Origin of the sequence: Bradyrhizobium zhengyangense, assembly GCF_022012435.1 — a bacterium.
Classification (GTDB): domain Bacteria; phylum Pseudomonadota; class Alphaproteobacteria; order Rhizobiales; family Xanthobacteraceae; genus Bradyrhizobium; species Bradyrhizobium zhengyangense.
In genome coordinates this window covers 1-55720 of the sequence record NZ_JAKLUA010000012.1, presented here as the reverse complement: position 1 = coordinate 55720, position 55720 = coordinate 1, and the positions used below count along the sequence as shown (strand labels likewise).

Sequence of the window (55720 nt, the reverse complement as noted above, 5' to 3'; positions counted from 1 at the left end):
GGCCGGCGCGCGGTTGCCCTTGGCGACCATCACCATCGAGCCGCCGGCGGCCTGGAACTGGTCGACGAAGGAATCCATGCGGCCCGCCGTGGTCGGACCGAACGCGCCAGAGGCGTAGCCCTCGGGCGTCTTGGCCGGCCCGGCGTAGTAGACCGGATGGTTCTTGAAATAATCAGGCAGCGGCTCGCCCTTCTCCAGCCGCTCGCGCAGCTTGGCGTGCGCAGAGTCGCGCGCGACGATCATGGTGCCGGTCATCGAGACGCGGGTCTTGATCGGGTATTTCGCGAACGTCGCCAGGATGTCCTTCATCGGCTGGTTGAGGTCGATCTTGACGACCTCGCCGCCGAGCGACTGCTCGACCTGCAGCAGATATTGAGCGGGATTGTGCTCGAGCTCCTCGAGATAGACGCCATCCTTGGTGATCTTGCCGAGCACCTGGCGGTCGGCCGAGCAGGACACGCCAAGCCCGATCGGCAGCGAGGCGCCGTGACGCGGCATGCGGATCACGCGGACGTCGTGGCAGAAATATTTTCCGCCGAACTGCGCGCCCACCCCCAGGCTTTGCGTCATCTTGTGGATTTCCTTCTCCATCTCGACGTCGCGAAAGGCGTTGCCGTCGGGCGAGCCGTGGGTCGGCAGCGCATCTAGATAGCGGGCCGACGCCAGCTTCACCGTCTTCATGCAGAGCTCGGCCGAGGTGCCGCCGATGACGATGGCGAGGTGATAAGGCGGGCACGCCGCGGTGCCGAGCGTGAGGATCTTCTCCTTCAGGAAGGCGAGCAACCGGTCCTTGGTCAGCACCGAGGGCGTCGCCTGGAACAGGAAGCTCTTGTTGGCGGAGCCGCCGCCCTTGGCCATGAACATGAACTTGTAGGCGTCGTCACCCTCGGCGTAGATCTCGCACTGCGCCGGCATGTTGTTGGCGGTGTTCTTCTCCTCGTACATTGAGAGCGGCGCGACCTGCGAATAGCGCAGGTTGCGGCGGAGGTAAGCATCGCGCGCGCCTTCAGACAGCGCCGCCTCGTCGTCACCGTCGGAGATGACGTTGCAGCCCTTCTTGCCCATGATGATCGCGGTGCCGGTGTCCTGGCACATCGGCAGCACGCCACCGGCGGCGATGTTGGCGTTCTTCAAAAAGTCGAGGGCGACGAACTTGTCGTTCGGGCTGGCCTCGCCGTCTTCCAGGATGGCGCGGAGCTGCTTCAGATGGCCCGGGCGCAGATAGTGATTGATGTCGCCGAAAGCCGCTTCCGACAGCGCCCGCAGCGCCTCGCGCGACACCACCAGCATGTCTTTCCCCAAGACCTTCTCGACCCTGACGCCCTCGGACGAGATCTTCTTGTAGGGCGTCTCGTCCTTGCCGAGCGGGAACAGCGGGGTGTGCTTGTAGGGCGGGACGGGCTTGGACTGGTCGGGGAAGGCGGTGGGAGCGTTCATGGGGCGATCTCGGGTTTTGCAGCCCTCGCGGGCCTCTAAGCATAGAAGCGTTCTAAGCTTTTTTGCCACAAAGGGAAGGCGTCCTGGCGCGGCCGGGGCATCCCGATTCGGTGTCTTATTCGGCGCTCTGGCGGCCATTTTTGCCGCCTGCCTTCAATAGCTGTAGACGTGCCCGGTCGAGCCGGGTTGCACCCCTTGCGCTTCGCGCGCGGCGACGGTTGAATGCGCGCCGTCAAGGGGCTTTTCATCATGATTTCCAGACTGCACTTTCGCGGCGCGGTTATTGTCGCCGCCGCAATCACCGGCCTTGTGACCCTCACCGCGCCTGCGCGTGCCGACCAATGCGACGACATCGCCAAGCAGCTCGCCGGCGGCATCGACGGGCTGAAGGTCAACTTCAAGGCCGCCAACATCATCTACCTCACCCACCCGGCTGCGAAGGAGCTGTCGCTCGGCTGCCGAACCCAGGGGCAGGCCTATTCCAACGAGCTCTACGCCAAAGGCGACCGCAAGCCGACGCCGCAGTTCTATGATCTCGTGGCCTCCGCGGCCGCGATCATCTTCACGGTGACGAAGGACGACACCACGACCGGGGCGTCGCGCTGCCTGAAGCGCATGGGCCTCTTGCGCGGTGACAAGATCACGATGCGCTACAAGCGCCTCAACATGGAATGCACGCGCACCAAGACGGACGCGGCGATCGCGATCACGCGGCCGAAGGACGAGTAGGCGCGTCTTTTCGCGCAGATCCCTCGCATTTTAACGATCGGCTTGACGGACCTTTCGTCCCTCACAGGGCAGGCTCATCAGGTTCAATCTGTGAGGATTTGTGGATGAGCGTTTCCAGCGTTGCGCCGCCGCCTGTCACGATCGTGGTCCCAAGCTACGACACGACCAAGCAGCCGGACGACCAGACCAAGACCAAGGACAACGACCCGACCTACCAGCCGACGCCGCCGGCGCCGCTGCCGCCGGGTCAGGGCACCCGGATCGATCAGCTCGCCTGATCTGACTTTTCTGCGATGGATCGCCCGGTCTTGACGGCCGGGCCTTTCGCGCGTCCGCATTTGGCGGACGGCGCGGCCAGACTCGTGCGCGACGGCCGCGCGCATCATTGCGCGTCTCTCGTTGCATCGAACGTTCGCTCGCGTCGCCGAGGCCGCGCAGCCATTGGCGCGCACCGCGAGGTCCTTTTCGGCGCCAGGCTGACCTCTCTCAGGATCCTGCAAGCGATCTCGGCGGCCTGAAGTGTGATCCGGCTCATCAAAATTCCACATCCGGCGTGCTCATCTTCGAGGCCGAACAAGCCCATCCATATGTTTATGGGACGCGCCAATGGAACCGAGTGAAGAGCTGCTGTCGCTGGTCGGGGACATCTACGATGCAGCGCTCGACGATTCCCTGTGGACGTCGACCCTTGGCAGCATCGTGGACCTCGCGGGCGGCCAGAGCGGTGGTCTGGTCCGGATCGGAGCCGCCGGCGAGGCCGTGATCTCGCATGCCGTCGGCGTCGACCCCGCCTTTGTTCAATCCTATATCGAAACCTACGAGCCGTTCGATCCGTCGCGGGCCGTGCTCCACGCGCCAGTCGGCCAGATCCAGACGATCGGAGACTGGATCGACGTCGACGAATTCCGGACGACCATGTTCTACAACGAGTGGACGCGACCGCAAGGTCTCGAAGATGCCGCAAATATCCTGCTCGACAAGTCCGCTGCGGGATTGTCCCGCCTCTCGATCATGAAGGCCGGTGGCCTTGTCGATCGCAGGATGTACCAGGTAATTTCCTACATCACGCCGCACATGCAACGGGCCATGCATGTCCGGCAAAAGCTACAGCATCAGAACGCATTGGAGACGACGTCGGCCCACACGCTCGACGCCCTGCGCGCCGCGGTCCTGCTGCTCGATGCCGTCGGTCATATCACGCATTCCAATGCGAGCGCGCGGGACATTCTCGAGGAAGCCGACGTCCTTCGCGCCGTGCACGGCCGGCTCGTGACATCAGACCTGAATGCGGATCGCATGCTGCGACAGGCATTGGCGAGCACGGCTCACGGCGACAGGGCGACGATGGGCATCTCGCTGCATCTGACAGCGCGCGATGGCTCGTATTATGTCGGGCATCTCGTGCCACTGACCGCGGGGCGCCGGCAAATGTTCGGGGCGAGCCACGAGGCCTGCGCCGTCCTGTTCGTCAGCAAGGCAGCGCTCGACACGATCGTCGCGCCTGATCTGATCCGTAAGCTGTTCAAGCTGACGCCGGCCGAACTGCGCGTATTCCTTTCCATCGTCGAGGTCGGCGGGGTTCCTGACGTGGCCAAAAGCGTGGGCGTCGCCGAAACGACGATCAAGACTCACCTCGCCAGGATCTTCACCAAGACCGGAACCAAACGACAGGCAGATCTGGTGCGGCTGCTGGCGGCCTTCACGCCGCCCATCAAGATCTGAAGCCCGCCTGCCGCACCGGCCTTATGTTTGCCGGAAGCATGTGATCATTGCACCCGCGCGTGATGGAGGCAGATCGAACATGATCGTACGTCTGCTGTTGCAGAACACTGTTCTCACCGCCGCAATGGGCGCGCTGCTGTTCGCGGCCGCCGGCACGCTGCATTGGCCCGGCGCGTGGGTGTTTCTCGTCACCTCCGTCTTGCTTGGCCCGCTCTGCGGCTGGTGGCTTTACCGGATCGACCCGGCGCTTCTGGCGGAGCGTCTGCGGCCCGTTCTCCAGAGAGATCAACCGGCCGCCGACAAGGTCTTCATGGTCGCCTTCATCGCGGCGATGCTGGGTTGGCTCGTCGCGATGGGGCTCGACCGGCGCCATCTTGCCTCCAGTATGAACGTGGCGTGGCAGTTGCTGGGCTTCGTGCTGTTCATCGCCTCGACGCTGTTCACATTGTGGGTCTTTCGCGAGAATTCCTTCGCCGCGCCCGTGGTGAAGCTACAGGCCGAGCGCGCGCAACGCGTGATCTCGACCGGGCCCTACGCCCATGTCCGCCATCCCATGTACAGCGGCATGATCCTGTTCTTCGCCAGCGTGCCGCTGATCCTCGGCTCGTGGTGGGGCCTGGCCACCGCGCCGCTCTTTCTCGTACTGCTCGCGATCCGCATCGGCATCGAGGAGCGTACCCTCATGGCCGGTCTGTCAGGCTATGCCGATTATGCTGCACGCGTGCGTTACCGCCTGTTGCCTGGAGTGTGGTGAACGCGACTGCCGAAACAACTCCACGTCCTCCGTTCGACTGATGCCGCCGCAGCCGGGCCTCGCTACAGAAGGCCGCACCCGCACACTGATCCGATCCGGGTGCACGACGCGAGACGCGATGATGTTCTGCAAGCCCCCCTGTCCCGACGAGCATGACCTCGCATCCGCTCCCGATCAGACCGACGATCAATCTGGCCCTCGACGCGCACCGCCGGTCGGGAGCCATGACATCTTTGGGCGACCGATCGCGCCCGAAGCGGCCGGTCCTGAACAGAGGCTGCCGCCAGCCCCTGTCCGGACCGGCTGGACTGTTGTCCTGACGCGTTTTCTTGACGCGAACTTGCGCTCACTTCGCTCGAAAACGCTCTAACCGTCAAGCTCGCGATAGCGTCGAAAGATGCCCTGCTCATTGAAGGGAATGCGGCGCTCGCTGGCGAGATAGGCCTTGATGTTCGGCCGCGCGGCAACGCGGTCGTGCAGGCCGACGAGACCTGGGATTTTCTTCTCGAACGCCTTCATGCGCCTGGGAAAGGCGTAGCGCAATCCGGCGACGATCTGGAACAGCGAGAGATCGACGTAGGTCAAGCGTCGACCGGTGACATAGGCACCGCCGGTGTCGTCGAGGAGCTGTTCGAAATAGCCGAGATATTTCGGCACGCGCTCGTCCCAGAAGTCAGCGGTGCGCTTCTTTGCGGGCGCCTTCTGGTCTTCGTAATACTGCGATGGCCCGAGCGGATGGTGGGTGTCGTGGATTTCGACCACGAAATCGGTGATGGTGAGTTGAAGCTGGTGCACCCAGAGTTTGCCCGCTTCCGTCTTCGGCGCGAGGGCGTGTCGGCTGCCGAGATAGAGCAGGATGTTGGCGGTCTGGCCAATGACGAGCTTACCGGCCTTCAGGAACGGCGGCGCAAAGGGCGGCGTACCCTTGTGGACCTCCATCATCTTCATCATGGCGCCACTGCCGCGCGGACCGCGTGCGACGTCGATGTAATCCGCACCCGCCTCCTCCAGCGCCAGCCGCACATATTCACCGCGGCCCTGGATCTCGGGCCAGTAGTAGAGCTCGTAATTCATGGGAGGGGTCCGTGAGCGTGGGAGCGACAACCCAATGTAGCATGCGGTCGAAGGTTCCGTCAGGACGAGTCGGCGCTGCCTTGCTGACAGTCCATCACGCCGGTTGCCCAAAGAACGTGTCGATTAATTGCTTCCCGAGATCGTAACGCCGGGCGAGCATGCCAATATCGGCTGATCCTCAAGCGATCGGCCAGGGGAGGACGCGGGAGTCTGTGGCGGAACCGTTCAGGGCGGTATCCGCGATCACATCGGGGCTGCCGCCGGGCGCGGCGCGAGGGGAAATCGTCATGCACTGGAACACCGTCCGCCCACTTTCGGCCATTGCCGGCTATGCGGCGCTTTGCTGCCTCGTCATCAGCCCGGACTGCGTCTCGGCCGCAGAATTGCTCAAAGCCCGTCTTGCGCAAAACCTCGGACCGATCTCCGGCCTTGCGATCGTCGCCAAATCGAAGGGGATTTTCGAAAAGAACGGACTGGACATCACGGTCTCGAACTTCACGTCCGGCAAGCAATGCCTGGATACCGTGATCGGTGGCGGCGCCGACATCGCGACGACGGCCGAGGCACCGGTCACCGCCTCGGCGATGGCAAACCAGCCCATCGCCTTCGTCGCGGGCATGGAATATTCCGACCTCAAGACGGTCGTCGCGGCCAAGGCCGGCGTCAAGACCAAGGCGGATCTTCGCGGCAAGCGAATCGGATTCACGGCTGGCACCGGCAGCGAGGTTTACACTGCGACTTTGCTGAAGTCAGCGGGATTGACTGCCAAGGATGTCACCCTCGTCAACCTGCGGCCGCAGGAGATGCTGCCGGCACTTGCAGCAGGAAGCATCGACGCGATCGACACGTGGGAGCCCCACATCGCCAACGCGAAGAAGGCCCTGGGCGAAGCCGTCGCTGAGCTCGATACTTCAGGCACCTACTCCGAGACGTTCAACATCGTCGTCATGAGGCCCTATCTGGACGCCAACCCCGCGCTGGTCGAGAAGTTCATCGCCGCACTGATCGATGCCGAGGTCTGGATGAAGGCACATCAGGATGACGCGATCACGGTCGTGGCGGACGCGGTCGGCATGAAGCGGGACGAACTCGCCCCGATCTGGACCGACTATGTCTACCGCGTGCGCCTCGACGACCGGCTGGTAGAGATTCTCAAGACCCACTCCGCATGGCGCCTCGAGAGCGGCAACCACCCTCCGGGAGCGGCGATGCCAGACTTCAGCAAGGTCGTCGTCAGCGAGCCGCTGAAGAAGATCGCCCCGGAGCGTGTCACCCTTTCGTGGAAATAGGCACCCGCACAGCCATGCAGGACGGCACTTCAGCACCACAAAAGATTGCTCTCCGCACTGATGGTCGCAATCGGCGGACGGATTCAGCACGTCTTCGCCGCCTCAATATTCTGGTCGGTGCGCTTTCGCTGCCGCTGTTCGTCGGCCTCTGGGAACTGGCGTCCCGCTCCGGCGCCGTCAACATGGTGCTGTTTCCGCCGCCGACGGTGGTTGCCGCGGCCGTCCTCGAATGGATACGAAGCGGACAATTCCTCGGTGATCTCTCGGCGAGCCTCCTTCGCGTCACCACCGGGTTCATCGTGGGCGGCGCACTCGGCATTCTGCTCGGCATCCTCACCGGCCAATTCCCTGTCGTTTCGAGCCTGCTGTCCCCGCTCTTCCATATCCTGCGGCCAATTCCGCCGATTGCTTTCGTGCCGATCGTCATTCTCTGGTTCGGCCTGTCGGAGGCGGGAAAACTGTTCCTCGTCGTATGGGGCGTGTTCTTCACGGTCTGGCTTTCGACCCACATCGGCGTGCAGAAGGTCGACCGCGGCCTGATCCGGGCGGCGTTGATGCTCGGCACGCCGCGGCGGCAGATGCTGCAGGAGATCGTGCTGTTGGGCGCGCTGCCCTACATCGTGGTCGGATTGCGCACCGCCGTCAGCATCTCCTTTTACACGCTTGTCGCGGCCGAACTTGCAGGCACTTTCGCCGGCATTGTCTACAGGATCGAGATTGCGCAGCAGAACATGCAAACGGGCCAGGTCATGGGCGGGCTCGCCGCGCTCGGGTTGATATCGTTCATCGCTGACCGGCTGTTTGCGGCCCTTGCCGAACGTACTGTCTGGTGGCGTTGATGTCGGGATCTCGATCGATCGTGAAATTGGCCCTGGCAAGCCCGCCGGTCTCTGTGGAATCGGCGCGGACGCAACCCGCCATTCAAGTCTCAAACCTGAGCATCGTGTTTGACACCAAGCGCGGGCAGACCATCGCGGTGGATCGCGTGTCCTTTGACGTCGCGCCTGGCGAGTTCGTCTGCATCGTCGGGCCCTCCGGCTGCGGCAAGTCGACGGTGCTCAACACGATCGCCGGACTGGAAGTGCCGTTTGAAGGCGACATCCTGGTGGAGGGCTCGCCTGTTTACGCCCCGCGGCCCGATGTCGGCATGGTGTTCCAGCAGCCGCATCTTTTCCCCTGGAAGTCAGTTCGCAGGAACATCGCTCATGGCCCCAGGATGCATGGGAAGTCCAAGGCGGACGCGAATGCCATCGCCGACGATTTGATCGCGATGATCGGTCTCAAGCGTTTCGCCGATGCCTATCCGAACACGCTGTCCGGCGGCATGCAACAGCGTGTGGCGATTGCGCGGGCGCTGGCCAATCAGCCTCGAGTGCTGCTGATGGACGAGCCTTTCGGGGCCCTCGACGCGCAGACCCGGGCGGTGATGCAAGACAATCTGCTGGAGCTGCGCGACCGGATCAAGGCGACCATCGTATTCGTCACGCATGACATCGATGAAGCCATCGTGCTGGCCGACCGCGTTCTCATCATGAGCGCGGGACCGGGCCGCATCCTGCGCGACGTCGCGGTCAAGCTACCGCGCCCGCGGTCGAGTTCTATCATGGTCGAGCCAACCTATCTTTCCCTCAAAAAGGATTGTCTCGACGTCATCCGCGCAGAAGGGTTGCGGGCGTTCAATCAGTCGGACGCGAGCTGATCGCCTCGAACGCGCCAATCGAGAGAGGGCCGTAGCGCGCTGGCATGGTTCTTGAATAATCGATGCCGGGTCTCACAGTGGAGCCGGCCATGCACAGGGCGAACAGCGCGATAGCGGCAGGTGTGATGCTGGCCGAGTCGGACGACCTCGTCAGGCCGCTGCCTGGCTTGCTCGATGGCCTTGACCGGGTCGATCGCAATCGCTTGCGTGCGATCGGGCGCGCGAAGACGCTGGAAGCCGGCCAACTGGTTTGGTCTCAGGGCGACGCACAGGCCGGGATCTACCTGATCAGCGAGGGGCGCATCCGCAGCTACTATGCGGCGCCATCGGGCCGCGAGGTCACCCTCGCCTACTGGTTTCCCGGCAACTTCGTCGGCGGCCCCGATATCTTCGGAACGGGCCCGCACATGTGGACATCGGTTGCGGCAGAGCGCAGCCAGTTGACGTTCATGCCTGGACCGGCGCTGCGGCGGCTTGCGCTGGAGTCGCCGGCAATCGCCGTCGCCTTGCTGGATGCCCTGGCGTTCAAGGCGCGATGCTATTCGGCGATGGCCCAGATGCTCGGGACGCGATCGGTGACCGAGCGGCTGCATAGCCTGCTGATCTTCCTGTCGCACGTCTACGGCGTGAGGCGCGACAACGAGATCATCGTCGGCATGCCGTTCACCCACGGCGATCTCGCCAATCTCATCGGGTCCACCCGCCAATGGGTGACCGTGCAACTCGCGCGGCTCCAGGAGGAAGGCGTGATCCGATACGACAGATCCGTGATTTCGATCCTGGATCTTTCGATGCTCGGGCAGGAGGTGGAATAGACTCCGCCTTTCAGGCGCTGCGCTTCAATTCGAACGCCGTTTCGTCTGCGCTGGCCTCGAAGCGCCGCGCCAGTCCGATCAGCGCACGATCGTGCCACGCCGGCGCCAGCAGAGTCACGCCCATCGGCATGCCATCAGGCAATGTCGCATTCGGAACCGCCACGCCGCAGAGATCGAGCAGATTGGCAAAGTACGAGTAGTAGCCGAGGCGATTGTTGAGGGTGATCGGATCGCGAAACATCTCCTCCAATGTGAATGGCCGCGGTGCGGTCGGAACCACCAGCGCATCGATCCCCGCAAAGATCGACTCGGCGTCGCGACAAAGTCGGCGCAACCGGTGAATGGCGCCAAACGTGTCGATCGCCGAGTAGCCGCCCGCTGAGCCCAGAACCGTTTTGGTGACATCAAGCAGGGAGCCGGACTCAATGTCCAGCAGCGAAGCGATGGCCGAGTGCCGCTCCGCCACCCAGGGACCGCTGAACATCAACTCCCCGGCCTGGCGGAACGGGGCGAAGTCCACCTCAACGGCCGTTCCGCCGATCGCAGTGAACCGCTCGCAGGCGCGCTCATAGAGCTCGCCGCATTCCGGCATGCCGAAGCATTCGAGATCGGCTGATGCAATGCGGCCGAACCGGAATGATGACGCCGCTCCGCTCGCGAAAGACAAGGCCCTGGGCTGGCGGCTGTAGGGATCCTCGAAGTCGAACCCTTCGATAATGTCGAGGATCGCTTCGCCATCGCCGACGGTATTGCAGAACACCGAAACGCAATCGATGGTCGGGCAATTCGGCACCAGCCCGCGTGACGACACCAGCCCAACGGTCGGCTTGATCCCAACGATGTTGTTGAAGCCGGCAGGTATGCGGCCAGACCCGCCAGTGTCGGTGCCGAGCGCGAACGCCACGTGCCCTGCCGCCACGGCGACCGCAGAACCGGAACTTGAGCCCCCCGAAACATAGCGCGCGTCGGCAACCGAGGCGCAGGGGCCATAGGGCGAACGCGCGCCGGACAGGCCCGTGGCGAACTGATCGAGATTGGTCTTTCCGAGGCAGATAGCGCCCGCCGCGGTGAGGCGTTCGACGCTGCGCGCGGAATGCCAGGGCGTATAGCTGAACGCCGGGCATGCGGCGGTGGTCGGCATTCCCTCGACATCGATATTGTCCTTCACGCCGAAGGGAATGCCGAGCAGCGAAAGATGTTCGCCGGTCCGTGCGCGCGCCACGAGCTTACGGCATGCTTCGAGCGCCTCTTCCCGCGGGCGGAGATAGATCCAGCAATTGCGGTCGCGCTCGGCCTCGATCCGGTCATACGCAGCATCAATCGCCTCCAGCAGCGGGGACGAATTCGTGGCGGCGTTGTCATGATTTGTCCTGAAGCGCGCGACGGACTGGCTCACCGAATAATCTCCTTCTCCAACTGGCTGGCGCGAAATTGCGGGAGCCCGGCGCGGGCAACAAGCAATTAAGTGCTTCTCGCAAAGTGGTCGGCCGTATCAGGAGATGAGCGGCGCAAAGAAAAAGGGCGCCGTGCCGAAGCACGACGCCCTCGTTTATTGTCCTGCGTGCGATCAGTTGGTCTGCTGGATCGCCGACAATTCCCAGGGGCTGCCCTGGCGACGGGCGAAGGTCCAGACTTCGGTGACCTCGCCGGGCTGCTCGCTGCCTGCAACGATCGCGCCGGTGTTGCGGTCGACCGTCTTGTCGGTGAGCGCGAAGCGCATCGCCACCGTCGCGTAGTCGGTCTCGCCTTCACGCCAGGCTTCCGCGAGGTCGCCCTGCAACAGCTTGACATTGGTCACCTTGTTGACCGCATTGCGCGCGCGGTTCTGCGCAAGGTCCTGCTCGAAATAGGAGACCATTTCCGGCGTCGCGAGCGTGTGCAGCTTTGCAACGTCCTCGTTCGACCACGCAGACTGGATGTCGCCGAGCAGATGCTCGAACGCCGCGTAGTCGGCAGGCTTGATCTCGAGCGGCGCGCTGTTTGCGCCAAAGCCGAAGCCGCCGCCGAGACCAGAGCCAAGACCGCCACCTAGGCCGCTGCGATAGTTGGTCTGCGGACCCGCATCAGCGCCGGCATAGGCCGCCTGCGGCGAATTGCGGCGCTGCCACCAGGACATCGCCAGCCGCACCACGAACACCACGAGCACGATCTGGATGATCAGGCCCAGGAACGACGACAGGCCGCCGAGACCGTCGAACAGGCCGCCGCCGAACAGCATGCCCAGAAGACCTGCGCCGAGAAAGCCGGCCGCAAGACCGCCCAAGAAGCCGCCGCCGCGGCCGAACAGCCCGCCGCGCGAAGGCGCGCTCGTGCTCATGCCGGCGCCGGGCTGGCTATAGGTGCGGTTGAATTGCGAGGTCGAGCCCGGCGCTGTCGTGGTCGACGGCGGGGCCGAGAAGGTCCGCGAACCGCGCGAACCCGACGAGAAGCCGCCGCCGACGCGGGCGTCGGCGGACGAGATCGCAAGCGCCGTCGGCAGCGCAAGCGCCAGGACGACGGCAAGCGTCTTCACGAGACTGCGGGACCATTGCGAGAAATTCATGTTCGTTTCCCAAATCCCCGGCATGGGGACGTGCCAGTAAGATGGGCAGCCGTTTACAAAAGGGAAGCCGGTTTTGGAACCCCCGGCTGCGGCCCTCAGTCGCGGGGATATGGCAAAAGCCCTTATTTGACGGGGGCTTGGCCGGAAACCGGCGGAAACTGTGGTCGCCGGATACCGGCTGTTAACACCCGATATCTCCGCAAAATCGTCCTGGCTTTCGCCAGGACGACGGCAGGGTCTCACCCCTGCTTCGTCATCGTCTCCTTCACCGCCGCCACGAGTTGGCTCAGCGTGAAAGGCTTTGGCAGAAAGTCGAATTGCTGGCCCTCGGGCAGGCTCTTCTCGAAAGCATCCTCGGCGTAGCCGGAGACGAAGATGAAGCGGATATCGGGGTTCTTCTCCCGCATCGCCTTGAGCAGCGTCGGACCGTCCATCTCCGGCATTACAACATCGGAGACGACCAGATCGATCCCGCCACTCTGCTCCTCCAGCACCTCCATCGCTTCGACGCCATTCTCGGCCTCGACGACGGTGTAACCGCGCGAACGCAGGCCGCGGGCGTTCAGCGCGCGCAGGCCCTCTTCGTCCTCAACCAGCAGGATTGTGCCCTGCCCGGTGAGATCAGTGCGAGGCTTGGCCTCGACAGCGGCAGGCGCAGCGTCCTTGGCAGCGCCGTTCGTCGCGGCGGCCACGGCCGCGGGCTGCTCGACCTGCACCTCCGGCTCGGCGTGATGGCGCGGCACGAAGATGTGGAACGAGGTGCCTTGTCCTGGCTCGGAATCAACGTAGATGAAGCCGCCGGTCTGCTTGACGATGCCGTAGACGGTCGAAAGGCCAAGGCCGGTGCCCTTGCCGACTTCCTTGGTCGAGAAGAACGGCTCAAAGATCTTGTCGCGGATATCAGCGGGAATGCCGGTGCCGGTGTCGGCCACCTCGATGCGCACATAATCCGCCGCTGGCATGCCCTTATAGGCGAGCTTGCCCGCCTCTTCAGTGGCGACATTGGCGGTGCGGATGATCAGCTTGCCGCCATCGGGCATGGCGTCGCGCGCGTTCACCGCGAGATTGACGATGACCTGCTCGAACTGGGAGACGTCGACCTTGACCGGCCAGAGATCGCGGCCGTGGATCAGGTCGAGCTTGACCTTCTCGCCGATCAGCCGGCGCAGCAGCATGGTGAGATCCGACAGCGCATCGCCGAGATCGAGCACCTGCGGCCGCAGCGTCTGCCGCCGCGAGAAGGCGAGCAGTTGCCGCACCAGCGTCGCAGCGCGCGTGGCATTCTGCTTGATCTGCATGATGTCCTGGAACGACGGATCGGTCGGCTTGTGCGCGTTCAGCAGGAAGTCGTTCGCCATCATGATGGCGGAGAGCACGTTGTTGAAGTCGTGAGCGATGCCGCCAGCGAGCTGGCCGACCGTCTCCATCTTCTGCGACTGGTTGATCTGATTTTCCAGCGCGCGCCGCTCGGTGGTCTCGAGCATGTGGACGATCGCGGCTTCCGCATCGTTCTCGGCCGCATCGACGGGCGTGACGAAGAACTGGCCCCAGCGTTCCTTGGCTCCTTCCAGCGCCACCTCGACCGGCGCAATGTCGGCCTGGTTTTCGGCGGCCTGATTGATCGCCGCGATCAGCAGGTGCCGATCGCGCGCATTGACCGCACGGAAGATCGACTTGGAGGCGCTGTCGAGCCCGAGGCCCTGCGCGAGCTTGGCATAGCGCGCATTCGCCCGCACGACGTTACCGCCGCGATCGACGGTGGCGATCGCCATCGGCGTGTGGTCGAAGAAGCGCATGAAGCGTACTTCGGCGGCGCGATCGGGATCGCTGCGCTCGTCGCGGGCGCGGCTGATGACCAGCGTGCGCGACGGTCCCGGCGCACCGTCGGCGCCGAAGGCGAGCTTGTGATAGAGCCGGACCGGCATGGTCTTGCCGGTGCGCATGCGCAGATCGATGTCGAAGACTTCCGTCTTCACCTCGCCCGGCACCGCCACGATCGACGAGAGCAGCGAAGCGCCGTCGCCCGAGACGATGTCGGCGAGCTTCAGGCCGCCCGAGCCGATCTCGGCGAGATCATAGTCGAGCCAGTTCGCCAGCGTCGCGTTGACATAAGCGAGCTCACCGGCGGGATTGACCGAGAAGAAGCCGCACGGCGCGTGATCGAGATATTCGATCGCGTGCTGAAGCTCCTGAAACACGTCTTCCTGGCGCTCGCGGTCGCGGGTGATGTCGGCAATCGACCACACCGCATATTTGGCCTCGCGCTTGCCGGTGCCGAGCGGACGCACCCGCATGCGCAGCCAGCGCCCGTGGCTGCCGTCCTGGCCGGAAATGCGCACCTCCTCCTGTTGCCGTTTTCCTTCACGCGCGGCTTTCAACAGGCGGAACACAGCTTCGGAAACGTCAGGATTGCCGATAAAGACGCGCTCGACGGGGCGCACGTCCTGCGGGCCGGCGGCACCGGTCAGCGTCAGATAGGCCGCGTTGGAATAGACCACATGACCGCGCGGATCGGTCACCGCCAGGCCGTCGAAGGCATGGTCGGAGATGCGGCCGATGATGGGATCGTCGAGATTACGGTCGGCGAAGCGGATGATTCCGGCCGCGAAGGCGAACAGGTTGAACAGGCCGATCATCGCCAGCACGGCGAGGATGCCGAGGATATAGGGCTGCGCCTGCGCGCGCCCGAGCGTCATCAGGCCGACGGCGACGGCGACGAGGCCGGTGGCCACCAGTAGCACCAGCGCAATGCTGCCCGAGCGCGGCGACGGCTCGTGCGCCGCAACGGGCTCGCGTGACAGATCGTGGTCGGTCTCGGCGGTCATTTCACGCAGGTTTAGCCTGTCGGCAGAGAATCAACGCGCCACGGGGCACGTGGGGTCCTCCCTGCCTGAATCGGACCCGCAGACGCAAGGGCGACAGGGGCGAAAGGTACGCTGATTCCCAGCTTACGGCCATTTCCGGTACTTTTCGGGGGTTTTATTGCCGCGCGGCACTAAAACCGCGCTTCAGCCGAATGACGTAGCCGATGACTTCGGCGACCGCATGGTAGTGCTCGACGGGGATTTCCTTGTCGATTTCGGCGGTCGCGTAGAGCGCACGGGCCAGCGGCACGTTCTCGACGATCGGGATGTCGTGCTTGCGCGCGATCTCCCGGATCTTGAAAGCCAGGTTGTCGACGCCCTTGGCGACGCAGATCGGCGCCGACATGCCGCGTTCGTAGGACAACGCCACCGAATAGTGGGTCGGGTTGGTGATGATTACCGACGCCTTGGGAACCGCTGACATCATCCGCTTCTTAGAGCGCTGCTGCCGCAACTGCCTGAGCTTGCCCTTGATATGCGGGTCGCCTTCGGACTGCTTGAACTCTTCCTTGATCTCCTGCAGCGACATCTTCTGCCGCTGGAACCAGCTGCGATACTGGAAGAAATAATCGCCGATGGCGATGATCGCGAGGGCTGCGACCACCGCGCCGAGCAGATGGACGGTCAGACCGGTGGAGGCACCCAACATGGCCATCGGATCGAGCTTGACCATCGCCTCCATGCGGTGCCGCTCCGGCCACAGGATCGTGGTCATGACCACACCGAGCACGACGAGCTTGCCGATGCCCTTGAGAAAATTGACCCCCGCCTGCTTGCCGAAGATGCGCTTGAAGCCGGCAGCCGGAGAGAGCTTGCTGAACTTAGGGGTGAGTGATTCAGTCGACCACACCAGCCGGTGCTGGAGCATGTTGCCGGCAATGGCGGCGATCACCAGCATCAAGAGCGGCACGCCGACCGCGGCCAGCACTGCGACCTCGATCTGCCGCATCAGCGCGAGCAGATTGCCGGGATCGGTTTTGATCATCCAGGAATTGGCGAGCAGATTGCGCATCGGCGTCAGCAGCCCACTGCCGACCGAGCCGGAGAAGGTCGAGATTACCAGCGTGCCGCCCGCGATCATGAACCAGGTGTTGATCTCCTGGCTTTTGGCGACGTCGCCACGTTCGAGCGCCTGGTCGAGGCGCTTTTGTGTCGGGTCTTCTGTTTGACTTTCTGGATCGTTGTCTTCCGCCATCGATCCCTCTTATTTCAACGGGAGCATCTGGTGCATGACACCGATGAAGTAGTCGAGGTAGGTGCCCATCATCGCCGTGAGCACCACGGCCAGCACCATGAAGCCCACGAAGATCGACAGCGGCACGCCGACGAAATAGACCTGCATCTGCGGCATCAGGCGCGCCAGCACCCCTAACCCGATATTGAAGACGAGGCCGAACACCAGGAACGGCCCCGACAGCTGCAGGCCGAGCAGAAACGCGGCGGAAAACGCTCGCGTGGCCAGCGAAGCGACGTCGCCGCTCGAGACGGTCTCGCCCGGGGCAAAGATCGAATAGCTGTCGTTCAGCGCCGCGATCACCAAATGATGGCTGTCGGTGGCGAACAGCAAGGTCACGCCCAGCATGGTCAGGAAGTTGCCGACCAGTACGCCCTGCTGCCCCTGGGTCGGATCGACCGAGGTGACGAAGCCAAGTCCCATCTGCTGTGCGATCACCGCGCCTGCGACCTGCAGGGCCGCCAGCGTCACGCGCGCGGTGGCGCCGAGCACGATGCCGATGACGATCTCATGCAGCATCAGGACGAGCATCGGCGCGAGCGAGCCCATGTCGACGTTATAGGCATTGCGATGCAGCGGCAGGATGATCAGCGTGAGCAGAAGCGCAATCGACAGTTTCACCCGCGTCGGAATGTTGGTCTCGCCGAGCCCCGGCAGCAGCATCACCATCGCGCCGATCCGGGCGAAAGCGAGCATGAAGGCTGCGGCAAGCGCCGGCAGCAGCGAGACGTCGATGCGCATGGTGGGCGCATTGTGCCTCAGCCGCCGATGATTCGCGACGAGATCCGCAGCATGTGGGAATGGAGGGCATCGGCCATGAACGGCAGCGCCAGCAGCATTGTGGCAAAGATGGCGAGGATCTTCGGCACGTAGACCAGCGTCTGCTCCTGGATTTGCGTCAGCGCCTGGAACAGCGACACGATCACGCCGACCACCAGCCCGACCACCATCAGTGGCGAGGACACGATCACGATGGTCCAGATCGCATCGCGGGCGACGTCGAGGGTCTCGGGTCCGGTCATTGCAGGATTCCTTTATTCAAGTCACATCCTCGCCAGACTGACGAGGAACGAAGGCCTCACCCGTCATTGCGAGCGAGGCGAAGCAATCCAGGCTGCCGCCGCGGAGAGATTCTGGATTGCTTCGCTTCGCTCGCAATGACGACGGAGGACGAAATCAGATCGGCATCTTCATGATGTCTTCATATGCCGCGATCACGCGGTCGCGGACCGAGACCAGCGTGGAGACCGCGACATCGGTGTCGGCGACCGCCGTCACCACGTCCATGACGTTGGCCTTGCCGTTGGCCATCGCCACGGTTTGCGCGTCGGATTTGCGGCCGGATTCCATGACGCTGCCGACGGCGTCTTTAAGCAGCGCGGCAAAGGATTGCCCGTTCGGCTCGCTGCCCTTGCCCGCGCCGGTGTTTTCCAGCACGCGCGCAAGATTGGCGTAAGCATTGGCCGCGATTGTCGGTGTTGCCATGGCTCAAAAATTCCTGTTCAGGCCTTGAGGATGTCGAGCGTGCGCTGGATCATCCGGCGCGTTGCACTGATGATGTTGACATTGGCCTCGTAGGACCGCTGCGCATCGCGCATGTCGGTCATCTCGACCACCGAATTCACGTTGGGATACTTGACGTTGCCACTGGCGTCCGCAGCCGGATTTGTCGGCTCGTATTTGACGCGAAAGTCGGACTGGTCGGGCTTGATCCTGCCGAGCGTGACGACCTGCGCGTCGAGCGTGCGGTCGAGCGCGGAGGAGAACGTCGGCACCTTGCGCCGATAGGGATCGCCGCCTGCGGTCGCCGAGGTCGAGTCCGCATTCGCGATGTTCTCGGAGATCACCCGCATGCGCCCGGCCTGGGCCCGCAGGCCCGAGGTCGCGATCGCCATCGAGCGGGCAAAGTCGCTGCTGTCATTCGCCATCATTCGGCTCCGTTAGCTCTAGCCTTTACCGATCGCGGTCTTCAGAAGATGCAGGCTCTTCGAGTAGAGCGAGGTCACGGCCGCGTAATCCATCTGGTTGTTGGCGGACTTCATCATCTCCTCTTCGAGATTGACGGCATTGCCCGCAGGCCTGGTCTCGAAACCCGCATTCTTGTTTTGGTCGAAGCTCGAGGCCGCCCCGGACGGCGTCATGTGGGAGGCGCTGGTGACGGTCATGGCCAGGGTCCCCATCGAGCCTGTGGTGGCTCCCGTCTTGTCGAATTTCGGCTCGACCAGGTCGCGTGGCCGGAAATTGGGGGTGTCGGAATTGGAAACGTTCTCGGACAGGACGCGCTGGCGTTCCTGATGCCACTGCATCTTGGTGCGAAGCGCCGACAGGACCGGAAGATCGTTGATGGACATCGTTGCGGCTCCTTCCGCCTCTTCCGGACCTGAGATCCGAAGCTAGGCAGAATTTGCCGCGTGTATGGTTAACAGGTGGTTAAGACGCGGCGGATCCATGTTGCCGATTGAAACATGTCATGCTGCCCCGTGATTCTACCCGTTCCAAAAGCCGCATTAACCCAACCGCTTGGCGACGCATGCACAGGCCAAGAAAGTCGTTTTGGATCGGGCGATTCATAGGTTATTAAGAGTTGGGGACGGCAAAACTTGCCGCGGGACGTTAAGAAATCGCAGTTTTGGGGCATCGCAGGCCGGTGGTCAGGATCCGACCATAGGCACGACAGAAGCGCCATTTACCGGGGACAGGTATGAACGGTAGTCCTATCACCTTCATCGTCGCGTTCATCGTCGTTCTGGCGTTGATCGGCGTCGCGGCGTGGCTGGTCCGCCGATTCGCGACCACCCGGCTCGGCGCCAACACCCAGCGCGGCAGGATGCCCCGGCTCGCCGTGATCGACGCGGCCGCGGTCGATGGTCGCCGGCGCCTGGTGCTGGTACGCCGTGACAATGTCGAACATCTCCTGATGATCGGGGGCCCGACCGACATCGTCGTCGAGCCGAATATCGTGCGCGCCGCCGCCGGCCGCGACCAGATTCCGCAGCGTCCCAGCGCCGCCGAGCCGCCGCGCCTCGCCCCGATGCCCGATGCCGGCAGCTGGGCCGACGAGGCCCCGCGCCCCGAAGTGCTCGACCATCCCGAACCGCAGATGCCGGAGCCGCCGCCGCGGCCTGCGCGTCCGTCGTTTGCCGACGAGGTCCGCCGCCCGGCGCCCGCACTGGCCGAGCGCCGCAGCGAGCCGCACCTCGGCGGCTTCTCGCCTGAACCCATGCAGCGTCCCGAGCGAGAGCCTCGTCCCGAACCGATGCCCCGCGTTGCACGCAACGAGCCGCCGCTGATGCCGCGCCCGCCGCGCCAGAGCGATCCGGCGAAGATGCCGCCGGTGCGTGCCGAGCGTGCAGCTGCGCCACCGCCTCCTCCACCTGTGCCGCAGGCCCCGCATGGACTACAGGCTCCGCCCGTTCCGCCGCCGGCCCCTGCCGTCGCCGCGCCGTCGAGCGCCGAACAGAATCTCGCTGAGATGGCGCAGCGCCTCGAGGCAGCCCTGCGCCGCCCAGCCGGCGAGCCCATCGCCCCGCCGGTCGCACCGGATGCGCCGACGCCGCGCGCTGCACGGGCCGAGCCGCCCGCCCCTCCGGCTCCGCCGGCGAAGCCGGCTCAAGAGAAGACCAGCTTTGAAAATCTCGAAGACGAGATGGCCTCGCTGCTCGGCCGTCCGAAGCCGTCTTCGTGAGGCTGCCGTCCTTCCCGCGTAGAGTATTCTTTTTTTCTGTCCTGATCGCCGCGACCTCGCTCGCGATGCCCGCGCATGCGCAGGACATCAGCATCAATCTCGGCGGCGGCGGCGCTGGCGGTGGCGGCGTCACCGAGCGTGCGATCCAGCTGATCGCTCTGCTCACGGTGCTGTCGATCGCGCCGTCGATCCTGATCATGATGACGTCGTTCACGCGCATCGTGGTCGTGCTATCGCTGCTGCGCACCGCGATGGGCACGGCGACCGCGCCGCCGAACTCGGTGATCCTGGCGCTGGCGATGTTCCTCACCTTTTTCGTGATGGGACCGGTGCTGCAGAAATCCTATGACGACGGCATCCGCCCGCTCGTCGCCAACCAGATCAGCGTCGAGGACGCGCTGCAGCGCGCCTCCGTTCCCTTGCGCGGGTTCATGCAGAAGAATGTGCGCGAGAAGGATTTGAAGCTGTTTCTCGATCTCTCGGGCGAGCCGCCACCGGCGACGCCCGACGAGCTTGCGCTGCGCATTCTGGTCCCGGCCTTCATGATCTCCGAGCTGAAGCGCGCCTTCGAGATCGGCTTCCTGCTGTTCCTCCCCTTCCTGATCATCGACCTCGTCGTCGCCTCGGTGCTGATGTCGATGGGCATGATGATGCTGCCGCCCGCGACGATCTCGCTGCCGTTCAAGCTGATCTTCTTCGTGCTGGTCGACGGCTGGTCGCTGGTCGCGGGAAGCCTGGTGCAGAGCTACGGGGGGTAACGACCCGCCACCCTACCCCTTCACATCATATTGCTTGCTGAGGTGATCGCCGATCTGCACCAGCATGGCGACGCTTTCGGGGAAGCCTGGCTTGCCCCGTGTCGCCTGATCGGCATCGGCCCGGAACTCCCAGCTGTCGCCGTCGCGGACAACAGAGATGACGAGGCTGTCAGGGCCGTCGGAGTGGACCTTCAACTCGGCCCGTGCCATCGCGATGAGTTCGGCTTCGGTCTTGGCAGGCTTGCTCATATCGTCCCTCTCCCGGCATGAAGGTGGACAGGTTGCCGCCGCGGCTGGCGCCTGTCGAGAGGCTAGAAGTAGCAGGGTTCCTACCGCGTCATCTTGATCTGCCGCACGACGGGGATCGTCGGCAGCGAGCCGGTGTGCTCGGTCTCATCCTTGGCCTGCGGCGAGGCCGGGGCGCGAGCGGTGGCGTCGGGGAAGCGCTGCTTCATCTCGCGGAGGAAGCCGTCGAGCGTGTCGACGCTTGCGGCGAGTTTGGCGATCTCGGCGAATTCGGCGCTGGAGGCACCGGCCGGCTTGCTGGCGATGTCGAAGGCGAGCCGGTCAGCGCTCTCGCTCATCAGGGGGGCGTATTTCTCGCGGAAACGCGACAGCCCGATCGAATCGTCGGCGAGCGCATAGCCGACGGCTGCGCGAATGATGTCGCTCTTCTCGACCGCATTGAGCGGCTTGAAGTCGCGGAAGCGATCGCCGTAATAGAGCTCGATCTGCTCGGCAGACTCGCGCCAGCGCCGCGCCGCCCAGAAGATGTCCGACCGCAGCCGCAGCACCTCACGCCCCGATACGTTGGAAACGATGTCGAGCGCGAGGTCATGGCGGCCGACGTCGCTCTGCGCCCGCGCCTCGAGCAGCAGGCGCTGCTGCCTGAGCTCGCCGGAGAGGTCGCTGATGCGGCTCGCCCGCAGCGCCGTGATCGCCATGTCGGGCTTGCGGTTGGCGAGATAGATCATGGCCAGACGCGCGGCGACTTGCGCGCGTGCTGCGCCTTCGAGGCGGTGGTCGACCTGATATTGCAGGAGCTCGGCGGCCTGGTCGAGCAGATCGATCGAGGCAAGACGATCGGCAAGACGGCGGATCAGCTCGTCGCCGCGGCGGCCGATCGGGGTCAGCTCGCGGAACTCGTAGAACATCCCGAGCGCCTCGACCGGCGGCAGTTCATCGCCCTTGGGCCCCAGGAAGATTTGCGTAAACAGATCCGACGCCAGATCCTGCGCCTGCCGCGAGGCTTCCGAGTTCGGCTGCATCTTCGTCGCGGTGCGCGCAGCGGTGAGCGCGTCGCGGTAGCGCCCGTTCTCGGAATAGAGCTGCGACAGCATCTGCAGCGTCTTGACCTCGATCGCGTCACCGCGCCAGGTCATCGACAGCGTCTCGAGCTCCTTCAGCGCCTCTTCCTTGCTGATCTCGTCGCGCTTCTGACGCAACGCGACCTCAAGCTGCTTGGCTTCGGCGGCGGCCTGGCGGTCGTCCGAGGCAACCGCGAATTTGTAGTCGTCGAGCGCGTCCTTGTCGTGTCCGAGCGCTTCGGCGAGCCGGCCGCGCAGCACCGCAAAGTCCGGCGCCGCCTCGGGCGGCACGCCGACCACTTCGATCTCGCCGCGACGCTTGGAGGCGCCGGCATAGTCCTTGACCTCGAGCGAGGCGCGCATCGCATCCATCGTCACGATGCGCTGGATGTCGAGTGGCAGCGAGGCGATGGCGAATTCGACGTTCTTGAATCTTTCGCGGGCATCCGCCCATTTGCCCTGGCGCGCATAAGCGAGCGCCTTCCAGAGCTGTGAATCGTGGCTGTTGCCGATCACGGGGTTGGCGAGATCCTTCAGGCCCTGGGTCGTGCGCCCGATCAGGATGCTCGCGATCGCGTGGATGATCAGCGCGCTGCTCTCCTCCTTGTTGAGCGGATCGCACAGCATCACTTCGGTCACGGACTTGGCTTCGTAATACATCGCGCGCGACATGTAGAACTGGGCGAGATCGAGCCGCGGCAGCGAGCGCTGCGCCGGCTCGACGGCCGAGATCGCCGTGATCAGATCGCTCTGGCGCGTCCAGAAATCTTCGGATTGGCCCTTGCGCCAGCTCTCGGGACTGAAGACCGGCCGCACCGCAGTCGGTGCGCGCTCCGCGGAGACGTCGACCGGCGACAGCGTCAGGCCGCCCTTCTTTCCGAGAATGACCTTGTCCTGTCCGACCTCGACGCCGACATCGTCGGAGTTCGGCCGCATCGCGATGCCGTGTGCGGATTCCAGCAGCGAGAGATCGACGAGATCCTGTCGCTTGATGAAGCCGCGGACCGGCCGCTGCGCGGTGACGACATAGAGCATGTCGCCGGCATCGGGATCAGTAAGCTTGTGCAGCTGGCCCGGATTGGCAAAGGGGATGGCAATGTTGGCGAGCGCGGGATCGGTGATGTTGCGGGACATCATCAGCGGCAGCGGCGTCGCCTGGATCTTGTCGGCAAGCGTCAGCAGCCAGTTGGTCTCCTTGCCGACCTCCTCGCTGGTCAGCGAATAGACCAGCGGACGGGTGAGACGGATCCGCACCGCCTGCCCCTTCTCGAGCGGCATGCGGCTGACCTCGCCGATCATCGCACCACCCCGGGCGCGGATCGCTTCGACATCGATAGGCTTTGGCGAGTCGAACACCAGCCACACCGTGTCGCCGCGGCGGAACGCTGCGGCCGGCGTTGCAACGGAAAGCGGGAACGTCACGCGCAAGCCATCGCTGTCGCGCCGCGCATCGACGCTGGCAACAGGGGGCGACGGAGCGGCTTGCGCCTCGACCGGTGCCGGTTTGGGCGCGTCCTTCGCCGCTTCCTTGACCGTCTCCTTGGGCTCTTCCTTGACCGGCTCCTTCGCTGATTCCTTCACGACCTCCTTGGGCGTTTCGGTCACCGCGGGCTTGGCGGGAGCAGCAGGTGCAGCGGCCTCCATCGCGGGCGGCGCGTTCTTGGGCGCGTCCGTGACGTGCGGGGCTTCGGTCGAGTTTACCGCGGGAGCCGGTTTCGGGGCTTCGGCAGCCGGCATCGCGGCGGGCGCTTCCGTCTTTGCTTCGGGCTTCACCTCGATCTTGGCTTCGCGCGCGATCGCCTCCGAGGTCGGCGGCTTGATCTCGCTGTGAGCCTCCTTCGGCTTCGCGGCCGCCGGCTTTTCAGCCGCCGGCGCCGGTCCGTGACCGCCAGCTTCAGCCTTCGCGATCGCGGCCTCCGGCGTCGCCGCGGTCTTGCCCTTGTCGGGCTGGAAGGCGATGTCGACGACATAATTCTTGTCGTCACGGAAGGAATGCACGTCGGAATCGCCGATCAGCGCGATCTCGACGCTGGTCGTATCGATGTCAGCCTTCTGCTTGATCGAAGCGACGTTCGGCGGCGCAGCGACGACAGCATCAGCGAGATCGAAGTTGAGGTTGGCGTTAAAGGCGAGCGTGAGCTTCTGCTCGTTGAGCACGGAGGAGACGCCGACGCCGTCGGGCATCTCGAACACGAAGCGCACGAAGGTCGGCTGCACCGAGGCGCGCACGCGGATCGGCGGACGCTTCTTGCTTTCGGCCGCGGCGCGCTGGGCGCGCAGTGCGCGCTCGGCGACACGCGCGCGCTCGGCAAGTTCCTTCACCACGTCCATCGGCAGGCTCGGTGGCGGGCCCTTCCAGCCTTCCGGCAGCAGGTCGATGAAGGTGCGCTCGCCGGCGTTCATGGTGTTGACGGTGACGCGCCGCGCCAGCGACAGTCTGATCGCGTTGCCATCGGGATCGCGACGCGCGGAGTTGACATAGTCGGGCGCGCCCTCCGGCACGCGATCGACGGGAACGTCGACCGGGCGATCGAAGCGGATGATGAGAATGGAGCCGGCGGTCGTCACCTCGGAGGGAACGTCCTCGCCGAGCTTGATCACAAGACGGGCAAAGCCGCCGCCCGCTGAGAAAGTCGCCTCACCCCGGATCGGATCGGCGGCGCGGGCAAAAGAATTAAGGCCGACCAGCGTGCAGGCGGCCAGCAAGACCGCCTTGCGGACATGGCGCGACAGCCCCAGCGCCGAGGCGCGGGCTCGCGACACAAATCCAGCGGCAGCCTCTCGCGCCATTGGCGGCATTTCTTCCGGTTCGACGGATCCACGCCGGCACTGGTGCCGGCCCATGCCTTCGAATGTAAGTTTTGCCAATTAAGGACTTCTTAAGTATGAGCCCTCAATTCGGCTTTTGCGTCGGCTTGCCGTCGATCTTCGGGAGATCCCCGACGGAAGCAGCCTGATCCCCGCCCCCATTGGCACGGCGCGCCATCTCGACGGTCAGCCGCTCGGCGGCTTCCGACGACATCAGTCCCAGGATGTCGGACATCTTGCGGGGGGCGATCGCCGAGGCGATCTCGATCAGCACGCTCATCTCGAGCCGGTCGAATACCCGTGCGGCGTCCTTGGGCTTCATGCCCTCATACATGGTCACAAGGCCCTTCAAGCGCTGGGCCTCGGCGGCCTTCTGCTCGGCCTGGGTCGCACTGATGCGGGACTCCACCGCCTTCATTTCCTCGACCTTGCCTTCGATGCGCTTTTCCGCCGACTTCAACAGGCTCTCGCGGATGTCGATCTCGCGTTGGCGTGCCTCGATCTCCTGGCGACGCGATTGCAGCCGTTCCAGGATCGCACGCTCCGAGGCCGAGACCTGCGGCTGGGCTTCGTCCATCTTGACCGGAGTGCCCTCGGGCTTGCTCTCGGGTGCGGCCGGCTTCGGCGCTTCCTTCGGCTCGCCATGCGTCGAGCCGGTGATGTCAGGGTCCTCTCGCCCGGTCGGGAAGTTCAGATTCTCCTGCGCCCAGGACTTCTTCAAGGAGTTCGGCTGGTAGTCGAACACATAGCCGCCATTGATCACGAGCCCCGCCACCTTCAGCGTGGCGAGACCTGCGACCGCAACCAGCACGACCGGAATGACGCGGATGTTACGAAAGGACTTCATACCCTGACTTTATGCGGCGATACCGTTGGACCCAAGACCGTTGGATCTGCGGCGCTCCGAGAAGGCTTCGGCGGCGGCGGCCACCGCCTTCGCGGGCGACGGCTTGGCGACGGGCGCTGCGGCAGCGTCCGGATTTGTCACGGGGCGGGCCGCGATGGCGATCTTTGAGAGGCGGCGCACCACGTTGTCGGCTTCGCCGAGCTGCTTGTAGAGCTGGTCGGACATCTGCGTCGCGGCCGCGAGCTGGCTGCCGAGATTCTCGTTGACGTCGCGCACAGCGAGCTTCAGCCCGCCGATCGCGCGTTCGGCGATCTCGGTCGCGGTGATCAGCTCGCCGATCACCGCCTTCAGCGAATGCTCGTCCGCCTTCAGCCGGGTCAGCCGCTTGTTGAGCAGGATGCAATAGCCGATCGTGAGCATCAGCAGGATGGCCACCAGCGTCTCGATCGCCATTCCTAGGGAGTGGTTCATGGGGCCTCCATCAGCTTATTCTGTTCGTCCACCTTCTCGAACATCGCAAGTGTCGTATTTGGCTTGCGCAAGGGTTTCGTGACGCGGATCGCGACGCGGTCGCCGACCCGGCCCATCCGCCCTTCGCTGATCGTGACGTCGCCGCAGCGCACGGTGACGTTGGCATCCGCGCGCATGTCCAGCGGCAGCGTGTCGCCGACCTTGAGCCGCATCAGCTGCTTGAGCGGAATGTCGGCCTCGTAGAGCACGGCATCGACGGAAATCTCGGCCTGGACGATCTCGGTGGCGAAATGGCCTTCCCAGATCGGATCACGGCCGAACTTTTCGCCCATGAACATCTGCAGCAGAACGGGCCGGATCGGCTCGATGGTCGCGTAGGGAAGCAAGAGCTCGATATTGCCGCCGCGGTCTTCCATGTCGATGCGCAGGCGCACCAGGATCGCGGCGTTGGCGGGACGGCTGATCGCGGCGAAGCGCGGATTGGTCTCGAGCCGGTCGATCGTGAAGGTCACCGGCGACAGCGGCCGGAACGCCTGCTCGGCATCGGCCAGCACCACCTCGACCAGGCGCTTGACCAGCTCGGTCTCGATCGTGGTGTAGGGCCGGCCCTCGATACGCAGCTGGCTGGAGCCGCGGCGGCCACCGAGCAGCACGTCGATCATCGAGTAGATCAGGTTGGAATCCACCGTCGCCATGCCGAAGTTTTCCCACTCCTCGGCCTTGAATACCGAGAGCACGGCAGGCAGCGGGATCGAGTTCATGTAGTCGCCGAAGCGCACCGAGGTGATGCGGTCGAGCGAGACTTCGACGTTGTCGGAGGTGAAATTGCGCAAGGAGGTCGTCAACAGCCGCACCAGGCGGTCGAAGACGATTTCGAGCATCGGCAGACGCTCGTAGGAGACCATCGCCGAATCGATGATCGCGCGAATGCCGCTGTGATCGTCGAGCGTGACGTCGCCGACGGTGAAGCCGAGGAGATTGTCGATCTCCTCCTGCGACAGCACCCGCTCGCCGGAATTCTTGCCGTTGCCGAGATCGCGGCTGCCGTCCTCGACCATGGCCGCCCATTGCAGGGCCATGGTCTCCGAGAGTTCGTTTTCGGCAGCAGCCTTCGCGGCCTCCGCGGGATCCTCGGAATCGAGCGATGCCTCCCATTGGGCGGCAATCGCATCCTGGTCCATCTGCTCGTTGCCGGCCATGACGCTAGCCCGTACCCTTCCGCTGCATCCTCACTGGAGCACGACTTCCTTGAACAGCACCGCGCTGACCTGGATCGGCGCGACCGCGGCGTTGACGCGCTTGGTCAGCTCTTCCTTGAGACGGAAGATGCCGGCGGAGCCGTTGAGGTCGGAGGAGCGAAGCTCGCGCACATAGGTCTGGAAGATGTCGGTGACCCGCGGCATCGACGGCTTGATCGCCTCGATCTGCTTCTCTTCCTTCAGCTCGAGCACGATCTTGAGCTTGAGATATTGCACACGCTCGCCGGGCGCGCCGGCGAGGTTGACCATCATGTCGGGCACTTCGACGAAGGCCGGCGGCTTGGGCGGGGGCGCGACTTCGGCATGATGCTCGTCATCGCCATGACGGAAGAACAGAAACCAGGTGGCGGCACCGCCGCCGAGCACGACCAGCACGCCGACGACGATCAGGATCAGCTTGAACTTGCTCTTGGGGGCAGCGGCTTCCGCGCCTTCGGCGGCTGCGCCGCCTTCCGCTTCATTCTCTGCCATGACCGTCCGGGCTCGCTCATCTCATAAAGGGTCGAAAGGGCGAGGCCTCCTGGCAGACAGTGACGCGATACAAATGCCCCAGCGCAAAGCGCTCCTCTCACACGCAAACGCTACGGTAATAATGGTTAACGGAACCTTTCGATCGGGCTTCCGCTAGGAAAAATCTGCCGGGCAAACATGGCTAACAGAACCTTTCTGCCCCCTGCTTTCTCTGCCGAAAAATAGCCAACCAACTGTAATCATGCATGTTTTCGAGTTGGCACGGCTTTCGCTGAGAGAAGGGCGAGACCGGATGGTTTGGGAGAACCGGACGGCCTCGTTCACGGGATCGGCCAAGGCGCTTGGGAGAGCGAGATGGCCGAGCTCACGCAAGGGGAGATCGACCGATGCAGAATGCGCTTCTGATCGGCTTGTCACGGCAGATGACGTTGGAACGGCAGATGGATGTCATCGCCAACAACGTCGCCAACGTCAACACCAACGGCTTCAAGGCCGACCATTCGCTGTTCGAGGAGTATCTCCGCTCGAACGCGCATGAGGACAATTTCGTCGGCTCCGACCGCCGGGTCTCCTATGTGCAGGACCGCGGCACCTACCGCGACGTCGGCCAGGGCCCGATGGAGGCGACCAACAACCCGCTCGACATGGCGATCAGCGGCAACGCCTTCTTCGCCGTGCAGGCCAATGGCGCCGAGCGTTACACCCGCGACGGCAAATTCGCGCTCAGCAGCACCGGCCAGCTCATGACCTCGGACGGCAACCTCGTACTCGGCACTGCCGGCCCGATCGTGTTCCAGCCGACCGACCACGACATCAACGTCGCCCCCGACGGCACCGTGACGGTGCTGGAAGGCACGGCCAAGATCGACACGATCCGCGGCAAGATCAAGATGGTGACGTTCGACGATCCGGCCAAGCTGATCAAGCTCGGCGCCAATCTCTACGACACCGGCTCCGCCGCCCAGCAGCCCGACACCAAGTCCACCCTGCAGCAGGGCTACATCGAGAAGTCGAACGTGAATTCGGTCGGCGAGATGGGCCGCATGGTCGAGGTGATGCGCAGCTACACCGCCATCGCCAACCTGCTCCAGCAGCAGAGCGACCTCCACAAATCGGCGATCGAAAAGCTCGCCGACGTTCCGGCCTGATTGAGGGAGAACTGACATGCAGGCGCTTCACACCGCAGCGACCGGAATGGCGGCACAGGAACTGAACGTTCAGGTGATCTCCAACAACATCGCCAACCTCCGCACCACCGGCTTCAAGAAGCAGACCGCGGCGTTCGAGGACCTGATTTACGAGCACGTGCGCCGCGTCGGCGCCCAGGCCTCGGATCAGGGCACCATCCTGCCCGTGGGTGTCGACATCGGCGGCGGCGTCAAGACCGTCGGCACGCCGCGCAGCATGACGCAAGGCACGCTGTCGCAGACCGGCAACGACCTCGATCTCGCCATCTCGGGCGAAGGGTTCTTCAAGATCCTGATGCCCGACGGCACCTTCCAGTACACCCGCGACGGCACGTTCCAGATGGACAATCAGGGCCGCATCGTCACTGCGGGCGGCAACCCTGTGCAGCCGACCATCACGATCCCGAACAACGCATCGGGCATCACCGTTAACGAGCAGGGCCAGGTGACCGTGACGCTGCCGGGCTCGTCGACCAACACCAATCTCGGCCAGATCGGCGTGACCCGTTTCATCAACAAGGCGGGCCTGCAGCCGGTCGGCAGCAACCAGTTCGTTGAGACGACATCTTCAGGCACGCCGCAGGACGGCACCGCGAATTCGGAAGGGTACGGCAAGATCACGCAAGGCAGCCTCGAGCAGGCCAATGTCGACGTCGTCTCGGAGATGAGCGACCTGATCGCCGCGCAGCGCGCCTACGAGATGAACGCCAAGGTGATAAGCGCCGCCGACCAGATGATGCAATCGACCACGGCGCTGTTCCGCTGAGGTGATGATGATGATCCGCACCACGCTCGCCACCATCTCCGCGCTGCTCGTGCTGGCCCTGCCGGCGCGGGCCGCCGACGACGACATCGCCGCGCCGACGCTGCGCGCCAGCGTCACCGTCACCTCCGACGTCGTGCGGGTCGGCGACCTCATCGACAATGCCGGAGCGGCCGCGCAGATCCCGGTCTATCGCTCGCCCGATCTCGGCACCACCGGCGCTCTGCCGGTTGCCCAGGTGCTGAATGTGCTCCGCGCCAAGCAGGTGATCGGCGTGATGACCGGCGACATCAGGGAAGTCCAAGTCACCCGGCTTGCCCGCACGCTCGCCAACAAGGACCTCGAAAACGCGGTCGCTTCCGCGCTCGACCATCGCTTCGGCCTTGGCGATGCCGCCAACATCACCGTCACCTTCGACCGTGGCATCTCCGACATGCGGCTGGAGGCCTCCAACACCGGCGCGCTACAGCCGGTTGGGACCCGCTACGATGCCCGCGGCGGCCGCTTCGACATCTCTTTCGAGATCAACAACGACAGCAACCCGGCCCCGACCAAACTGCGCCTGACCGGCACGGCTATCGAGACCGTTGAGGTCGCTGTTCTGACCCGCGACGTCGATCGCACCGAGACGCTGAAATCCTCCGACGTCGCGCTGGAGCGGCGGCCCAAGGCCGAAGTGACGGGCGAGGCAGCGCTGCGCGAGCGCGCCATCGGCATGCAGCTGCGCCGGCCGATGCGCGCCGGCATGCCGATCCGCGTCGCCGACGTCGCCAAGCCCGAATTCGTGTCGCGCGACCAGAGCGTCACCGTCATCTACCAGGTCCCCGGCATCTACCTCACCACCCGCGGCAAGGCGATCGAGAGCGGCGCCGAGGGCGACACCGTGAGCGTCCTCAATCTGCAGACCAAGCGTACTCTGAGCGGGGTCGTCACCGGCCGCGGCCAGGTGACCGTGCAGGGTGCGAGCCAGTCCGTGCCAATGGCACCTGCCGTCGAACAGACCTCCTCGCTCAAGCGGGACGAAGCGCCCGCTCCTGTCGACACGGAGGCCCTCGTCCGCAATCTCGTTCAGGCCCCCGCCTCGCAAGCCACTCAAGGTCAAGCTGCCCAGGCTCAAGTCGCACAAGTCCAGATCCCGCAAGCTCGCGCCTCGCAAGCACAAGCAAAGTAAGAGTTAGTCATGTCCGCTTTCAGTTCGGCTTCCCGTCTTCGTCGCATCGCGATCTCCGCACTGTTGCTGACAGTCAGCGCGCTGGGCGGCTGCTCTTCGATCGACCGCCTGTCCCAGATCGGCGAGCAACCGAAGCTGTCGGCGATCGACAATCCGACGACGCAGCCCGGCTACAAGCCGGTGCAGATGCCGATGCCGAAGCCGGAAGTCGCCTCCTACAACCCGAACTCGCTGTGGCGCAATGGCAGCCGCGCTTTCTTCAAGGACCAGCGCGCTCATCAGGTCGGCGACCTCCTGACGGTGACCGTGAACATCACCGACAAGGCCAACATCGAGAACGACACCCAGCGCAGTCGCAGCAACAAGGAAGACTCCGGCATTACCGACTTCATCGGCGCCAAGACGATCACGCAGGCCAACAAGATCCTGCCCGGCCGCATCCTCACTGCCGACTCCACCGCGTCCAGCGAGGGCAAGGGAAGCGTCGATCGCAAGGAAGCCTTGCAGACCAACGTCGCTGCAGTCGTGACGCAGGTGCTGCCGAACGGCAACCTGGTAGTCGAGGGCAAGCAGGAGATCCGCGTCAACTACGAGATCCGCGAACTCATCGTCGCCGGCATCGTCCGCCCCGAAGACATCCAGAGCGACAACACCATCGATTCCACCAAGATCGCACAGGCCCGCATCGCCTATGGCGGCCGCGGCCAGATCATGGACGTGCAGCAGCCGCGCTACGGCCAGCAAGTCATGGACGTGCTGCTGCCCTTCTAACCTCCGCAAGAGCTCCCACATCGTGCTCGCGAACCTAGGCGCGAACGACGATGTACTACGCGGCCCTCGCTAGCTCCCCTGGCGAGGGCCGCATGTATTTTTGGCGAGGATGCCTTGCGGCTACGAGTCATGTCCGCGAACTTACGTAAACTCCGCCTCCACCACGCCCAGCCCGTCCAATTCCATCCGCACCTTGTCGCCGGCTTTCAGCCACAGCGTCTTCACGAGGCTCCCCGTCAGCACGAGTTGTCCCGCATGCAGGCCCTTGCCTTCGGCGGCGAGATGGTTGGCAAGCCAGGCGAGTGCGTTGTGGGGATGGCCGAGCACGTCGGCGCCGGTGCCGTGGCTGATCTCCTCGCCGTTGACGATGGCGCGGCCCTTGACGGCCTTCAGGTCGGGCACCGACGAGCGCGGGACGGAGGGTCCCAGCACGCAGCCGGCGGCGAAGAAATCGTCGGCGATCAAGGTCGGCGCGCCCATCGTCTCCCATTTCACGTAGCGGTCGTCGACGATCTCGATCGCGGGATGATAGGCCTCGACGGCCTCACCGACCCATTCGGCCGTAAACGGCGCCTCGCCGGCGGCGAGGTTCCTCTTCAGGCGCACCGCGATCTCGCATTCGACGCCGACGCGGACATAGTCGGACGCTGCGAGCTTGACACCGCTGTCGTGCACACCCTTCTGGAACACGCCGCCGCCGCAGGGGTGCGGGATGCCGATGTACTCCTGCATGACCTGGCTGGTGCAGCCGATCTTGTAGCCGACCAGCGGCCCCACATGCGGCAGCAGGAGATCGTGCAGTGCGCGCTGGACCTGATAGCCCTCGGCCTCGTCAGCAGGCGGATGTTCCAGCGCCGCGAGCGGCGCATGGTTGCGGCGCGCCAGCGCGATCGCCTTTGCGGCCACGAGAATTTTGTCCATCGGCGCCGCCTCTCCCACGCTACCTAATCAAGGGCGGCACTTCAGCATCCCAGCCCCGGCCTGACAAGCGCTGGCGGCGTGCAGCATCACGCCTTGATCAGGCCGAGCCGGATCAGGCTTTCGGCGGTGGCGAGGATCGCTTCGTCGTTGGAACGGGGCTGCCAGCCAAGCACCGACCTCGCCTTGGCGCTGGTGGAATGCCTGACACGCCCGAGCATCGGCACCACCGCTTGCAGCAGGGGAATCCGGCGCGCGGCAAGCCGCACGAGCCAGTCCGGCGCCTGCAGCCGCGGAACCCGGCGCGCTTTGAAGCCCAGTTCCCGCCGCAGCACCTTGGCGATGTCGAGGATTGACATCGTCTCGCCGGAGACCGCGATGAAACGCTCGCCCTTTGCTTCCGGCGCGGTCATCGCTCGCAAATGCAGATCGGCGACGTCACGCACGTCGACCACGCCGAAATAGACCCGCGGCACCGCCGGCATGGCAGCGTCGAGCAGCGATTTGACGATCTCGATCGAGCCGGAGAAATCCGGCCCCAGCACCGGGCCGAAAATGCCGGCGGGGTTGACCACCGACATCTCCAGGCCGCCGCCCTCGCGCGCGACGAAATCCCAGGCCGCTCGTTCGGCCAGGGTCTTGGACTTGATGTAGGGCTGCACGTCGGCGCCATCGAGATTGGTCCAGTCGGTCTCGTCGAACGGTTTTTGGCGCGGCGAATGCCCGTAGCCGATCGCGCCCAGCGACGAGGTGACGACGACCCTTTTGACTTCGGTATCCCGCGCGGCGCGCAGAACCCGCAACGTGCCGTCACGGGCCGGGACAATCATCTCGTTCTCGTCCTTGGGAACACTGGTCGACAGCGGCGAGGCGACGTGGAGCAGGTACTCGCAGCCCATCGCCGCCTCGCGCCAGCCGTGGTCCGCCGTGAGATCTGCGGTGAAGAACAAGAGGCTGTCGGGCGATGCCGCCCCGCCCTCGCGCAACATCGCCAGCACCGCGGCCTGCCGGTCCGGCCGGCGCACCGTCGTTCGGACAGCATGGCCGGCCGCCAGAAGCTGCAGGATCACATGGATGCCGACGAAGCCGGACCCGCCGGTAACCAGAACAGTGCTCATTGCCAAATTTCCCTCGTTGCGCCGGCCGGCCAATTTGTTCCGCTCCCCTGCTCAAGGACGCATCTGGTCACTATCTCCCGGGGGAACAAGTAGAATGGAGTTCGAGACCGGTATGGAAAACCTGACCAGCGCTTGCGACGGCGCGTGCGATTGCAGCCCCGACCCTGCCTTGCTTGCCGACTTCAAGCGCGCCATCCATGCGCTCGGTGGCAAGTGGAAACTGGAGATCCTGTTCGCGCTGATGGACGGCGCGGTTCGTTTCGGTGCGTTGCGGCGATCGATCGGAGGTATCACCCAGCACGTGCTGACCACGCAGCTGCGCGAGCTCGAACAGGACGGATTGGTGTCGCGCACCGCCTTTGCGGAAAAGCCGTTGCGGGTCGAGTACGAGCTGACCGATGCCGCCTACGGCCTGCTGCCGGCATTTAAGGAAATATTGAGCTGGTCCAGGCTTTATGGGGATGCGCGCCTCGTCGTGTCGCATGAAGCCTAATTGCAGCGAAACATGATGCTGCTTGATCAGCTTCACAGCATCCGGGCCGATCTCGTTGATGCGACTCGCAAAAACCCCTCGCACCTGAAGTGAAGGCTGTTTCTCATGTGAACTCACGTGAGTTCACAGGAATCGACTCTAGCTCATTGATCGCGATTCATTTTTCGCAATGGCAAGGATGGGCGCCATGTCATGGCGCTTAAAGCTGCGCCACGACATGGCCTGTTGAAGCCGCTTGCCTCAGGCGGCGTCGAGTGCGATCCGGATTGCGATCTCGACCGGCGAGTAGGCGCTATCCTCGCGTTCGAGCCGATGGGGCTCGGCCGGAGGGAGATCCGGCTGCGCCATGAAGCGCGGTGTCTTTCCGCGGTGCTTTTGCGCCGCATGTACCAGGAAAGGATGGCAGAGATAGACGGTACCAGCCTCACCGGTCGCGAGCGCAATCTCGCAATCGGCGCCCATGTCATCCAGCACCATCCGCGCGTAGCCCGCCTCACCCCATGGCGCCAGATAGCGCGCCATCGGCATGTGCGAGCCGACCCTGATGCGCGTCGGCGCGTCATTCTCGCCGACATCGGAGAACAGGAACAGCATCAGCAGCGCACGGCCACGCGAGACAATGTTGGCTCGCCACGCCGAATGATCGTGCCGCTCGTTGGGGTCACAGTCTTCACCGGGGAAGCTGAGGTGGATATGCCAGCCGGCATCGCCGGCATCGTCCGGATGCGGGAAGCGGACCGGAAAAGTGCCGCCGATGTCCCTGCGCGCCCGCCAGCGGCCGACGCCGACCAGCTGATCGAACGCGCGATGCAGCACCGGCGTGTTGGCAATCTCTCGAAACAGGACCGCCGTAGCCGGACAGCCGGATCACCGGGCGCGTCCAAGTGGACGGATCGTGCTCGCTACAGGGCAGATCGCGCCACAAGATGGCGCGGCCCTGCTCGGCGAGCTCGCGAGGAAAGGCGTTGTCGATCCGGACAAAGCCGTCGCGAATGAATTGGGCGATTTGCGCGTTGTCGAGCGCGCGGGAAGTGGCAGCCATGATGTCTCTCTATGCTTGCCAGCCCTCATCGTCCGCTCAATGCGGAACCGGCCGGCTCGGTCGGGACTCCGCGAGGCAAGCCGCGCGGCACGCAATGCCTCCGTGGCGGAGGCGCCTGCGCTCAGTCCAGGAAGAAGACCGAAGCGATATTGAGGGAGCAAATCATCATGGCGGCGCGAATCTACGCGCCAACCCGGCGGCGCTCAAGCGGCACCGTGAGTCCATATGCTGCCACATTAACAGGGGGTCGCCTAAACCATTGAAATTTCTTGATGCCGCTCCGATAGAACAAGACGGCGTTGACTTCAAGAATGGGGCGATCGGGCGCCTTTGACAATAGCACCGGGTCGCACCGTTCAACCCATTGAGATTCTTACTTGCGCAGCTTGGGCTTGTTCGCCGGCTCCGGCGGTGCCGCGGAAACCGCGAACGTCACCCAGGTGCTCCAGGTTGAAGCCCGGTTCTCCACCTCGATATCCTTGTAGCCTTTGATGTTGAGATATCCCTGGTAGCCATCCGACATCGGAATGATGAAGCCGACCTGAGGCCCAATCCCAATCGCGCGCCCCCGGAAGCCGCCGAGCTTGGCGCCGGGGCCACTGTCGTCGGTGAGCTGCTGGTAAAAATAGCCGGCAACGCCGATCTGGAAGTTCTTGCTCAGGAACTGTGAGGCCGCCCAGTCGACATGGAAGTCGATGCCGTTCTGATACTGCAAATACGGGTTCATCAGATTGTAGGTGACGCCTGCGACCGCCGAGAATTCGTGGCCGGTCTTGGGATCGAAATACGTGTAGCCTCCGCCGACGTCCCAAGCGACGAAGCCCAGATTGAGGTTGGCGAGGCGGTTCGGATCGTAGGTGCCGCTCGGGATGTTGCTGGTGATGTAGACCATCTCGCTGTGCACGCCCTGGTTCCACTTCAGGGAGCCCTGGTAGTAGACGTCCGACAGCGTCGTTCGGTTGTCCGTCACAGCCCCGGAGATGGCGTTACCGCGTGGCCCGGTCAGCGTGGCATCGACGCCAAGCCCGACATTGCCGGGGGCGGTGACGATCCCGAAGGATGCCTGGCCGCCGAGAACCGGCGTCGGGGAGACATAGGTGATTCCCAGCGCCAGGGCATCGCCATGCGCGTTCAAGCCCGCGACGACCGAGCCGCGCGCGCCGTTGCTGGTGACGAAGTTCTGCGAGGCACCGGCATTGGCTTGCAGATGCAGATAGATCGACGCGTAGGCCCAGCCCGGCACGGTCGGCGTCGCGGCGAGGCTGCCGAATATCCCGGGAAGCCAGAACCCGACGCCGCCCGCATCGGCAAAAGCGGGGGAGGGAATGGCGGCGACGGCCCAGCCGAGGGTCGCCATCAGCGCGCAACGTGCCCTTTTGCTCATGATGCTCTCCCCTGCTTAGAACGGATTGACGTAGTCGATGATCGAGATCTGCCGCAGCAGAACGCGGCGGAGCACGTGGCTGACCTTGACGTGGTCGGTGAAGATGGCCGCGGTTCCCGTGGCACCCGCAGGGAGCGCCTTCGCGAGTTCGGCGTCGTCGAGCGCCACCCGCACGACGAACGGGACGGTTTCGATGCCCTTGGGCGCGACCGCGGCGCCCGAGACCAGGGTCTGTCCCGTGGCGACGGCCTGCAACACGCTCTCGACTTTTCCTGAGAGCACGCGCCCCGGAACGTATTTGAACGCGATCTCCACTGCGTCGCCCGGTGCGACGTAGCGGGCATTGATCTGGTCGATCTCGACCGCGACCTGGGTGGCGGACGTATCGATGAAGGCCATCACGGGCGCGGCTGAAAGATTTCCGACGCGGGCGCCCTTGCGCAGCGCAACGTTGGTGACGTAGCCGTCGGCCGGCGCGCGCACCACGGTCTTGTCGAGATTCCACTGGGCGGATTGAAGCTGGGCCTTGAGCTGGTCGACTTCGGATTGCCGCTGCTCGACGTCGAAGCCGCGGCCCGCGTCCCGTTCGTACAGCGACGTCATCTGGGTCAGGCGCGTGCTCGACAGCTTGAGCTGTGCCTCGATCGCCTTCACCTGGGCGTCGTAGGGCGTCGGGTCGATCTTGAAGAGGACATCGCCCTGCTTCAGGGACGCGTTCGGCCGAACCGGAACGTCCATGACCTCGCCGGCGACGTCCGGAACGATCGAGACGGCATTGCGGTAGACCAGGGCCTTGCCTTGCGGAGCACCCCATCCCATCGGGATGAACAGGCCGACGTTCAGAAGAAGCAGCACGACAAGCGGCGAGGCCTTCCAGAACGCGTTGAACCGGATCGCGCCAAGCCAGACCAGCGTGAACAGCAGCGCCAGATAGAGCGCCATGAGGGCGATCATCATGACCTTGGCTCCACTGTCCGCTTCGCCGGGACGTCGACATAGGCCCAGATCATCGCGACCGGCCACAGCACGAAACCGAAGATCAGTGTGATCCAGCCGGCGACCGCCACCGCTTCGGCCCATGGATGGCCGCGGCGACGCGCGACATGCCCAGGAGTGGATCCCATTAGCCAGAAGACGAGCACGATCACGGCAAGCACGATGATCAGCACGACCCAGGCGAAGAGATCGAGACCGCTCATTGCGCCGCGATCCTCTCGATGTCCGGCAACCGCCATGTCTTGTCGAAGAGGGCCTTCTGCGGACCGTAGAAACGGAAGATGATCTCCCATCCTCCACCGGCCTTGGTCGGAACCCAGTTGGACTCCTTGCCGTCTGGAGCCTTCGGGCCGAAGAAGATGTCGGCCGAGCCGTCGGGATTGGTCTGCAGACCTGGCGTATTCGACCCCCGGCTCGACCACTTCGTGTCCTTGACGAGTCCATGCGTCTCGCGATCGTAGACCGTGCCCGACCAGTAGAGAGAGACCGGGGCGTTGGCCGGCACCGTCAGCCGATAGGTGCTTCCCCCGTCGAGCGCCTTGCCCTCCTTGTCCCGGATCGTGACGAGATAGAATTGGCCGGTGCCGAGGTGCTTCACGCTGGAGAATGCGAACGAGTAGAACGCGCCGCGGTCGTCGACCGGGTAGACGTTTGGCTTGGTGAAGAGATTCGCCAGCCCTTCGGTGACGTCGTGCGCGACCGGCAGCGCCCATTGGCCGCCTTCATAGAAGGGCGGCTTGAAGAGGCCTTCGTACCTGAGATCGAGCCACAAGCGGGCGTCTCGGGCCGCCTCCTCGAGCATCTTTTGCGCTTGAAGATTAGGATCGAACGGTTTGCCCTTCTCGATGCCGATTGCCTTGACCTGATCGATCATCGCCTTGTCGCGTTCGAGCCAGGTTTCCCGCTGGATGAAGCGATCGAGCGACTGGAAAAAGCGGATGTCGTAGGGGATCGTGCTGTCATACGTGGCGTCGACGACGTCGATGAAGGTCGTTGATGGCGGCGCCGCCGCCTGGGATAACGGGTAGAGTTTGATCTGCTTGGCGTAGGCGACCGCTTTGGCGACGTCGACGTCGCTGCCGCTGCCGACGTTCGAGCGCAGCAGCGCGTAGCCCATGTTGGTGTCGGACGCGAGGGGAATGTAGCCGTCAGGAGTTCTCTCGGCGTAGCCCGGCGGAAGGATGAGATACTTTCCGCCCTTGCCCTTGTCTGCGCCCGCCGGTCCCACGTCGTCGAGGGCGGCTTGCCAGGCATCCATGATCGTGCCGGTGATCTCGCCTCCGCGCGCCGGCGGGATTTCGAGCACCATCGGGCCGTTGCTCTTCGTGTCGATGAACGGCATCAGGTAGATCGTGCTGGGATTGGGCGTGAGCGTCTGGTTCTTCCAATCCGGAATTCGCGACCAGAACACGATCTGATTTTCCCTGGCTCCGGCCTTCAGCGCCGCCTGCAACATCAGGTCGAAGTTGACGGCCGGCATGCCCCAGATGACGGCCTCGACGGCGCGGCTGCGCACGCGGCTGTCATCTGTAGCCTGCGCGAAGGCGGCGCCCGAAATGCAAACCAGTGCGAACGCGGCGAGCAGTCCTTTTTTCACCGGAGCCTCCCTCATTCAGCGCTAATGCGCCGGCTCTAAATTCTTCTGCATCTTCTCGACCAACTGATCGATGCTGAAGCTCGAGGGCCGCTGGCTCGGCGGGTAATCCTTGAAGGTCGCGAGAAATGGCCCGACGATCGATTGCGAGGCCAGGAACGGCGCCGGGTTCGACATGAACCAGTCGTAGTAGGAATTCGAAGTGATATCGGCCCGTTCGAACGGGTCGGACCGTAAGTCAAACATTTTGGGAACCCGGAGTTTGGTGAACGGCTCGGCCCAGATTCGCATGGTGCCAGTCGCGCGCTGCTCGTCGAACACGATCTTCCAGTTTTCGTAACGCATGGCGACGAGATCGCCGTCGTCATCGAAGTAGACGAACTCCTTGCGCGCGCCGTTCGGTTGCTGACCCGTGAGGTATGGCAGTTGATTGTAGCCATCGAGGTGGACCTTGAAGGTCTTGCCCGCTACGTCATAGCCGTTGAGCAGCTTGCTTTTGATGTCTGGCTCGCCCGCCGCGGCAAGCAGCGTGGGCATCCAGTCGAGGCCGCTGACGATGTCGTTCGACACGGAGCCCGGCTGAATGTGGCCCGGCCAGCGGATCATGCAGGGCACGCGGAACGCGCCCTCCCAATTGGTGTTTTTCTCGCTGCGGAACGGCGTCGTTCCGGCATCCGGCCAGGAATTCTGATGCGGGCCGTTGTCCGTCGTGTAGAGCACGATGGTGTCGTTCGCGATGCCGAGATCGTCGAGTGCTTTGAGGATATTCCCGACGACCGCATCGTGCTCGATCATGCCGTCGGCGTATTCGGTCCTCGAGGTCAGGCCGGGCTGGTCACGATGCGAGTCCCGCACATGTGTGCGGAAGTGCATGCGGGTCGAGTTGAACCAGCAGAAGAAGGGCGTGTTCGCCCGTGTCTGCCGTTGCATGAAGTCGATCGCGGCCGCCGAGGTTTCGTCGTCGACCGTTTCCATGCGCTTCCTGGTGAGAGGCCCGGTATCCTCGATCGTCTGCTTGCCGACCCGTCCCCAGCGCGGCTGCTCGGTCTGATCGTCCCGGTCCGAGGCCTTGCAGCGCAGGACGCCCCGTGGGCCGAGCGTTGCAAGAAACCGCGGATCGCGCGGGTAAGTGCGGGATTCCGGATCCTCTTCGGCATTCAGATGGTAGAGGTTGCCGAAGAACTCGTCGAAGCCGTGCACAGTCGGAAGGTACTCGTTGCGGTCTCCGAGGTGGTTCTTGCCGAATTGGCCCGTGGCATAGCCGAGCGGCTTCAGCACTTCGGCGATGGTGACGTCGCGTGCCTGCAGTCCGACCGTCGCGCCCGGCATGCCGACTTTCGATAGCCCGGTGCGAAGAGTGCATTGTCCCGTGATGAAGCTCGACCGTCCGGCCGTGCAACTCTGCTCGGCATAGTAGTCGGTGAACATCATGCCTTCGCGGGCGATCCGGTCGATGTTGGGCGTCCGGTAGCCCATCAGCCCGAAAGAATAGGCGCTGACGTTGCTCTGGCCGATGTCGTCGCCGAATATGACGAGGATGTTCGGCCTGCGGCCGGATGGACCTGCGGTCGCAGCGGGAGAACCTGGTGCGGCCTTCTGCGCCTGCGCGAACGCGTCGGTTGCAATCGACGCTGCGACGAGCGCCGTTCCGCTCAGAAGGATGCTGCGGCGATTGGGATTTGACTGCTTCTTTTCGCTCATCGTTCACTCCCCTTTCTAACGACGCATCGGAAACCGACGTGACTGGTTGAGGTATCGATAGGCTCCGCATGGCGCGCCGCAGGCCTGTAGCGACGGCAGTAATTGGGCGCGCAAAGATGCGAGCCTCCCTTCAAGACTTTCCTTGGGATCTTGATGTGAGGCTGGCAGGAATCGAAGCTGGCGCTCTCGGGACCTCCGCGCGGATTTTGCGGGGTGCAACAAGCCTTGTGCGCATCGGCATCATGCCGGGCCGACCACCAATCGGCAGTCCATTCCCAAACGTTGCCTATCATGTCGTGGACGCCGTATCCGTTGGGCGGGAAAGCCGTCACCGGCGAGGTGCGTTCGAAGCCGTCCTCGCAGCGGTTTTCCAGCGGGAAGATCCCCTGCCAGGTGTTGGCCATGTGCCGGCCGCCCGGATTGAATGCGTTGCCCCAGGCGAAATCTTCGCCGTCGAGTCCGCCGCGCGCGGCGAATTCCCACTCGGCTTCAGTCGGCAAATCCTTGCCGGCCCAATTCGCGTAGGCCAGCGCGTCGCTGTAGGACACATGGACGACCGGATGGTCGTCCAGATCCTTGATATTGCTCTTGGGACCGTAAGGGCGACGCCAGGTCGCGCCCTTCATGAAAGTCCACCACTGGCTCCAGTCGTTGAGATCGGTCACCAGCGATGGGGGCGAGAACACAAGCGAGCCCGCATAAATCATCTCCGGCCGGGCGCCGGGATAGTCCTTCGGATCCGGAACGATCTGCGCCGTGGTGACGTGGCCGGTCGCGTTGACGAACGCCTTGAACTGCCGGTTGGTTACCGGGGTGCGATCGATCCAGAAGCCGTCCACGACGGCCCTGTGGCTCGGAGCCTCTTCGGGATAGTGATGGTCGGACCCCATTCGGAACATGCCGCCGGGAATCCAGATCATGTCGTCGGTCGATGCCTCACCTTGACGATCATGATCGCTCTCTGCCTGCAACATGATGGCGCCCATCCGCTGCGGCTACTGGCAATAATCCCAGAAGCCCTGCGTGCGGGAGGGATCCGTGTAGTACCAGCACATGCCGGGCGCCGGCGCAGCACCGGCCCACGCCGCTGCGGTCGCAGCGGTAACGACGCCGATCGCGGCTCCTGCCGCAATCGCGCCACCGGCGGGCCACCGATACCAGCCGGGGCGCGCCCAACGGACACCGCCGCCATTATAGCCCGGCCGAACGACCGTCGTTCGTCGCACCGCCACGTTGCCGCGTGGCCCGACTACCGCCGTGCGGCCGCGGTATGCCGCTCCTCGGGGTCCGACGACGGCGCCGCCTCGGTGTACCACCGCACCGCCTCGCGGCCCGACGACTGCACGCCCTCCCCGTGCGGCGGCTCGTACCTCGATGGCAGCGGAACTTGTATCTGGCGCCTGGATGACCGTTGGCGGAGGCAGGGGAGCCGCCGCGACCTTATCCAGCGATGAAACGGTCAGTGAGATTGTGAAGAGTGAGATCGAGACTGAACGACGGACAGTGCCGCAAACAATGTCACGCATGCTTCCAATTCCCTCCGGGGTCGCCCCGGGCCGAAATAAGAATTCTGGTAAGCATAGTTACGCAAACTACGTGGGCGTAGCTTAAACTCGGACGCGATCGCGGCGTTATGCGAATCGTGCCAAATCGTCAGGGGAAGAGGACGTTTTTAGATCGGGCCGCTTCTTGCGAGCGTTGCGGTGAAGCGTCTCGCGAGGGTATTCGCCGAAGAGCGCCCGATACTGCTGCGCAAAGCGACCGAATTCGAGGAAGCCGAGCTCGGTCGCGACATCGAGGACGCCGGTCTCATCGGGACTTGCCTGTCGCAGGCGGAGATGGACCATGGACAGCCGCTTCGCCCTCAGAAATTCGATCGGTCCGATCCCGAGGGCCTCGTCGAAGGCGCGATACAGGGTTCGTCGCTTGAGCTTGAGCTTCTCGCAGATCTCGGAGACGTGGACGGCCCGATTACCGTATTTATGGAGGTATCTTTCGACGTCGTGGACGATCCTCGTCGACGACGCGACGGGCCGCTCCCTGCCGGCCCCCGGCTCCATCGCGACGGGACCGATGAAGGCGTCGAGGACCGAGCGCTTCCAATACTCCGCGGCCGCCCCTTGAGGGATGCCGCCATGTTGCAGCCGGCCCGCAAGCAGCGCCAATAACGCGCCGAGCGCGCCAGTACGGCGATCCGTGAAGCGAAAGTGTCGGCGTTTGGTCCAGAACTCCGGATCCGAGACATGCTCCTCGGCCACGAACAAGTCCAAAATCTCCGCGGGGTCGCACATCACGCCTGCGAACCGTGCAGCGCCTTCGTAGAGCCTATCATGCTCGGCTCCGGGTGGATGCATGAGGACGTCCCCCGGGACGACGGTGTCGCCCAGGCTACGGGATCCTCCAACGCAGGCCAGGAGGGTCCCGACGACGATCTTGTCCGGGCTGAATACGCCGGTGGCGCGTACGCTGAGGGAGAACTGCCCGCGACTGAAAGCGACGTCCTCGATCCGTCCATGCAGGAGCTCGCCAGAAAGCCTTCCCCGCCCGAGTTGAACGATTTCGATCTGGGAGTTGCCGATCGGGTTCTTCAGAGTTTCGATGCTGTTGAAGCGCTCGGAGCGCAACCGAACGTCGTCTTGCGTAGTCCAGGCCCGTCCCACCTCGCCTCTCCCTACCGATAGGTCGCGTCGTGTCGTGGCGAACCCGCGCACGGCGAGTTCGCTCGTCCTGAAGTCTCGAATTCTCCGTTCTGGAGGTGGGGGCAGCAGCCAAAGCCTGGCCCCTCGCCGAAGCGCTACGGTGCGGCGTCTGCCGGCGGCATGAGCATCTCCCTCGCAGGGGATTCCCCTGCGACACGTATTCGTTGTTCTCGCTGGCGGGGTAGACCTTAGGGGGATTAACCTGTGTTGGCAATAAGCCCGTTGGTCGCAGCATCGGCGGGGTTTGTGCGCAAAAGATGCGTTGACGGAACTGGTTTCGTCGGGCGCGGCGTCATCAAACCCGCTCGTCACCGTCTCTTCAGACGTCGGGTGTCCGCGTCCCGGGCAAATCCAAGTTCGGCAACGAATGCCGAAAAGCGAGTGTAGGAGACCTTCATCTTCTGGCGGCTCATGAACTCCGCGTATATTCTAACCACGCGCTGCCCGCCGGTTGCAAATGTGCCTTCGCACCAACCGACTCGTTCTTAAACCGCGATCGACCCGTTCTTTGGGTGGCGGCATAGTCCAAAAACAAAGAGCCGCATCTCTGCGGCTCGGATTCTATTCGTCGCGATAGACCTTCTCGCGTTTCTCGTGGCGCTCCTGCGCTTCCACCGAGAGCGTCGCGATGGGCCGGGCCTCGAGCCGTTTCAACGAGATTGGCTCGCCGGTATCCTCGCAATAGCCGTAGGTGTTGTCCTCGATGCGCTGGAGCGCGGCGTCGATCTTGGCGATCAACTTGCGCTGGCGGTCGCGGGCGCGGAGTTCGATGGCACGGTCGGTTTCGGACGATGCCCGATCAGCGAGATCGGGGTGGTTCACGTTCTCCTCCTGCAGGGCTTGCAGGGTGAGCTTGGACTCTTTGAGGATCTCATCCTTCCAGGCGAGGAGCTTCAAACGGAAGTACTCCTTCTGCCGGTCGTTCATGAAAGGCTCTTTTTCGGTCGGTCGGTAGTTTTTCAACTTTTCCAAGGGCGGCCTATCTTTTTAAGCAACGACTCGCGAACGGAACGGGGTCCGTTGAGCCGGGGCTTATATAGCTACCCCTTGTGACAGACAATATTTCCTTAATGGCGCAGTTACCGCCCCCAAGCCCTTGCACAGGAAGGTTTATCCGGGAGAAGCCCGGGGGCGGCCAAAAGCCTAGTAGCCGACCGTAAAACGCTGCCTCTGATGGGCGGGTTTCTCGATCTCATCGGCGAGCGCGATGGCGTAGTCGGCGAAGCTGATCCAGCTCTTGCCGTTCGCATCTGCGAGAAGCCGGTCGGTGCCGAGTCGGAACTTGCCCGTCCGCGCCTCCTCGACGAACAGCGCCGATGGCGAGATGAAGGTCCAGTTCAGCTCCTTTTCCTGACGCAGCAGGTCGAGGAACGCGGATCCCGCCTCCGCCTCGGCCTTGTATTGGGCGGGAAACCCGGGGGTTGTGACCAATTTTACGCCGGGAGCGACCTCAAGGCTGCCGGCGCCACCGACAACCAGATAACGCCCGACGCCGGACGTCTTGGCTGCGCCGATCAGCTTGTGCGGGTCGCTCGCCAGGAAGTGCACGGAACTCACCGCAACGTCGTGCCCGGCCCAGAGCTTCGTCAGAGCGGCCCGGTCGAGCACGTCGCCCTTGGTCGGCGTGACGTTCGGCAGCGCCGCAATCTTTTCCGGGTTCCGGGCAATGGCGGTGACCGCGTGACCGCGACGGGACAGTTCCTTGGTGATCTCCGACCCGGCCCGGCCCGAGGCGCCGGCGACTGCGATTTTCATGGAAGGCTCCTTTGCTGCTATAGTAACTAACAGTAACTAGATATCGCAAAGAATGCTGGTGTTAAGAGCGCACTTTGTGCTTACCTGATTACGCACGAGTAACCAGCAACAACGGATGCCGAGCCAGGCAAGCGCGAGAGCCCGAGATGAAACCCAATGTCTATGCCTCCGAATGTCCGACGCGCCAAATCCTCGATCGGGTCGGCGACAAATGGGCCGTGCTGATCCTGCTGTTGCTGCGCGAGGAGCCGATGCGCTTCAATCAGTTACGTCGTACGATTGAAGGGATCTCGCAGAAGATGCTGAGCCAGGTTCTCAAGTCGCTCGAACGCGACGGCCTGCTCAAGCGGCGCGCTATCGCGACCGTGCCGGTGACTGTTGAATATTCGATCACGCAGCTCGGCGTGACGCTCGCCACCGCGGTCGATCCGCTGCGCGATTGGGCCGAAGAGAATCTGAAAGACGTGCTCGCCGCCCAGCGCCGCTACGACACGCAGCAAAAGGAGGAAGCGGCGTCGAGCCGTTCCCCGAACGCTCAGCTAGTTGAATAATGATCAGCCCTGCCCGGCCTTCGCCAGCTCGACCTCGACGCGCAGCTCGATCTCGGACAGGACGGAATCCAGGCCAGGATCGCCAGAGGACGACTTCAGGTTTGCCGCCGCATCACGCAGCCGCATCACGGTCGACTTATCGAGATTGCCCGACAACAGTCCCATCTTGAGATTGTCGAGCACGTCGAGCGCGGTCTTGCCGCGGGCAACCGAACGCTTCCGGCGTTCGACCGGATCTTCCTCGATACCTTGGAGTGCAAGCAGCCCGTCGATGTTGGCGGTGGCCTTCGGCGCAGCCGCGCTGCGCGTCTCCTGCGCCGACGAGGTATCCGGCAGCACGAAGGTGCCGGAGCTCGTCCGCCTGGCCTGGCTGGCCGGCGTCCCTAGCGTGGTGCCATTCGGTCCGTAGATGCGCATCGAAGCAATCCGGGTGATCGATGCGCCACATTCGCCGCATTATGGTTAACGACGCGTAAACGGCCCGGCAAAATCTGCCGGCACACGGCAGTTTCGCTCCTCAGCGACAACGGGCGCTGACATCGGAGGAAACAAATTTACTCAACCTATTCAATCGCCTAACCCCTCCGCTCTGCGTTGGCACAGCACTCGCAAGGACAGCGTCGGACCAGCTCGACATGGGAGTGTCGCAGACGGTCCGAGATGTGAGGAGGCTTCTCGGGAGCCTTGGGGAGCAGAGGATGCCAGGCGTTCGTTGGGTGAGGATTTTTGGGGTGGCCTGTGCCGCGCTGTCGGCGCTGGCGCTTTCGGTCGCGTCCGCGAACGCGACCTCACGCATCAAGGATCTCGCCAATATCGAAGGCGTGCGGCAGAACCAGTTGATCGGCTACGGCCTCGTCGTCGGCCTCAACGGCACCGGCGATACCCTCAACAACATCCCCTTCACCAAGCAGTCGCTGCAAGCGATGCTGGAACGCATGGGCGTCAACATCCGCGGCGCCACGATCCGTACCGGCAACGTCGCCGCCGTGATGGTGACCGGCAACCTGCCGGCCTTCGCCACGCAAGGCACGCGCATGGACGTCACCGTCTCCGCCCTTGGCGATGCCAAGGATCTGCGCGGCGGTACCCTGCTCGTCACCCCCCTGCTCGGCGCCGACGGCAACGTCTACGCGGTCGCGCAGGGCTCGCTCGCGATCTCCGGCTTCCAGGCCGAAGGCGAAGCGGCCAAGATCGTGCGCGGCGTGCCGACCGTGGGCCGCATCGCCAACGGCGCCATCATCGAACGCGAGATCGAGTTTGCGCTCAATCGTCTGCCGAACGTACGGCTCGCGCTGCGCAACGCCGACTTCACCACCGCCAAACGCATTGCGGCCGCGATCAACGACTATCTCGGCGTCAAGAGCGCCGAGCCGATCGATCCCTCGACTGTGCAGCTGACGATCCCGCCGGAGTTCAAGGGCAATGTGGTCGCCTTCCTGACCGAGATCGAGCAGCTTCAGGTCGATCCGGACCTCGCCGCCAAGATCGTCATCGACGAGCGCTCCGGCATCATCGTGATGGGCCGCGACGTTCGCGTCGCCACCGTCGCGGTCGCGCAAGGCAATCTCACGGTCACGATCTCCGAGAGTCCGCAAGTGAGCCAGCCCAACCCGCTGTCGCGGGGCCGGACCGTGGTCACGCCACGCTCCAGCGTCGGCGTCACCGAGGACGGCAAGAAGTTCGCCGTCGTCAAGGACGGCGTCTCGCTGCAACAGCTCGTCGACGGACTCAACGGCCTCGGCATCGGCCCGCGCGACCTCATCAGCATCCTGCAGGCGATCAAGGCCGCCGGCGCAATTGAAGCCGACATCGAGGTGATGTGATGCAGACCGGCATGATCAACTCTGCGCATCTCGCCACCGCCACCCTATCCCCGAACCCAGCCTTCTCGGTGGAAAGCCGTAACGGCCGGCCCGACTTCGAGCTTGCCGCAGCGCTTCAGAAGGTCTCGCCGCAGCAGCAGGCCAAGGCGCAGAAGACCGCCACCGATTTCGAAGGCATGTTCCTCAACAGCATGTTCGCGCAGATGACCTCGGGCCTGAAGGGCGAAGGTCCGTTCGGCGACACGCCGGGTACCGGCGTGTGGCGCTCGATGCTGACCGAGCAATATTCCAAGAACTTCGCCAGCGCCGGTGGCGTCGGCGTCGCCCGCGACGTCTACCGTACCCTGATCATGCAGCAGGCCAAAACCACTCTTCGTACGGCATAAGGTCAAACGAGATGAACCACTTCAACGCGTCACGTCAGCCGATGCCCGCGCAGCGCCCGAGCAACACGCCAGGCAGCGCCGAGGCGCGCAAGCTCGCCGAAGATCTGATGGATGCGATGAACGCCCTGCTCGGCCTGATCGAGCGCGAGACCGAACTGGTCCGCGCCGGCAAGGTCCGCGAGGCCATGATGATGGAAGGCAAGAAGCAGGAGCTGTCGCGGCGCTATGTCGTCGCCGTCGGCCAGCTGAAGGCGAACCAGGACAAGCTTGCAAAATCGGCGCCCGAGCTGCTGTCGACCCTGCACCGGCATCACGACGCCTTCCGCGCCATGCTCCAGGTCAACCTCACCGTGCTCGCGACCGCGCATGCGGTCTCGGAAAGCGTCGTGCGCGGCGTCAACACCGAGATCCAGAAGCGCAACGTGCCGAACACCTATACCGCGGCGGGCCGCCGTGCCACGCCAGGCCCGCGTCACATCACGCCGCTCGCGGTTAGCCGCACGCTCTAGGCACACACCAAAACCACTTCAAATTTTACGAAAAACCGCGCGGCAAAAGCGTCGCGCGGTTAGGCACGTTTCCTTACCGGGTATTCAATCCTGTTGTTCCATGGTTGCGTATTGAGAGGGGTTGGGATTTGACTCACGCGAGGCAACCAGGAGGCTGCCATGAGTACAGATTTCAGCATCAGGCCGGTGGGGATCCCGGCCCCCGTACAGATCGTCGCGACGTCGAATTCGGCGGCGAACGATGCCGTGCAAACCGATTTGCCGGTGCGCCAGACGGTCGCCGCAAGCGATACGAGCGCGCCTGCGAGCAATGATCTGCAGAGCAACGCGAACATCTCGCGCCAGGTCGTGTTCGACCAGGCGGCTGCATCCATGGTTTTCCAGGTCGTCAACGAAAAGACCGACGCAGTGGTCAATCAATTTCCCGACGAGGCGATCCTGCGCCGGCGAGCCTATTTCCACGCACTGGATTTGAAGTCGGAGCCCTCGCGTCCGCTCAACACGGACCTCAGCGCTTAGCGCCTGTCGATCAGCTGTCGAGCGTGGCCTGGGCGGTGTCGAGATAGCTCGAGCCTGTTGCAGGATCGGTGACGACGTTCTTGATCTGCGCCACGCCTGATTTCGTCAGCGTGAACTTCGTATTGCCGAAGCGGAACGAGGAATCCTTGATCAGCACCTGCTGGTATTGCGAGGTCCCGCCGCTCTGGTAGTGGATCTGCGCGCGGAACCCGTCGACCTGCGAGATATTGAGCGAGAATGTCTTGCCGTCAGAGTAGGTGCCGCTCCAGTTGCCCTGATAGAGCTGCGAATCGACCGGAACGTATTTGGACGAGCCCGAGGTGCTCGAAAGCGAGCTCGACTTATAGGCGGTCGACAGGATGCTCATGATGTCCGACATCATGGCTCTCCGTCACGGCCGGCCGGACAGACCGGCAGCGATGTTGCGGTTGATCTCGATCAGCGGACGGAAGTGATCGAACTGCGGGCTCATCTGCAGCGCCGCGGTCTGGCTCAACACGAACACGCTGATGTTGGCGATCTTCTGCCTGACGTCGAGCGGCTGCGGGTTGTTGTCGCGCATCGCCTCGCTGAGGAAAATGGTCCAGAGCTTGCGATTGAACAGCAGCGCCTGCGTAGTCTGCTCGCTGAACGGATCGGCGGCATTGACCGCGTCCTGGAGCTTGTTGGCGGCCTTCAACAGAGTCTGCGCCTCGATGTCGCGAGGAGATGCAGTGGTCGTTGCAACACGCGCGTAGGCCGAGGCAGCGGAATTCGACATCAATCACACCTTGGAAGCTTCCTAGCCCGTTGAACGGACTTAAGGATTTCTTTCCCAACCCTATGCAGTAGCGCTTAAGATTTGCTTACATGTGCGCCTGGAAGGACTCCGGATTATTACGGGTCGCGGCGTCCTTGTGAGCGCGAGGATAAATGCGCGAGACGCAAGCTGTAAACTTGCACTGCATCATGCGCATCGATCGCGGCTAATCTTGTCTTAGCGAACTCCCTCAAAAGAGCGGCGGAGCATTAGCCCCGCCGCGCCGTCTCAAGCTTCGTTCTTGCGTTCGCGGATTAGCGGAGCAGCTGCAGCACGCTCTGCTGCGACTGGTTGGCCAGCGACAGCGCGGAGACCGCGATCGACTGGCGGGTCGACAGCGCCTGGCTGTTGGCCGCTTCCTCATTGGTGTCGGCGAGCGTCAGGTTGGACGAGCCGGTCTGCAGCACGTTGATCAGGTTCTTCGAGAAGTCCTGGCGCACCTGCACGATCGACAGGTTCGAACCGAGCGACGACCCTTCCGAGCGCAGCGTGCTCGAGGCCGCGTTCAGGCTCTGCAGCACCTTGTTGGTCGCGCCGTTGTCGATGAAGTCGGTGCCGGGCACGAGATTGCTAAGGCCGAGACCCGCCGCGTTGAACACCACGCCGTTGATGCCGAGCGTGGAGCTGCCGGTCTCGTTGAACACCAGCTTCAGCGTGTCGCCATTCAAGAGGTTGACGCCGTTGAAGGATGAGTCCTGCGAGGTCGTGTCGATCTGCGCCAGGATGTTGTTGAACTGACTGACCAGGCTCGAACGCGCGGTCTGCGCCACGGGATCCTGCACCGGCGGCTGCGCAGTGGTGAAGGCGAGCACGCCGGTGAGCGTGCCGCCGACCGTGCCGCCCGCGGTGGACGAGCCGAGGGTCGAGGATGCGTATTCGTTGACGGTGGTCACCGTCAACACGCCGTTGGCATCGATCGTCGCCGTCAGGTGGTTCGCCTGAAGCTGGACGTTGAGCTGGTCGAGCGTCTTGACCGTACCGTTGGTGCCGTCGCCGAAGGTGACGTTGACAGGCGTGCCACCGTTGAAGGAGGTGAAGGTCAGGGTCTTGCCGCTGACGCCACCGACACCGGACTTGCGGTCCGCGCTGAACGCGGTCGCCGTTCCGGTGTTGCCGCTGAGACCGAAGGCGCTGAGCGCGTTGCCGGTGCCGGTGATCGAGAGGTCGGCGTTGATGCCGGTCGAGATCGAGAGCTGGCCGCTGGAGTTCACCGACGACGGGATCTGCCCCGACGTGGTGCTGATCGTCGCTGCGCCGTTGAAGAGGCTGGCGGTCTTCACGCCGGTCGCAAGGTCGATCGAGTTGAGCAGGTCGGTCAGGTTCGCGCTCTGCAGATAGACCGTCGAGTTGCCGTTGCCGTCGGTGACGACGTTGCCGTTGACCCCGTAGCCGGTGGGCACGCTCGCTGCCGATTGCGGCGTCTGCGCGTTCTTGAAGGTGATGGTGTGGCCGTCGACGTTCAGCGTCGAGCCGTCCTGGACCAGCGTGCCGAGCGAGCCCGCGGTCGTCGACCGGCTTGCGCTCACGCTGGCATTGCCCGCGCCGGTCGCGGCCGTCAGGCCGAGGGCGTGGAGGAAGTCGGCGTTGCCCGTCACGCTCAGGTCAGCGCCGGTTGAGCTCTTCAGCGTGACCACGCCGGCGGTGATGGAGGACGGCGTCTGCAGCGTACCGACAGTCGCGCCGCTGGTCGCGATCGTGGCCGCGCCGGCGCTGATCGTAGCCGTCTTGACGCCGCTGGCAAGGTCGATCGCGCTGAGGACGTCGTTGACGGTTGCCTTGGGTGCGGCCGCGGTTCCCTCATAGACGATCGAGTTGCCGTTGCCGTCGGTGGCGATGCTTCCGCTGGCATTGAGGCCCCAGCCGGTCGGCTGCGTCGCTGGCGCGGGACCGGTGCGGAACGTGACGGTCTTGCCGTTCACGGTGATGGTGTCGCCGTCTGTGGGGGGCGTGCTGAACGTGGTGGACGTGGTGGTGCCGAGCAGCGTGTCGGTACCGATGAGCGCGGTGCTGTTGTCGGCGGCATTCACCGCAGTACCGGTCGTCAACGTGCCGGCGGTCGATCCCAGCGAGGCGCCGAGCGCGGCGGCCGCCGTCACCGGCGTGACGCCGCCGGCCGCGCCCGTATAGAGCACATTGCTGTTGGCGGTCGCGCTCGCATACGAGGTCGTGCCGCGCAGGTCCGCCGGCGTCGCGCCCGGGATCGTGGTCGAGACGTTGGACTTGGTGGAGTAGCCGACCGTGGTCTGGAGCGCCTGGTTGGCGATCGATTTCGCGGAGTCGATCAGCTTCTGCAGCGAGGTGATGCCGGTATTCGCCGCCTGGAGCACCTGCACACCGTTGTTGATACCGTCCAGGAGGTTGCTGATGTCGCTCGCCCGGTTGTCCAACCCCTGCGCCGTGAAGAAGTTGGTGGGATTGTCGAGCGCCGTGTTGACCTTCTTGCCGGTCGACAGCCGTTCCTGCGTCGTGGCCAGCAAGTCGGCCGTCGACTGCAGCGACAACAGGTTCTGGCGAACTGACGCCGAGAGAACGATGTTGGACATTGGCAGGTCTTCCTCTTGAACCGGATACGAATCGGCCGCGCGGGTCTGGAAGCGGGCTTTTGTCCAGTTTTAGGACCTGTCCTTTAAAGTATGGTTAACGCCGGTTTAAGGGATAGGGTTAATGGCTGGTGTACGCCCTGCCCTAACTCGGAACGCAAAAAAGAGCAGCGGGGCAAAAGCCCCGCCGCCGGATTTTATTGAGTAATTTCAGCTTCTTATTAGCGAAGCAGCTGGAGCACGCTCTGCTGCGAGGTGTTGGCCAGCGACAGCGCGGAGACCGCGATCGACTGGCGGGTGGACAGCGCCTGGCTGTTCGCCGCTTCGACGTTGGTGTCAGCGAGCGTCAGATTCGACGAGCCGGTCTGCAGCACGTTGATCAGGTTCTTGTTGAAGTCCTGGCGGATCTGCACGACCGAGAGGTTCGAACCGAGAGCCGAGGCTTCCGAACGCAGCGTGCTCGAGGCCGAGTTCAGATTGGTCAGCACCCGGTTGGTCGCGGCGTTGTCGATGAAGTCGACACCGACAGACAGCGCGGCAAGGCCCAGACCCTTGGAGTTGTAGGTCACGCCGGTGATGTTCAGGCTTGACTTGCCGGTCTCGTCGAACACCAGCTTGAGCTGGTCGCCATTCAGCAGGTTGACACCGTTGAACGAAGAGTCGACCGAGGTCGTGTCGATCTGATTCAGGATGTTGTTGTACTGCGACACCAGATTGGCGCGGGCCGACTGCGCCACCACGTCCTGGACCGGTGTGGAGGCGGTCGTGAACGTCAGAGCGGACGTCAGCGTGCCGCCGATCGCACCACCGGCCGCGGTCGAGCCAATCGTCGAAGACGCGTAGTCGTTTGAGGCGGTGATGGTTAGCTGACCGTTGGCGTCGATCGTTGCGGCTAGGTTGTTGGCCTGAAGCTGCGAATTGAGCTGGTCGAGTGTCTTGACCGTACCGTTGGTACCGTCGCCGAAGGTGACGTTGACCGCCGTGCCGCCGTTGAAGGAGGTGAAGGTCAGGGTCTTGCCGGCGATGCCACCGACACCAGAGGTGCGCGCAGCGGTGAAGGCCGAGGCCGTGCCGGTATTGCCGGCGAGACCGAACACCGACAGCGCATTGCCGGTACCGGTGATCGACAGATCGGCATTGACTCCGGTCGAAATCTTGAGCTGGCCGGAGGTGTTGATCGACGAGGCTGTCTGGCCCGAGGCGGTCGCGAGCGTGCCGCTGCCGCTGCCGTTGAGCGTGAAGGTCTGCACGCCCGTGGCGAAGTCGATAGCCTTCAGAACGTCGGAGATCGTGCCGTTCTGCAGATAGACCGTCGAGTTGCCGTTACCGTCGGTGACGACGTTGCCCGACACACCCTGAGTGGCGCCGAGTGAAGCCGCAGAAGGCGTCGGTGCATCCTTGAAGGTGATGACATGTCCGTCGACGTTCAGCGTCGAACCCGACGAAACAAGCGACGACACGGTCGTCGAGCTCGTGGTGCGCGCAGCAGTTGCCGTGACATTGCCGGCGCCGGTCGCACTGGTGAGACCGAGGGCCTTCAGGATGTCGGCCTTGCCGGTCACGCTCAGGTCGGAACCGGTGGTACTTTGCAGCTTCAGCGCGCCGCCGCCCGTGACGGTAGAGGCGGTCTGCCCGGCGTTGAGCGTGAGGGTGCCGGCAACGTTGCTCTGCGTTCCGCTGGCAAGGTCGACTGCAGTCAGCACGTCGCCGATCGAGGCCTTCGTGGTCGAACCGAGATAAACGGTGACATTGCCGCTCGTGTCGGTGAAGACGTTGCCCGTGGTCACGCCTGCCGATGCCGCAACCTGGGTCAGGCCGGTCGGAATCGTGGTCGGAACGTCACCCGCAGCAAACGTGACGGTCTTGCCGTTGACGGTGAGCGTGTCGCCGGCCGCAACGCCGGCGTTCGCGTCGCCCGCAGCCGCGCCGTTCAGGAGCTTGGCCGCAGTCGTCGCAGCGTTGATGACGGTTCCCGTGTCGGATCCCGAAATGCCGCCCAGCGTGGCGCCAGACGTAGCGGCGGTCACACCACCCGCAGCACCGCTGTACAGCACGTTGCTGTTGGCGACTGCGCTGGCGAAGCTCGTGGTGCCGCGCAGGTCGGCCGCCGTCGCGCCGGCGATCGTGGTCGAAACGCTGGACTTCGAAGAATAGCCGACAGTGGTCTGCAGCGCCTGGTTGGCGATCGACTTTGCGCTGTCGATCAGCTTCTGCAGCGAGGTCAGGCCGGTGTTGGCAGCCTGCAGCACCTGCACGCCGTTGGCGATGCCATCGAGCAGGTTGTTGATGTCACTGGCGCGATTGTCGAGCGACTGTGCGGTGAAGAAGTTGGTGGGATTGTCCAGGGCCGAGTTGACGCTCTTACCGGTCGACAGACGGTTCTGTGTGGTGGCGAGAAGATCGGCGGTGGACTGGAGAGACAGCAGGTTCTGACGAACCGACGCAGAGAGAACAATACCGGACATGACTCTTACCCTTCTGGTTTACGCGTCTTCGTTCGATCGCTTCTGGATCGAGTGACCGGCACAGGGTGCGATGACATGGCTAACAAAGGGTGAAACGAACTTCACTCTCATAAGCGCCCGTTCACCATAAACCGTCGGGGCGCGCTAGCCGGTCTCGCAATCAATCTGAAATCGTTGGCGATTTTGCGCGCTTACTCTCCATTAACCATAACCGCTGGTTACTTTATCGATCGCTCCCCGCCTTCTCGAATGCTGTTCGCCGAACAATGGTGAACAAAAAAGCGGCGGAGCCGAAGCCCCGCCGCCGGATCTTGCTTGCGATGCGAGCTGCTATTAGCGGAGCAGCTGGAGCACGCTCTGCTGCGACTGGTTGGCCAGCGACAGCGCAGAGACCGCGATCGACTGCCGGGTCGACAGTGCCTGGCTGTTCGCCGCTTCGACGTTGGTGTCGGCCAGCGTCAGGTTGGACGAACCGGTCTGCAGCACGTTGATCAGGTTCTTGTTGAAGTCCTGACGAACCTGCACGATCGTCAGGTTCGAACCGAGCGCCGAGGCTTCCGAGCGTAGCGTGCTCGAAGCCGTGTTCAGGTTGGTCAGCACCTTGTTGGTCGCGGCGTTGTCGATGAAGTCGACACCGCTGGTCAACGCGGCGAGGCCCAGGCCCTTGGAGTTGTAGGTCACGCCAGTGATGCTCAGGCTCGACTTGCCGGTTTCGTCGAACACCAGCTTGAGCTGGTCGCCGTTCAGCAGGTTGACGCCGTTGAACGAGGA

General features: G+C 63.9%; 55 protein-coding genes and 1 pseudogene (1 of these 56 cut by a window edge). 20 read left to right on the top strand and 36 right to left on the bottom strand.

Annotated features, from left to right (window positions below):
- On the bottom strand, positions 1–1437 hold the 5' portion of the coding sequence (locus tag L6637_RS29290; RefSeq protein WP_237872677.1) for a fumarate hydratase. The gene continues 219 nt to the left of window position 1, outside the view; only the first 1437 of its 1656 coding nucleotides appear in the window; it begins with the start codon at positions 1435–1437; its stop codon lies off the left edge, out of view.
- A 249-nt stretch (positions 1438–1686) separates the two neighbouring features.
- Between L6637_RS29290 and L6637_RS29285 the strand changes: the two genes are divergently transcribed.
- The 4 genes from L6637_RS29285 (at position 1687) to L6637_RS29270 (ending at position 4642) form a co-directional block, all read left to right on the top strand.
- Entirely contained in the window at positions 1687–2166 is a 480-nt protein-coding gene (locus L6637_RS29285; protein ID WP_237865790.1) for a hypothetical protein, read from the top strand.
- Between the two features lie 104 nt (positions 2167–2270).
- The gene (locus tag L6637_RS29280; protein WP_237865641.1) at positions 2271–2444 is read left to right on the top strand and encodes a hypothetical protein; all 174 of its coding nucleotides are present in this window, start codon (positions 2271–2273) and stop codon (positions 2442–2444) included.
- 328 nt (positions 2445–2772) lie between these two features.
- A complete protein-coding gene (locus L6637_RS29275; protein ID WP_237865640.1) occupies positions 2773–3888 on the top strand; it encodes a helix-turn-helix transcriptional regulator in 1116 nt (371 codons plus the stop codon).
- 79 nt (positions 3889–3967) lie between these two features.
- Complete coding sequence (locus tag L6637_RS29270; RefSeq protein WP_237865639.1) at positions 3968–4642, top strand: methyltransferase family protein; 675 nt, start codon at positions 3968–3970, stop codon at positions 4640–4642.
- A 366-nt stretch (positions 4643–5008) separates the two neighbouring features.
- Here the strand turns inward: L6637_RS29270 and L6637_RS29265 are convergent, their stop codons facing one another.
- The gene (locus L6637_RS29265; RefSeq protein ID WP_237865638.1) at positions 5009–5716 is read right to left on the bottom strand and encodes a glutathione S-transferase; all 708 of its coding nucleotides are present in this window, start codon (positions 5714–5716) and stop codon (positions 5009–5011) included.
- Positions 5717–6003: 287 nt separating this feature from the next.
- Between L6637_RS29265 and L6637_RS29260 the strand changes: the two genes are divergently transcribed.
- The 4 genes from L6637_RS29260 (at position 6004) to L6637_RS29245 (ending at position 9519) form a co-directional block, all read left to right on the top strand.
- On the top strand, positions 6004–7005 hold the full coding sequence (locus L6637_RS29260) for an NrtA/SsuA/CpmA family ABC transporter substrate-binding protein (protein ID WP_237865637.1): 1002 nt from the start codon (positions 6004–6006) through the stop codon (positions 7003–7005).
- Positions 7006–7019: 14 nt separating this feature from the next.
- On the top strand, positions 7020–7844 hold the full coding sequence (locus tag L6637_RS29255) for an ABC transporter permease (RefSeq protein ID WP_237872674.1): 825 nt from the start codon (positions 7020–7022) through the stop codon (positions 7842–7844).
- A gap of 20 nt (positions 7845–7864) precedes the next feature.
- The gene (locus L6637_RS29250; RefSeq protein ID WP_237865629.1) at positions 7865–8704 is read left to right on the top strand and encodes an ABC transporter ATP-binding protein; all 840 of its coding nucleotides are present in this window, start codon (positions 7865–7867) and stop codon (positions 8702–8704) included.
- Between the two features lie 89 nt (positions 8705–8793).
- Positions 8794–9519, top strand: a complete 726-nt coding sequence (locus tag L6637_RS29245) for a Crp/Fnr family transcriptional regulator (RefSeq protein ID WP_237865627.1) — start codon at positions 8794–8796, stop codon at positions 9517–9519.
- Between the two features lie 10 nt (positions 9520–9529).
- Here the strand turns inward: L6637_RS29245 and atzF are convergent, their stop codons facing one another.
- From atzF to flgB, 9 genes are all read right to left on the bottom strand, one after another.
- Entirely contained in the window at positions 9530–10915 is a 1386-nt protein-coding gene (gene atzF / locus L6637_RS29240; RefSeq protein WP_237865625.1) for an allophanate hydrolase, read from the bottom strand.
- A gap of 171 nt (positions 10916–11086) precedes the next feature.
- Entirely contained in the window at positions 11087–12085 is a 999-nt protein-coding gene (locus tag L6637_RS29235; protein ID WP_237872672.1) for a Tim44 domain-containing protein, read from the bottom strand.
- 215 nt (positions 12086–12300) lie between these two features.
- Complete coding sequence (gene cckA, locus L6637_RS29230; RefSeq protein ID WP_237865621.1) at positions 12301–14886, bottom strand: cell cycle histidine kinase CckA; 2586 nt, start codon at positions 14884–14886, stop codon at positions 12301–12303.
- A gap of 154 nt (positions 14887–15040) precedes the next feature.
- Positions 15041–16120, bottom strand: a complete 1080-nt coding sequence (gene flhB / locus L6637_RS29225; protein ID WP_237865619.1) for a flagellar biosynthesis protein FlhB — start codon at positions 16118–16120, stop codon at positions 15041–15043.
- Positions 16121–16129: 9 nt separating this feature from the next.
- Positions 16130–16900, bottom strand: a complete 771-nt coding sequence (gene fliR, locus L6637_RS29220; RefSeq protein WP_237865617.1) for a flagellar biosynthetic protein FliR — start codon at positions 16898–16900, stop codon at positions 16130–16132.
- Positions 16901–16917: 17 nt separating this feature from the next.
- Complete coding sequence (fliQ, locus tag L6637_RS29215) at positions 16918–17181, bottom strand: flagellar biosynthesis protein FliQ (protein WP_027534765.1); 264 nt, start codon at positions 17179–17181, stop codon at positions 16918–16920.
- 154 nt (positions 17182–17335) lie between these two features.
- Entirely contained in the window at positions 17336–17644 is a 309-nt protein-coding gene (gene fliE, locus L6637_RS29210) for a flagellar hook-basal body complex protein FliE (RefSeq protein ID WP_057747375.1), read from the bottom strand.
- 17 nt (positions 17645–17661) lie between these two features.
- Positions 17662–18087, bottom strand: coding sequence for a flagellar basal body rod protein FlgC (gene flgC / locus L6637_RS29205; RefSeq protein WP_057747376.1), 426 nt, complete (start codon positions 18085–18087; stop codon positions 17662–17664).
- Between the two features lie 18 nt (positions 18088–18105).
- The gene (gene flgB, locus L6637_RS29200; RefSeq protein WP_237865615.1) at positions 18106–18510 is read right to left on the bottom strand and encodes a flagellar basal body rod protein FlgB; all 405 of its coding nucleotides are present in this window, start codon (positions 18508–18510) and stop codon (positions 18106–18108) included.
- A 350-nt stretch (positions 18511–18860) separates the two neighbouring features.
- Between flgB and L6637_RS29195 the strand changes: the two genes are divergently transcribed.
- Complete coding sequence (locus L6637_RS29195; RefSeq protein ID WP_237865613.1) at positions 18861–19844, top strand: flagellar biosynthetic protein FliO; 984 nt, start codon at positions 18861–18863, stop codon at positions 19842–19844.
- Positions 19841–20602, top strand: coding sequence for a flagellar type III secretion system pore protein FliP (gene fliP / locus L6637_RS29190; protein WP_237865602.1), 762 nt, complete (start codon positions 19841–19843; stop codon positions 20600–20602). The genes L6637_RS29195 and fliP overlap by 4 nt, the downstream gene beginning before the upstream one ends.
- A gap of 12 nt (positions 20603–20614) precedes the next feature.
- Here fliP and L6637_RS29185 read toward each other — a convergent pair whose 3' ends face one another.
- The 6 genes from L6637_RS29185 to fliL form a co-directional block, all read right to left on the bottom strand.
- Entirely contained in the window at positions 20615–20851 is a 237-nt protein-coding gene (locus tag L6637_RS29185) for a hypothetical protein (protein ID WP_237865592.1), read from the bottom strand.
- 80 nt (positions 20852–20931) lie between these two features.
- Entirely contained in the window at positions 20932–24699 is a 3768-nt protein-coding gene (locus L6637_RS29180; RefSeq protein ID WP_237872670.1) for a tetratricopeptide repeat protein, read from the bottom strand.
- Between the two features lie 103 nt (positions 24700–24802).
- A complete protein-coding gene (locus L6637_RS29175) occupies positions 24803–25564 on the bottom strand; it encodes a MotE family protein (protein WP_237865588.1) in 762 nt (253 codons plus the stop codon).
- A 9-nt stretch (positions 25565–25573) separates the two neighbouring features.
- On the bottom strand, positions 25574–26035 hold the full coding sequence (locus tag L6637_RS29170; RefSeq protein WP_237872668.1) for a DUF6468 domain-containing protein: 462 nt from the start codon (positions 26033–26035) through the stop codon (positions 25574–25576).
- A complete protein-coding gene (gene fliM, locus L6637_RS29165) occupies positions 26032–27234 on the bottom strand; it encodes a flagellar motor switch protein FliM (RefSeq protein WP_237865579.1) in 1203 nt (400 codons plus the stop codon). The genes L6637_RS29170 and fliM overlap by 4 nt, the downstream gene beginning before the upstream one ends.
- A 30-nt stretch (positions 27235–27264) precedes the next feature.
- The gene (fliL, locus tag L6637_RS29160) at positions 27265–27765 is read right to left on the bottom strand and encodes a flagellar basal body-associated protein FliL (RefSeq protein WP_237865577.1); all 501 of its coding nucleotides are present in this window, start codon (positions 27763–27765) and stop codon (positions 27265–27267) included.
- 386 nt (positions 27766–28151) lie between these two features.
- On the opposite strand from fliL, the gene flgF reads away from it, so the two are divergent.
- From flgF to flgH, 4 genes are read left to right on the top strand one after another with little or no spacing between them, the layout of a single operon-like run.
- On the top strand, positions 28152–28913 hold the full coding sequence (gene flgF, locus L6637_RS29155) for a flagellar basal-body rod protein FlgF (RefSeq protein ID WP_237865575.1): 762 nt from the start codon (positions 28152–28154) through the stop codon (positions 28911–28913).
- A 16-nt stretch (positions 28914–28929) separates the two neighbouring features.
- Complete coding sequence (gene flgG, locus L6637_RS29150; RefSeq protein ID WP_237865572.1) at positions 28930–29718, top strand: flagellar basal-body rod protein FlgG; 789 nt, start codon at positions 28930–28932, stop codon at positions 29716–29718.
- A gap of 10 nt (positions 29719–29728) precedes the next feature.
- The gene (gene flgA, locus L6637_RS29145) at positions 29729–30886 is read left to right on the top strand and encodes a flagellar basal body P-ring formation chaperone FlgA (protein ID WP_237865789.1); all 1158 of its coding nucleotides are present in this window, start codon (positions 29729–29731) and stop codon (positions 30884–30886) included.
- Between the two features lie 9 nt (positions 30887–30895).
- Positions 30896–31657 carry a flagellar basal body L-ring protein FlgH gene (gene flgH, locus L6637_RS29140; protein ID WP_237865570.1) on the top strand — a complete coding sequence of 254 codons (762 nt, stop codon included), beginning with the start codon at positions 30896–30898 and terminating at the stop codon, positions 31655–31657.
- A 141-nt stretch (positions 31658–31798) separates the two neighbouring features.
- Here the strand turns inward: flgH and L6637_RS29135 are convergent, their stop codons facing one another.
- Positions 31799–32578, bottom strand: coding sequence for a 2-keto-4-pentenoate hydratase (locus L6637_RS29135; protein ID WP_237865568.1), 780 nt, complete (start codon positions 32576–32578; stop codon positions 31799–31801).
- Between the two features lie 86 nt (positions 32579–32664).
- Positions 32665–33693: an SDR family oxidoreductase gene (locus L6637_RS29130; protein ID WP_237865788.1), complete on the bottom strand. Its 1029-nt coding sequence runs from the start codon at positions 33691–33693 to the stop codon at positions 32665–32667.
- Positions 33694–33787: 94 nt separating this feature from the next.
- Between L6637_RS29130 and L6637_RS29125 the strand changes: the two genes are divergently transcribed.
- Entirely contained in the window at positions 33788–34186 is a 399-nt protein-coding gene (locus L6637_RS29125) for a winged helix-turn-helix transcriptional regulator (RefSeq protein ID WP_237865560.1), read from the top strand.
- A 240-nt stretch (positions 34187–34426) separates the two neighbouring features.
- Here L6637_RS29125 and L6637_RS29120 read toward each other — a convergent pair.
- The 11 genes and pseudogenes from L6637_RS29120 to L6637_RS29070 form a co-directional block, all read right to left on the bottom strand.
- Positions 34427–35228, bottom strand: a pseudogene (locus tag L6637_RS29120) (phytanoyl-CoA dioxygenase family protein).
- A gap of 373 nt (positions 35229–35601) precedes the next feature.
- On the bottom strand, positions 35602–36585 hold the full coding sequence (locus L6637_RS29115) for a SphA family protein (protein ID WP_237865787.1): 984 nt from the start codon (positions 36583–36585) through the stop codon (positions 35602–35604).
- Positions 36586–36627: 42 nt separating this feature from the next.
- Entirely contained in the window at positions 36628–37569 is a 942-nt protein-coding gene (locus tag L6637_RS29110) for an HlyD family secretion protein (RefSeq protein ID WP_237865558.1), read from the bottom strand.
- Positions 37566–37811: a DUF3302 domain-containing protein gene (locus L6637_RS29105; RefSeq protein WP_237865556.1), complete on the bottom strand. Its 246-nt coding sequence runs from the start codon at positions 37809–37811 to the stop codon at positions 37566–37568. The genes L6637_RS29110 and L6637_RS29105 overlap by 4 nt, the downstream gene beginning before the upstream one ends.
- Positions 37808–39205: a DUF1254 domain-containing protein gene (locus tag L6637_RS29100; RefSeq protein WP_237865554.1), complete on the bottom strand. Its 1398-nt coding sequence runs from the start codon at positions 39203–39205 to the stop codon at positions 37808–37810. The genes L6637_RS29105 and L6637_RS29100 overlap by 4 nt, the downstream gene beginning before the upstream one ends.
- Positions 39206–39226: 21 nt before the next feature.
- On the bottom strand, positions 39227–40903 hold the full coding sequence (locus tag L6637_RS29095; protein ID WP_237865552.1) for an arylsulfatase: 1677 nt from the start codon (positions 40901–40903) through the stop codon (positions 39227–39229).
- Positions 40900–41877, bottom strand: a complete 978-nt coding sequence (locus L6637_RS29090) for a formylglycine-generating enzyme family protein (RefSeq protein ID WP_237865550.1) — start codon at positions 41875–41877, stop codon at positions 40900–40902. The genes L6637_RS29095 and L6637_RS29090 overlap by 4 nt, the downstream gene beginning before the upstream one ends.
- 21 nt (positions 41878–41898) lie before the next feature.
- Positions 41899–42129 (bottom strand): hypothetical protein, encoded by a 231-nt coding sequence (locus L6637_RS29085; RefSeq protein WP_237865548.1) that lies wholly within the window; start codon positions 42127–42129, stop codon positions 41899–41901.
- Between the two features lie 405 nt (positions 42130–42534).
- Positions 42535–43563: a helix-turn-helix domain-containing protein gene (locus tag L6637_RS29080; protein WP_237872666.1), complete on the bottom strand. Its 1029-nt coding sequence runs from the start codon at positions 43561–43563 to the stop codon at positions 42535–42537.
- A 600-nt stretch (positions 43564–44163) separates the two neighbouring features.
- The gene (gene dksA / locus L6637_RS29075) at positions 44164–44529 is read right to left on the bottom strand and encodes an RNA polymerase-binding protein DksA (protein WP_008554760.1); all 366 of its coding nucleotides are present in this window, start codon (positions 44527–44529) and stop codon (positions 44164–44166) included.
- A 216-nt stretch (positions 44530–44745) separates the two neighbouring features.
- The gene (locus L6637_RS29070) at positions 44746–45357 is read right to left on the bottom strand and encodes an NAD(P)-dependent oxidoreductase (RefSeq protein WP_237865538.1); all 612 of its coding nucleotides are present in this window, start codon (positions 45355–45357) and stop codon (positions 44746–44748) included.
- 146 nt (positions 45358–45503) lie between these two features.
- On the opposite strand from L6637_RS29070, the gene L6637_RS29065 reads away from it, so the two are divergent.
- Positions 45504–45908: a winged helix-turn-helix transcriptional regulator gene (locus tag L6637_RS29065; protein WP_237865536.1), complete on the top strand. Its 405-nt coding sequence runs from the start codon at positions 45504–45506 to the stop codon at positions 45906–45908.
- Positions 45909–45911: 3 nt separating this feature from the next.
- Here the strand turns inward: L6637_RS29065 and L6637_RS29060 are convergent, their stop codons facing one another.
- Positions 45912–46325, bottom strand: coding sequence for a flagellar assembly protein FliX (locus L6637_RS29060; RefSeq protein ID WP_237865534.1), 414 nt, complete (start codon positions 46323–46325; stop codon positions 45912–45914).
- Between the two features lie 281 nt (positions 46326–46606).
- Between L6637_RS29060 and L6637_RS29055 the strand changes: the two genes are divergently transcribed.
- From L6637_RS29055 to L6637_RS29040, 4 genes are all read left to right on the top strand, one after another.
- Positions 46607–47731: a flagellar basal body P-ring protein FlgI gene (locus L6637_RS29055; RefSeq protein ID WP_237865532.1), complete on the top strand. Its 1125-nt coding sequence runs from the start codon at positions 46607–46609 to the stop codon at positions 47729–47731.
- Entirely contained in the window at positions 47731–48117 is a 387-nt protein-coding gene (gene flgJ / locus L6637_RS29050; protein ID WP_237865525.1) for a flagellar assembly peptidoglycan hydrolase FlgJ, read from the top strand. The genes L6637_RS29055 and flgJ overlap by 1 nt, the downstream gene beginning before the upstream one ends.
- Positions 48118–48128: 11 nt before the next feature.
- The gene (locus L6637_RS29045) at positions 48129–48626 is read left to right on the top strand and encodes a hypothetical protein (RefSeq protein WP_237865523.1); all 498 of its coding nucleotides are present in this window, start codon (positions 48129–48131) and stop codon (positions 48624–48626) included.
- A 159-nt stretch (positions 48627–48785) separates the two neighbouring features.
- Entirely contained in the window at positions 48786–49145 is a 360-nt protein-coding gene (locus L6637_RS29040; protein ID WP_237865521.1) for a hypothetical protein, read from the top strand.
- A 10-nt stretch (positions 49146–49155) separates the two neighbouring features.
- On the opposite strand, the gene L6637_RS29035 is transcribed toward L6637_RS29040, so the two are convergent.
- The 5 genes from L6637_RS29035 to L6637_RS29015 all read right to left on the bottom strand — a co-directional run.
- Positions 49156–49524, bottom strand: a complete 369-nt coding sequence (locus L6637_RS29035) for a hypothetical protein (RefSeq protein ID WP_237865519.1) — start codon at positions 49522–49524, stop codon at positions 49156–49158.
- 12 nt (positions 49525–49536) lie between these two features.
- Positions 49537–49905, bottom strand: coding sequence for a flagellar biosynthesis regulator FlaF (gene flaF, locus L6637_RS29030; RefSeq protein ID WP_057747396.1), 369 nt, complete (start codon positions 49903–49905; stop codon positions 49537–49539).
- 293 nt (positions 49906–50198) lie between these two features.
- Positions 50199–52487, bottom strand: a complete 2289-nt coding sequence (locus L6637_RS29025) for a DUF1522 domain-containing protein (protein ID WP_237865517.1) — start codon at positions 52485–52487, stop codon at positions 50199–50201.
- A 218-nt stretch (positions 52488–52705) separates the two neighbouring features.
- Positions 52706–54949, bottom strand: a complete 2244-nt coding sequence (locus tag L6637_RS29020; protein WP_237872664.1) for a DUF1522 domain-containing protein — start codon at positions 54947–54949, stop codon at positions 52706–52708.
- Between the two features lie 333 nt (positions 54950–55282).
- A partial coding sequence (locus L6637_RS29015) for a flagellin (RefSeq protein ID WP_276575778.1) occupies positions 55283–55720 on the bottom strand: 438 nt, incomplete at its 5' end.

What these genes read in the sequence shown, in the direction of transcription:
- L6637_RS29285 (WP_237865790.1), top strand. Translation starts at nt 1,687, where the DNA reads ATGATTTCCAGACTGCACTTTCGCGGCGCGGTTATTGTCGCCGCCGCA.
- L6637_RS29280 (WP_237865641.1), top strand. Translation starts at nt 2,271, where the DNA reads ATGAGCGTTTCCAGCGTTGCGCCGCCGCCTGTCACGATCGTGGTCCCA.
- L6637_RS29275 (WP_237865640.1), top strand. Translation starts at nt 2,773, where the DNA reads ATGGAACCGAGTGAAGAGCTGCTGTCGCTGGTCGGGGACATCTACGAT.
- L6637_RS29270 (WP_237865639.1), top strand. Translation starts at nt 3,968, where the DNA reads ATGATCGTACGTCTGCTGTTGCAGAACACTGTTCTCACCGCCGCAATG.
- L6637_RS29265 (WP_237865638.1), bottom strand. Translation starts at nt 5,716, where the DNA reads ATGAATTACGAGCTCTACTACTGGCCCGAGATCCAGGGCCGCGGTGAA.
- L6637_RS29260 (WP_237865637.1), top strand. Translation starts at nt 6,004, where the DNA reads ATGCACTGGAACACCGTCCGCCCACTTTCGGCCATTGCCGGCTATGCG.
- L6637_RS29255 (WP_237872674.1), top strand. Translation starts at nt 7,020, where the DNA reads ATGCAGGACGGCACTTCAGCACCACAAAAGATTGCTCTCCGCACTGAT.
- L6637_RS29245 (WP_237865627.1), top strand. Translation starts at nt 8,794, where the DNA reads ATGCACAGGGCGAACAGCGCGATAGCGGCAGGTGTGATGCTGGCCGAG.
- L6637_RS29235 (WP_237872672.1), bottom strand. Translation starts at nt 12,085, where the DNA reads ATGCCGGGGATTTGGGAAACGAACATGAATTTCTCGCAATGGTCCCGC.
- cckA (WP_237865621.1), bottom strand. Translation starts at nt 14,886, where the DNA reads ATGACCGCCGAGACCGACCACGATCTGTCACGCGAGCCCGTTGCGGCG.
- flhB (WP_237865619.1), bottom strand. Translation starts at nt 16,120, where the DNA reads ATGGCGGAAGACAACGATCCAGAAAGTCAAACAGAAGACCCGACACAA.
- fliR (WP_237865617.1), bottom strand. Translation starts at nt 16,900, where the DNA reads ATGCGCATCGACGTCTCGCTGCTGCCGGCGCTTGCCGCAGCCTTCATG.
- fliQ (WP_027534765.1), bottom strand. Translation starts at nt 17,181, where the DNA reads ATGACCGGACCCGAGACCCTCGACGTCGCCCGCGATGCGATCTGGACC.
- fliE (WP_057747375.1), bottom strand. Translation starts at nt 17,644, where the DNA reads ATGGCAACACCGACAATCGCGGCCAATGCTTACGCCAATCTTGCGCGC.
- flgC (WP_057747376.1), bottom strand. Translation starts at nt 18,087, where the DNA reads ATGGCGAATGACAGCAGCGACTTTGCCCGCTCGATGGCGATCGCGACC.
- flgB (WP_237865615.1), bottom strand. Translation starts at nt 18,510, where the DNA reads ATGTCCATCAACGATCTTCCGGTCCTGTCGGCGCTTCGCACCAAGATG.
- L6637_RS29195 (WP_237865613.1), top strand. Translation starts at nt 18,861, where the DNA reads ATGAACGGTAGTCCTATCACCTTCATCGTCGCGTTCATCGTCGTTCTG.
- L6637_RS29185 (WP_237865592.1), bottom strand. Translation starts at nt 20,851, where the DNA reads ATGAGCAAGCCTGCCAAGACCGAAGCCGAACTCATCGCGATGGCACGG.
- L6637_RS29180 (WP_237872670.1), bottom strand. Translation starts at nt 24,699, where the DNA reads ATGGCGCGAGAGGCTGCCGCTGGATTTGTGTCGCGAGCCCGCGCCTCG.
- L6637_RS29175 (WP_237865588.1), bottom strand. Translation starts at nt 25,564, where the DNA reads ATGAAGTCCTTTCGTAACATCCGCGTCATTCCGGTCGTGCTGGTTGCG.
- L6637_RS29170 (WP_237872668.1), bottom strand. Translation starts at nt 26,035, where the DNA reads ATGAACCACTCCCTAGGAATGGCGATCGAGACGCTGGTGGCCATCCTG.
- fliM (WP_237865579.1), bottom strand. Translation starts at nt 27,234, where the DNA reads ATGGCCGGCAACGAGCAGATGGACCAGGATGCGATTGCCGCCCAATGG.
- fliL (WP_237865577.1), bottom strand. Translation starts at nt 27,765, where the DNA reads ATGGCAGAGAATGAAGCGGAAGGCGGCGCAGCCGCCGAAGGCGCGGAA.
- flgF (WP_237865575.1), top strand. Translation starts at nt 28,152, where the DNA reads ATGCAGAATGCGCTTCTGATCGGCTTGTCACGGCAGATGACGTTGGAA.
- flgG (WP_237865572.1), top strand. Translation starts at nt 28,930, where the DNA reads ATGCAGGCGCTTCACACCGCAGCGACCGGAATGGCGGCACAGGAACTG.
- flgA (WP_237865789.1), top strand. Translation starts at nt 29,729, where the DNA reads ATGATCCGCACCACGCTCGCCACCATCTCCGCGCTGCTCGTGCTGGCC.
- flgH (WP_237865570.1), top strand. Translation starts at nt 30,896, where the DNA reads ATGTCCGCTTTCAGTTCGGCTTCCCGTCTTCGTCGCATCGCGATCTCC.
- L6637_RS29135 (WP_237865568.1), bottom strand. Translation starts at nt 32,578, where the DNA reads ATGGACAAAATTCTCGTGGCCGCAAAGGCGATCGCGCTGGCGCGCCGC.
- L6637_RS29130 (WP_237865788.1), bottom strand. Translation starts at nt 33,693, where the DNA reads ATGAGCACTGTTCTGGTTACCGGCGGGTCCGGCTTCGTCGGCATCCAT.
- L6637_RS29125 (WP_237865560.1), top strand. Translation starts at nt 33,788, where the DNA reads ATGGAGTTCGAGACCGGTATGGAAAACCTGACCAGCGCTTGCGACGGC.
- L6637_RS29115 (WP_237865787.1), bottom strand. Translation starts at nt 36,585, where the DNA reads ATGGCGACCCTCGGCTGGGCCGTCGCCGCCATTCCCTCCCCCGCTTTT.
- L6637_RS29110 (WP_237865558.1), bottom strand. Translation starts at nt 37,569, where the DNA reads ATGATGATCGCCCTCATGGCGCTCTATCTGGCGCTGCTGTTCACGCTG.
- L6637_RS29105 (WP_237865556.1), bottom strand. Translation starts at nt 37,811, where the DNA reads ATGAGCGGTCTCGATCTCTTCGCCTGGGTCGTGCTGATCATCGTGCTT.
- L6637_RS29095 (WP_237865552.1), bottom strand. Translation starts at nt 40,903, where the DNA reads ATGAGCGAAAAGAAGCAGTCAAATCCCAATCGCCGCAGCATCCTTCTG.
- L6637_RS29090 (WP_237865550.1), bottom strand. Translation starts at nt 41,877, where the DNA reads ATGTTGCAGGCAGAGAGCGATCATGATCGTCAAGGTGAGGCATCGACC.
- dksA (WP_008554760.1), bottom strand. Translation starts at nt 44,529, where the DNA reads ATGAACGACCGGCAGAAGGAGTACTTCCGTTTGAAGCTCCTCGCCTGG.
- L6637_RS29070 (WP_237865538.1), bottom strand. Translation starts at nt 45,357, where the DNA reads ATGAAAATCGCAGTCGCCGGCGCCTCGGGCCGGGCCGGGTCGGAGATC.
- L6637_RS29065 (WP_237865536.1), top strand. Translation starts at nt 45,504, where the DNA reads ATGAAACCCAATGTCTATGCCTCCGAATGTCCGACGCGCCAAATCCTC.
- L6637_RS29060 (WP_237865534.1), bottom strand. Translation starts at nt 46,325, where the DNA reads ATGCGCATCTACGGACCGAATGGCACCACGCTAGGGACGCCGGCCAGC.
- L6637_RS29055 (WP_237865532.1), top strand. Translation starts at nt 46,607, where the DNA reads ATGCCAGGCGTTCGTTGGGTGAGGATTTTTGGGGTGGCCTGTGCCGCG.
- flgJ (WP_237865525.1), top strand. Translation starts at nt 47,731, where the DNA reads ATGCAGACCGGCATGATCAACTCTGCGCATCTCGCCACCGCCACCCTA.
- L6637_RS29045 (WP_237865523.1), top strand. Translation starts at nt 48,129, where the DNA reads ATGAACCACTTCAACGCGTCACGTCAGCCGATGCCCGCGCAGCGCCCG.
- L6637_RS29040 (WP_237865521.1), top strand. Translation starts at nt 48,786, where the DNA reads ATGAGTACAGATTTCAGCATCAGGCCGGTGGGGATCCCGGCCCCCGTA.
- L6637_RS29035 (WP_237865519.1), bottom strand. Translation starts at nt 49,524, where the DNA reads ATGTCGGACATCATGAGCATCCTGTCGACCGCCTATAAGTCGAGCTCG.
- flaF (WP_057747396.1), bottom strand. Translation starts at nt 49,905, where the DNA reads ATGTCGAATTCCGCTGCCTCGGCCTACGCGCGTGTTGCAACGACCACT.
- L6637_RS29025 (WP_237865517.1), bottom strand. Translation starts at nt 52,487, where the DNA reads ATGTCCAACATCGTTCTCTCGGCGTCAGTTCGCCAGAACCTGTTGTCG.
- L6637_RS29020 (WP_237872664.1), bottom strand. Translation starts at nt 54,949, where the DNA reads ATGTCCGGTATTGTTCTCTCTGCGTCGGTTCGTCAGAACCTGCTGTCT.